This is a genomic window from Nocardia aobensis NBRC 100429, from assembly GCF_000308375.1.
Lineage (GTDB): Bacteria > Actinomycetota > Actinomycetes > Mycobacteriales > Mycobacteriaceae > Nocardia > Nocardia aobensis.
The window spans coordinates 1-57,010 of record NZ_BAFQ01000094.1 but is presented as its reverse complement, the minus strand read 5'-3'; the positions used below and the strand labels follow the sequence as shown (position 1 = coordinate 57,010).

Below are 57,010 nucleotides of genomic sequence, written 5' to 3'. Positions count from 1 at the left end.
CACCGATGAGCCGGCACCACTTGGCCAGCACCCGGAAGCTGACGCCGTGGGTCTTCTGGCGGGTGAAGGTCGAATGACCGGCCCGGTGCAGATGCAACAGCATGCCGTTGCGCCGCGCCCACTTCGACATCGACTGCATCGCCGTGTAGCCGACGGTGAGGTCCATCATCACGATCACGCCGCCGAGCGATTTCGCGAACTCCGCGCGCTCGTACATATCCTCCATCGTGGCGGCCGTGATATTGAGATAATGACCCTTCAATTCTCCCGTTTCGGCGGTCGCGCGATTCACGCCCTCCATGGCGAACAGATAGCGATCGCGCCATCGCATGAACGGTTGCGAGTTGATGTTCTCGTCGTCCTTGGTGAAATCCAGGCCGCCTTTACACGCCTCGTACACCACCCGCCCGTAGTTGCGCGCCGAGAGACCGAGTTTCGGCTTCACGGTCGCACCCAGCAACGGCCGGCCGTACTTGTTCAGATACTCGCGTTCCATAACGATTCCGTGCGGCGGGCCCTGAAAGGTCTTGACATAGGCCACCGGAATACGCATGTCCTCGAGCCGCAACGCCTGCAGCGGTTTGAAACCGAAGACATTGCCGATCACCGAGGAGGTGAGATTGGTGATCGAGCCCTCTTCGAAAAGGTCCAGGTCGTAGGCGATATAGGCGAAATACTCCCCCGGCCGCCCCGGCACCTCCTCGACCCGGTAGCACTTGGCGCGGTAGCGGTCGTGCGCGGTCAGCCGGTCGGTCCACACGACGGTCCATGTGGCAGTAGAGGATTCGCCGGCCACCGCGGCGGCGGCCTCGATCGGGTCCACCCCCGGTTGCGGCGTCACCCGGAACACCGCCAGCACATCGGTATCGCACGGTTGGTAATCCGCGTCGTAATAACCCATCGACGCATACGAGTGCACGCCCGGATCCCAGCGGTCACGAGTGGATTCGTCGGTCATCGGTCCTCCTGTATCTTGCGGGACACCCGCAACCGGTCGGCGTCGCGAGCCGCTGCGCGATTCTCGTCCGCCACACCTCCCGGGTCGGTGCGGCGAGTGCGCAGATTCAGGATGCGGGCACCGCCCGGCGGTGACAATTCGATTGTTTCCGGTCTCGCTCAACCGAATCGTTGAGTTTGCTACCGTCTGTAGATGGGAACGGTGAGTGCGGTCCGAATGGAAACGTTTCTGGTTGTGGCTCGGCACAACAGCATTCGGCGCGCGGCTGCGCAACTGCACATCACCGAGGCGGCCGCGTCGGCGGCGGTGGCGCATATCGAAAAGCAGCTCGGCGCGAAATTGATCGCGAAATCCGGACGCGGTATCGCACTCACCGAGGCAGGGCGGGTCTATGCCGAATACTGCCGCAGCATCCTGGGTTTGATGAAAGAGGCGCATGCCGCGGTCCGCCGCGCCGAAACGGGCCGGTTGCGGATCGGCGTGGTGGCGACCGCCGGGGAATACGTACTGCTGCGGCTGCTGGTCTCGTTCCGCGACCGGTATCCCGAGATCGAGCTGGGGCTCTCGATCCATCCGCGCGATCTGCTGTTCATCGAATTACAGCACCACGAAACCGATCTCGTGATCGCCGGCCGCCCCCCGCGCGACACCGGGCTGGTGGTGCGGGCGCGCCGGCCCAGCCGCCTGGTCGTCGTGGGGGCGCCGGGACGGTCCCACGATCCGCGCACTACCACCTGGTTGTTGCGCGGTCCCGGCTCGGGCACTCGCGACACCACGCTGGCACTGCTCGACCGGCTGCAGATCCGCCCGCCCGCCCTCACCCTCGGCACCCACGGCGCCGTCCTCGCCGCCGCGCGAGAGGGGCTGGGAATCACGCTGATCCACAGCGACGCGGTGGAAGCCGATGTGGCACAGGGCAATCTGGTCGTCGTCCCGGTCGAGGGCACGCCACTGGACCGGCCGTGGCATGCGGTGACGACCGGCACACCGACGCCGGCCGCGCGCCTGTTCGTGGCGCATATGGTCGACCCGGCTCGGGTGGGCGATCGAGCCTTCCGTCCGGTGACGGACCATCCCACCGGGCCGTTGCCGACAATCTCAGCAGCGGACACCGACGCGGCGCCGATGAGCAGGCCGAACTCTTCCCGATAGACGGGCAGGGCATACTTACTGAATCGGATATCGCCGACGGTGCGGCTGCCGACGGTCCCAGCACACGCGTAGGAGCGACAACGCCCATGATCCAGCAGGAGCGCGCACGCAGCGCGGAGGAGCTTGCCGAGGCGGCGGATCTGTACTTCGCGCTCGGCCGGATCACTCGCCTGCTGCGGCGTTCCGGTGACCTGGGTTCGTTGAGTCCCGGTTCGGCGGCGGCGCTGGGCACCCTGGTCCGCAGCGGCCCGATGCGCCTGGGTGATCTGGCCGCCGCCGAACACGTCACCGCCCCCACGATGTCGCGCATCGTATCGGGCCTGGAGAAGTACGGTTATCTCGAACGCACCGCCGACCCGGCCGACGGCAGAGCTCAGTTGCTGACCGTCACCGAACAGGCGAAATCTCTGGTCAACGGCCTCACGTCGGCCCGCATCCAGCGCTTCGCCGCCGCCCTCGACGATATCGATGCGCAGCAGCGGCGCACCCTGGGCGACGCACTGGCCGTGCTGGTCGCGCGGCTCGACGACGACGGTTCCCGCTGACGGGTTGACTTGGAGCGCACTCCAAGTCGTAGCGTCGGCGCCGTGAGTTCGCAGGGACTCACCATTCGAACCGATGGCACCTCAGGAGGACCGCTCGCATGATCGCGACCAGGAAACTCGGCGAATTGACCGTCGGCGCACAGGGACTCGGCTGCATGGGAATGAGCCAGGCCTACGGTGTGCGCGACAACGACGCGGAGTCGATCGCCACCATCCACCGCGCGCTCGAGCTCGGGGTAACCCTGCTCGACACCGCGAACGTCTACGGCGCCGGCGACAACGAGGAGCTGGTGGGCCGGGCCATCGCCGATCGGCGCGACCAGGTGATCCTCGCGACCAAATTCGGCATCGTGTGGGGCGAGGACGGCAGTATGGGCGCCCGGGGCGACGCGGCCTACGTCGCGCAGTCCTGCGACGAATCGCTGAAGCGGCTCGGCGTCGACCACATCGACCTGTACTACCAGCACCGCGTCGACCCGAACGTTCCGGTCGAGGAGACCTGGGGCGCGCTGTCGGAGCTGGTCACCGCGGGTAAGGTCCGCTATCTCGGCATCTCCGAGGCCTCGCCCGAGACCATCCGGCGCGCGCACGCCGTGCATCCGGTGACCGCGCTGCAGAGCGAATGGTCGCTGTGGACGCGCGGTATCGAAGAGGAAGTCCTGCCGACCTGCCGTGAACTCGGCATCGGGATCGTGCCGTTCTCCCCGCTCGGCCGCGGCTTCCTCACCGGCTCGATCACCTCGACCGCCGATCTGCCCGCCGACGACCTGCGCCGCGCGCTGCCCCGTTTCGCCGAGGACAACATCGACCGCAACCTCGCCGTCGTCGCCGAGCTGCGCGCGATGGCGGAGGAAAAGGGCGTGACCGCAGGGCAGTTGGCGCTGGCCTGGGTCCAGTCGCGCGGTGACGACGTGGTCCCGATCCCGGGCACGAAGCGCCGCACGTACCTCGAGCAGAATGTGGCGGCCACCGAGATCGAGCTCAGCGCCGAGGATCTGGCGCGGATCGAGGCCGCCGCCCCGGCCGAGGCCTTCGCGGGGGCGCGCTACCCGGAGCACCTGGCCCGCGCCGCCGGCAAGTAGCGATCAGTGCGGGACGTCGACCGTCAGCGTGACCGCAGTGTCCGCGGCGACCGGCGTCCCCGCCGCCGGCTGCTGGGCGGTGACCGTCCAGGGCGTCGTCGCGGCGCCCGGATCGTGCATCACGTCGCGGCCGTCCGCGGTGGTGATGCCGGTGATGTCGAAGCACAGCGCCGCACCGACGACGGTCTGTCCCAGTGGCTTCCCGCGGAAGTCGGGTAGCGGGCGGGGCCAGGGCTGCGCGCCACAGTCCTGAGCGCCCGCCGCGGCAACCGAACTCGATTGCGCCGCAGCCGATGTCGTGGTCGTGCTCGCCGCGTGGTCGTCGGAGGATCCGCCGCAGGCTCCGACGGTGCAGGCGACGGCGAGCAGGGACGCGGCGAATGCGATGCGGCGCATGAATGTCCTTCGGATCGAGCGGCGTTTCCGGCGCCGCCGACCAACGATCCGGCGCGCGTGCCACGCACCCTAATACGCGATCGGTCGCCGATCGAATCGGCTGGATCCAGAACTCGGAATGCGACGTGGTCGGCGGCCGTTCGGAACGCTCCACAGCGCGGACGCCGGGCAGTGAGTTCCGAGGGACAGCGCACGTCTCGAACCCCACCCGATACACCCGATTCCGGCATCGGCGACCTCGTGGTTCCGAACGAACCGCCCGAGGGAATTCTGCTCCGAAAAAGCCGCGTACCTACCACTTTCACGGTTACGAACCGGTGAATATCCAATCACCGTGCGGCAATGGTGGTTTCGGCACGACAGCCGAATCGGCATGATTCACCGGCACCGCTCGTGCCCGGGTCCCGCCGGACCCGGGCACGGTCCTGTCACGGCTCGTCCCGGAGGTTCAGCCCTGCAGATAGTGCTCGAGGTGTTCGCGCTCGTCCTGCAATTCCGAGATCGCGCTCTTGACCACATCGCCGATACTCACGATTCCGACCATTCGCCCGTGATCGACGACCGGCAGATGCCGGATCCGATGTTCGGTCATCGTCGCGCGCAAACTCTCCACCCGATCTTCCGGCGAACAGGTGTGCACGATCGCGGTCATGATGTCGGACACCGGCCGGGTCAGCAGCTGTGCGCCCTGTCTGTGCAGGCAGCGGACCACATCCCGCTCCGACACGATCCCGTCCAGTGCGCCGCCCGCACCACACACCACCGCCGCGCCGACGTTGTGTTCGGCCAGCACCGCCAGCAATCGGCCGACCGTCGCCTCCGGCGCGATCGTCACCACATCGGCCCCTTTGTTGCGCAAAACCTCCGAAATTCGCATCGTCCACCGCCCTGTCGAGCTGTCGTCGTTTCGCCCTGCCGGGGCAGTTCTGCCGACGAACTGCCGCCGCCTATAAGGATCGCGCGTTTTCTCCGCGGTGACCAGCAACGATTCCGATCGGCACGATCAACCTCGCGGTGAAGCCGCCAGGCGGGCGCCACGCCCGGCGCGGGGACCGTTGCCGCCGAAGCCGCCACCGCACCTGCCCGGATGGACGTAGCATCCAGAAGGTGGCCGATGCGAACCGTCCCGCGCTGCGGGTTCTCGTCTACAGCAGCGATGCCGACACCCGCCGCCAGGTGATGCTGGCGCTGGGTAAACATCCGCATCCCGACCTGCCGCCGTTCGACTACCGCGAGACCGCCACCGCGCCGGTGGTGATCGAGCAGCTCGACGCCGGCGCGATCGACCTGGCCATTCTCGACGGTGAGGCCACGCCCACCGGTGGGATGGGGCTGGCCAAGCAGCTCAAGGACGAAATCGCCGACTGCCCGCCCATCGTGGTGCTGACCGGCAGGGCCGACGATGCCTGGCTCGCCGCCTGGTCCCGGGCCGAGGCCGCGGCCGCCCATCCGCTGGATCCGTTCCAGCTCACCTCGGCGGTCACCACCGCCCTGAACGCTCGCCCCGCCGCCTGATCAGCGCTTTTCACGGTCGGCCGACATCTCGTCGGCCGGCCGTTTTCGTGTGCCCGGGCAGGCGCGGCGCGCCCGGCCGCGGGAGGCCATTGCGCTGTTTCGGTCATAAGTGACAGTTCCGAATTCGATCAAACACCGGGGCGGAACCGCGAGTATTCAGAAAGAGCGGTTGTAGGCTGTGCTGTAGCTCACACGAGCGTGGCTGTTGATATGAATGGCGCCCTGCCTGCCCTGTCGTTCCGCGCTCGCGCTCGAGCTGCGCTTCGGGGTGAGACTGGCCCGGCAGACGACGACGTCAGCCCCGCCTCGGCAGTTGCCGGCGAGGGAGAGGGGTTGTGTCGTTGTGAATACCCAGGTGCCGACTCTTGTACTCGGTGCGATCGCTGCCGCGTTCGCGCTGGGATCGGTGTTGCTGGCGGCCGTGATCGGGCCCAAACGCTACAACCGCGCCAAACTCGAAGCCTACGAATGCGGTATCGAACCCACCCCGCACGCCATCGCCGGCGGGCCGGGAAATGCTGCGGGACAACGTTTTCCGGTGAAGTACTACCTCACCGCGATGCTGTTCATCATCTTCGACATCGAGATCGTATTCCTCTATCCGTGGGCGGTGCACTTCGATGCCCTCGGCGTCTTCGGGTTGGCGGCCATGGCGCTGTTCATCTTCAACGTCTCGGTGGCCTACGCCTACGAGTGGAGGCGCGGCGGCCTGAGCTGGGACTGAACGCGGGCGGGCCGATCGGCCCGTCGGCACCGCATACCCAACCCGTCGTCCCGGCGTCCGCCGGGACCGAGGATTCGCACACGGAAGTGAGAGTAGATCCGAGATGGGGCTCGAGGAGAAATTGCCCAGCGGCTTCCTGCTGAGCACGGTCGAACAGTTCGCCGGATACATGCGTAAGGGCTCGCTGTGGCCCGCGACGTTCGGGCTGGCCTGCTGCGCGATCGAGATGATGGCCACGGGGGCCGGTCGCTTCGACAGCGCCCGCTTCGGGATGGAGGTCTTCCGCGCCTCCCCCCGCCAGGCGGATCTGATGATCGTCGCCGGCCGCGTCAGCCAGAAGATGGCGCCCGTGCTGCGGCAGGTCTACGACCAGATGACCGAACCCAAATGGGTGCTGGCGATGGGGGTGTGCGCCTCCTCCGGCGGCATGTTCAACAACTACGCCATCGTGCAGGGCGTCGACCATGTCGTGCCCGTGGACATCTACCTGCCCGGCTGTCCGCCGCGCCCGGAGATGCTGTTGCACGCGATCTTGAAACTGCACGAGAAGATCCAGGAGATGCCGCTGGGTGTCGACCGCGCCGAGGCCGTGCGCGCTGCCGAGGCCGCCGCACTCGCCTCCACACCCACGATCCGGATGGAGGGGCTGCTGCGATGAGTCTGGACGCACCGCGCAGCGCCGGCGATCCGCCCGACAGCCCCGCGGATATCGAATCCTCCTCCGGTACGAGCGCACCCGGCCCGGCCGGCGAACCGGCGATCGAACCCGAATCGCGCGGCCCCTCCCCCGACCGGCCCGACGACGAGGTCATCGGGGTGCGCCGCGGCATGTTCGGCGTCCGGGGCACCGGCGACACCTCCGGATACGGGCGGCTGGTGCGGACCGTCACGCTGCCCGGGAGCACCCCCGCGCCCTACGGCTCCTATTTCGACGAGGTGGTCGCCGCGCTGGCGGAGTCGGTGGGAGACGAGGTGTTTCGCGCCGCGATCGAGAAGATCGTGGTCTTCGCCGGAGAACTGACCCTGCATGTGCGACGCGAGCGGGTCGTCGAGCTGGCGCGTGCGCTGCGCGACGACGCGGCGTTGCGCTTCGAACTGTGCCTCGGCGTGAACGGCGTGCACTACCCCGACGACACGGGCCGCGAACTGCACGCCGCCTATCACCTGCTGTCGATCACACACAACCGGCGGGTGCGGATCGAGGTGTCGGTACCGGATGCGGATCCGCATATGCCCTCGCTGTTCTCGGTGTATCCGACCAGCGACTGGCACGAGCGCGAAACCTACGACTTCTTCGGCATCGTCTTCGACGGTCACCCGTCGCTGACGCGGATCATGATGCCCGACGACTGGCGTGGACATCCGCAGCGCAAGGACTACCCGCTCGGCGGGATCCCGGTCGAATACAAGGGCGCGCGTATTCCGCCGCCGGACCAGCGGAGGACCTACAGCTGATGAATCACACCGACATCACCGGCGCCGCAACGGATCCGGTGGCCGAAAGCCCGGCGGTCACGGTCGTCGGACAGGACTGGGACGATGTGCGCGAGGCGCTCGACGGCGCCGCGGAGGAGCGGATCGTCGTCAATATGGGACCGCAGCATCCCTCCACGCACGGCGTGCTGCGGCTGATCCTCGAGATCGAGGGCGAGACGGTCACCGAGGCGCGCTGCGGAATCGGCTACCTGCACACCGGTATCGAGAAGAATCTCGAATTCCGCAACTGGGTGCAGGGCGTCACGTTCGTGACCCGGATGGACTATCTGTCCCCGCTGTTCAACGAGACCGCCTACTGCCTGGCGGTGGAGAAGCTGCTCGGCATCACCGGCGATATTCCCGAACGAGTGAACATCGTTCGCGTCATGCTGATGGAGCTCAACCGCATCTCCTCCCATCTGGTGGCGCTGGCCACCGGCGGTATGGAACTCGGCGCGCTGACACCGATGCTGTTCGGCTTCCGCGAACGCGAACTGATCCTCGACATCTTCGAAAACGTTACCGGACTGCGGATGAACCACGCCTACATCCGCCCCGGCGGGCTGGCGCAGGATCTGCCGTCCGACGCGGTGGGCAAGATCCGAGATCTGCTGGCGCTCATGCCGAAACGGCTGCGCGATATGGAGTTGCTGCTCAACGAGAACCCGATCTTCAAGGCCCGCACCCGCGGCATCGGCTATCTCGACCTCGCCTCGTGTATGGCGCTGGGAGTGACCGGACCGGTCCTGCGTTCCACCGGCCTGCCGCACGATCTGCGTAAGTCGCAGCCGTACTGCGGCTACGAGGACTACGAGTTCGACGTCATGACCGATACCGGATGCGATTGCTACGGCCGCTACCTCATCCGCATCAAGGAGATGAAGGAGTCGCTGAAGATCGTCGAGCAGTGCCTCGACAAACTCCGTCCCGGCCCGGTCATGGTGTCGGACAAGAAGATCGCGTGGCCGGCGGATCTGACACTCGGGCCCGACGGACTGGGCAATTCCGCCGAACATATCGGCACCATCATGGGCACCTCGATGGAGGCGCTGATCCACCACTTCAAACTCGTCACCGAGGGCATGCGGGTGCCGCCCGGCCAGGTGTACGCCTCGGTGGAGTCCCCGCGCGGCGAACTGGGTGTCCACATGGTCTCCGACGGCGGAACCCGGCCCTACCGTGTGCATTTCCGCGATCCCTCGTTCACGAATCTGCAGGCCGTGGCGGCGATGTGCGAAGGCGGCATGGTCGCCGACGTGATCGCCTCCGTGGCCAGCATCGACCCGGTGATGGGTGGTGTCGACCGATGACAGCCGAACCGATTCCCGCGACCGCGAACGGTCGCGACCCGATCCTGCTGCAGTTGTCGCAGCGCCCCGTCCCCTATCCGCCGCAGGTGCAGGAGAACCTGCGAGCGGAGGCCCGCGAGATCATCGACCGCTATCCGCAGTCACGCTCGGCGCTGCTGCCGTTGCTGCATCTGGTGCAGAGCGTCGAAGGCTATGTCAGCGGCACCGGGATCGCGTTCTGTGCCGAACAACTCGGGCTCACCGACGCCGAGGTGACCGCGGTCGCCACCTTCTACTCGATGTATCGCCGCACGCCGACCGGCGACTATCACGTCGGAGTCTGCACCAATACGCTGTGCGCGGTCATGGGCGGCGACGAGATCCTGGCCGCACTCACCCGGTATCTGGAGATCGCCGCCGGCGAAACGACCGCGGACGGGGCGATCACGCTCGAACATCTCGAGTGCAACGCCGCCTGCGATTACGCCCCGGTGGTCATGGTTAACTGGGAATTCTTCGACAACCAGACCCCGGAGTCGGCCCGCGCGCTCGCCGACGCGCTGCGATCCGGACGCGCGGTCACCGGCACGCGCAGCGGCGCGCCCCTGTGCAGCTTCCGCGACACCGCCCGCATTCTCGCCGGATTCCCGGACCGGCGGCCCGACGCCAACGACGGCGCCCCCGGGGAACCCACGCTCGCCGGCCTGCGCGTGGCGGCCGAGCCATCGACACCTGCTGCGCCGCAGCGTGATTCGGACACCGGACGGGGGGAACGGTGATGACGCTGGCGCCCGTACTCACCCGCTACTGGGATCAGCCGCGGTCGTGGACCCTCGACACCTACCGGGCACACGACGGTTATCGAGGCCTGTCCCGTGCGCTGGGCATGCATCCCGACGAGGTCATCGCCACGGTGAAGGACGCCGGCCTGCGCGGCCGCGGCGGCGCCGGATTTCCCACCGGCATGAAATGGGGTTTCATCCCGCAGGATCCCGAAGGATCGCCGGCGGCGGGTAAGCCGCACTACCTGGTCGTCAACGCCGACGAATCCGAACCCGGCACCTGCAAGGACATCCCGTTGATGCTGGCGACCCCGCATGTGCTGGTCGAGGGCGCCATCATCGCCGCCTATGCCATCCGCGCCGCGCACGCGTTCATCTATCTGCGCGGCGAAGTGGTGCCGGTGCTGCGCCGGCTCCAGACCGCGGTCGAAGAGGCTTATGCCGCAGGCTATCTGGGACGCGACATCCTCGGCTCCGGCTTCGATCTCGACCTGATCGTGCACGCCGGGGCCGGCGCCTACATCTGCGGTGAGGAAACCGCCCTGCTGGACTCGCTCGAGGGCCGCCGCGGCCAGCCTCGCCTGCGACCGCCCTTCCCCGCCGTCGCCGGCCTGTACGCGTGCCCGACCGTGGTCAACAACGTGGAATCGATCGCGAGCGTGCCGGCCATCATGACCAACGGCGTCGAGTGGTTTCGTTCGATGGGTTCGGAGAAATCGCCCGGCTTCACCCTGTACTCGCTGTCCGGACACGTCACCCGGCCGGGCCAGTACGAGGCGCCCCTCGGCGTGACGCTGCGCGAACTTCTCGGACACGCCGGCGGTGTGCGCGCCGGGCACACCCTGAAGTTCTGGACCCCCGGCGGCTCCTCCACTCCCCTGTTCACCGCCGAACACCTCGATGTGCCCCTCGACTACGAGAGCGTGGGCGCGGCCGGATCCATGCTGGGCACCAAGGCATTACAGATCTTCGACGACACCACCTGCGTGGTGCGCGCGGTGCTGCGCTGGACCGAGTTCTACGCCCACGAATCCTGCGGAAAATGCACACCCTGCCGGGAAGGTACCTACTGGCTGGTGCAACTGCTGCAGCGACTGGAGTCCGGCGGCGGAACCGAGGCCGATCTGGACACCCTGCTCGATATCGCCGACAACATCAACGGCAAATCGTTCTGCGCCCTCGGCGACGGTGCGGCGAGCCCGATCGTGTCCTCCCTCGAATACTTTCGCGACGAATACACCGAACACATCCGGCTGGGCCGGTGCCCGTTCGATCCCGCTCGCTCGACCGCCTGGGCCGCCGCCACGGCCGGCACCGCAGCGACGCCTGCCGAAGGAGTGCGATGACCGCGACAGTCAGCCACGACAGCAGTGGCGTCATCCCCCAAGATCTGGTCACCGTCACCATCGACGGCACGACGATCGCCGTGCCCGCCGGAACGTTGCTGATACGGGCCGCCGAACTCGTCGGAATCCAGATCCCCCGGTTCTGCGACCATCCGCTGCTCGATCCGGTCGGAGCCTGCCGGCAGTGCCTGGTCGAGGTGGAGGGGCAACGCAAACCGGTCGCCTCCTGCACGATGGCCGTCACCGACGGCATGATCGCCCACACCCAGATCAGTTCGCCGGCCGCGCAGAAGGCCCAAACCGGCGTCATGGAACTGCTGCTGATCAACCATCCGCTGGATTGCCCGGTGTGCGACAAGGGCGGGGAATGCCCGCTGCAGAACCAGGCGATATCCAGCGGGCGGCCCGAATCGCGCTTCGAGGGCGTGAAACGCACCTATCCCAAACCGATTCCGCTCTCGCCCGCGGTGCTGCTGGATCGGGAGCGGTGTGTCCTGTGCGCGCGCTGCACCCGGTTCTCGCAGCAGATCGCCGGTGATCCGTTCATCGAACTGATGGACCGTGGTGCGCTGCAGCAAGTCGGTATCGCCGCCGGGGAGCCGATGGACTCCTACTTCTCCGGCAACACCGTCCAGATCTGCCCGGTCGGCGCCCTCACCGGCACCACCTACCGCTTCCGCGCGCGTCCCTTCGACCTGGTGTCGAGCCCGGCGGTGTGCGAACACTGCGCTGCCGGATGCGCCCAGCGTACCGACCACCGCCGCGGAAAAGTGCTGCGCCGCTTGGCCGGTGACGATCCGCAGGTCAACGAGGAATGGAATTGCGACAAGGGGCGCTGGGCCTTCACCTACGCGACCGAACCCGACCGGATCACCACTCCGCTGATCCGCGACGACAGCGGCGCACTCGTTCCCGCCTCGTGGTCGGAGGCGCTGGCGCGAGCCGGTGCGGGCCTGGCCGCCGCCCGCGGGCACGCCGGAGTGCTGGTGGGCGGCCGCGCCACCGTCGAGGACGCCTACGCGTACGCCAAATTCGCGCGCATCGCGCTGGGTACCAACGACATCGACTTCCGCGCCCGCGCCCATTCCGCGGAGGAGGCCGCATTCCTGGCAGCGGCCATCGCCGGACAGGGGGTGCGGGTGGACTACGGCGCGCTGGATTCGGCGCCGGTCGTCCTGCTCGCCGGCCTCGAACCCGAAGAGGAATGCCCGATCCTGCATCTGCGGCTGCGTAAGGCCGCTCGCACATCCGCGACCGCGATCTTTTCGCTGGCCGCCTATGCGAGCCGCGGCCTGAACCGGATATCGGGCCGGTTGATCCCCACCGTGCCCGGCGACGAAGCGCGGCTGCTGCAGGCGTTGGCGGTCGCGGGCGCCGGATACGAATGTCCGCCCGATCCGCCGGGACTGGACGAACTCGCTCGCGCGCTGCGCCGTCGCGGTGCGGTGATCCTGGCCGGTGAGCGCCTGGCCGCGCTGCCCGGCGCGCTCTCGGCGGTGGCCTCGCTGGCCGAGACCACCGGCGCCGCACTGGCCTGGGTGCCGCGCCGCGCCGGCGAACGTGGCGCGCTCGAGGCGGGTGCGCTGCCCGATCTGCTGCCGGGCGGACGTCCGATCGCCAATGCCCGTGCCCGCCAACAGGTTCAGCGGGTCTGGCAGGTCGATGAACTGCCGACCGCCCCGGGACGCGATACCGCCGCGATTCTCGACGCCGGCCGCCAGCCGGGCGCGCTGCTGGTCGGTGGTGTGGAGATCGCCGATCTGCCCGATCCCCGCGCCGCCCGCGCTGCCGTCGAGGCCGCCGCCTTCGTGGTCAGTCTGGAATTGCGGCACAGCGAGGTCACCGAGCGCGCCGATGTGGTGTTCCCCGTCGCCTCGGCAATGGAGAAGGCGGGGACCTACCTCACCTGGGAGGGCAGGCCGCGGCCGTTCGGCGCCGCCCTCGGCGATGCGACCGTCCGGCGGCAGGCGGCGCCGCTGGCCGATCATCGCGTGCTGCATTCGCTGGCCGACGAGATGGGTGTGCGACTGGGCCTGCCGACGGTCGATGCGGCCCGCGCGGAACTGGACGCGCTGGGCGTCTGGGACGGGCCCCGGCCGCAGCAGCCGGCATATCCGTCGGCCGCGCTTCCGGAGACCGAAACCGGCACCGCCGTCCTCGCCGGTTGGCGCATGCTGCTCGACAACGGTCGCATGCAGGACGGCGAACCGAATCTCGCCGGCACCGCCCGCCGGCCGGTCCTGCGGCTGTCGCCGGCCACCGCGGCCGAAATCGGCGCGGCCACCGGCGATTCGGTGCGGATCAGCACCGGACACGGCCGCATCGTGCTGCCGCTCGACATCACCGAGATGCCCGATCGTGTCGCCTGGCTGCCGTGGAATTCGGCGGACTCGACGGTCAACGACCGGCTCACCACCGACCTCGGTCACCGCGTGCGCATCCAACGGGAGGAACCCCATGAGTGAGATGTCGCCGGCCGTGCTGGTCGCCGCCCCGGCCGATCTGTCCGCCTTCGGCCACGACCCGTGGTGGCTGGTCGTGGTGAAATCCATCGGCATCTTCGTCTTCCTGCTGCTCATCCCGCTGCTCGCGGTGGTGATCGAACGCAAGGTGGTGGCCTGGATGCAGATGCGGGTCGGCCCCAACCGGGTCGGTCCGCGCGGTTCGCTGCAATCCATCGCCGACGGGGTCAAGATGCTCCTCAAGGAGGACATCATCCCGGCGATGGTCGACAAGCCGATCTACATTCTGGCACCGATCGTCGCGCTGATTCCGGCGGTGATGGCGTTCGCGGTGATACCGCTCGGACCGGAGGTGTCGATCTTCGGCACCCGCACACCACTGCAGTTGACCGATATGCCGGTGGGAGTGCTCTACATCCTCGCGATGACCTCGATTGGGGTCTACGGCATCGTGCTGGCGGGGTGGTCGTCGGGATCGACGTATCCGCTGCTGGGCGGTCTGCGCTCGACCGCGCAGGTGATCTCCTACGAGATCGCGATGGCGGCCTGTTTCGCGGCGGTGTTCCTGCTGGCCGGAACCATGTCCACTTCCGGCATCGTGGACCGGCAGTGGGGCACCTGGAACGTGTGGCTGCTGCTGCCGTCGTTCGTCGTCTACGCGGTGGCGATGGTCGGCGAAACCAACCGCGCCCCCTTCGATCTGCCCGAGGCCGAGGGTGAACTCGTCGGCGGATTCCACACCGAATACTCGTCGCTGAAATTCGCGATGTTCATGATGGCGGAATACATCAACATGGGCACCGTCTCGGCGCTGGCCACCACCCTATTCTTCGGCGGCTGGCACGCACCGTTCCCGCTGAACCTGTGGGACGGCGCGAATTCGGGCTGGTGGCCGCTGCTGTGGTTCACGCTGAAGGTCTGGACATTCCTGTTCGTCTTCATCTGGTTGCGCGGGACGCTGCCGCGGCTGCGCTACGACCAGTTCATGAATCTCGGCTGGAAGCTGCTCATTCCGGTGTCGCTGCTGTGGGTGATGATCGTGGCGACGCTGAAGGTGGTGCAGGACAACGGCCACGACGTGCAGACCGCGGGCTTGGTGACCGCCGGGGTGATCATCTCGGTCGGCCTGCTGGCGATGATGCTGCGCGCCGGGCGTGCCGGGGACAATCCGGCCCCGGAAACAGCCGGGACACAACAGTTCTCGGACTTCCCGGTGCCGCCGATGCCCGATACGGCCCCGCCTGAGACCAAAGCCGGTCTGCTGGAACCGATCGGCGGATTCTGGGTCACCTTCGTCACGATGTTCAAGAAGAAGAACACCGAGTTCTATCCCGAGGAGAAGGTCCCCACCGCCCCGCGCTATCACGGCCGCCACCAGCTCAACCGGCATCCCGACGGCCTGGAGAAGTGCATCGGCTGCGAACTGTGCGCCTGGGCCTGCCCCGCCGACGCGATCTATGTCGAGGGCGCCGACAACACCGACAGCGAGCGCTACTCCCCCGGCGAACGCTACGGCCGCGTGTACCAGATCAACTATCTGCGCTGCATCGGCTGCGGTCTGTGCATCGAGGCATGCCCGACCCGGGCGTTGACGATGACCAACGAATACGAGCTGGCCGACGACAATCGCGCCGATCTGATCTACGAGAAGGACCGGCTGCTCGCCCCGCTGGGCGACGGAATGATCGCGCCGCCGCACGCCGCCTACCCGGGCGCCACCGAGGAGGACTACTACCTCGGCGCCGTTCCCGCAGCCCCCGGCACCGACCGCGACACGGGCCTGGGCTCCACCGGTATCGCGGTGCCGCGCCGATCCGGTTCCGGTTCCGATCTCGTGAGTCCGAACTCCGCGGACTCGGCCGCCGATGCGGTGGGACGGCAACCGGCCGCCACCGGCACCCAAGGAGGTGCGCAGTGAGCCCGGGAGTCGATGTGCTTGCCGCCGAAGCGGTTACGCGTACCTCCACCGGCGAGGCGGTGCTGTTCTGGGTCCTGGCCGTGGTCGCGGTGGCGGGCGCCCTCGGCATGGTGTGCGCTCGCAAGGCCGTGCACTCCGCATTGTGCCTGGCGGCCACCATGATCACCCTGTCGGTGTTCTACATCGCCCAGGACGCGCTGTTCCTCGGCGTGGTGCAGATCGTGGTGTACACGGGCGCGGTCATGATGCTGTTCCTGTTCGTCCTGATGCTCGTCGGCGTCGATTCGTCCGAATCGCTGCGGGAGACGTTGCGCGGGCACCGCATCGCCGTCGTCGTGGTGGGTGCCGGATTCGGGCTGCTGCTGATCGCGGCGATCGCCCGCGGGGTGCGCGACGATTCGGTGGCGGCCACCGGGCCCGGATTCGGCGCCGACCCGATCGCGGCGCTGGCCGAGCTGATCTTCGTGCGTTACGTGTGGGCCTTCGAACTCACCGGCGCGTTGCTGATCACCGCCACCATCGGCGCGATGATCCTCGCGCACCGGGAACGGTTCGGTCCGCGCACCGGGCAGCGCGAACAATCGCAGCGCCGCCTGCGCGAAGGCCACCGCATCACTCCCCTGCCCACCCCCGGTGTCTATGCCCGCCACAACGCCGTCGACGTGCCGGCCCGGCTGCCCGACGGCTCGTTCGCCGAACTGTCGGTGAGCACCATCCTGCGCCATCGCCGCCGCCGCGCCCACACCGAGGCGGCGGAGATCGGCATGCGAAACGGCAACGGCGGCAGCGCCGCCCACGCGACCGGCGACAACGAGAGGAAGGCTCCGCGGTGAATCCGGACAACTACCTGTATCTGTCCGCCCTGCTGTTCACCATCGGCGCGGCCGGGGTGCTGGTGCGGCGCAACGCGATCGTGGTGTTCATGTGCATCGAGTTGATGCTCAACGCGGTCAATCTCGCCTTCGTCACCTTCGCCCGACAGCACCACAACCTCGACGGGCAGGTCTTCGCATTCTTCACGATGGTCGTCGCCGCCGCGGAGGTCGTCGTGGGCCTGGCGATCATCATGACCATCTTCCGCACCCGCCGCTCGACCTCGGTCGACGACGCCAACCTGCTGAAGTACTGACGTGAGTACCGGGAATCTGCTCTGGCTGCTGCCGGTCCTGCCCGCCGCCGGTGCGCTGATCCTGCTGCTGGCGGGACGTATGAGCGACCGCTGGGGGCATTGGCTGGGCTGCGCGACGGCGGTGGCCTCGTTCGGCGTGGCGGTGTGGGCGTTCGCCGAGATGCTCGGCCGCGCCGGCGCCGATCGTGCGGTGTCGCACAACCTCTTCAGCTGGGTACCGGTGGCCGGGCTGCAGGCGGAGTTCTCGCTGCAACTCGATCAGCTGACGATGTGTTTCGTCCTGCTGATCACCGGCGTCGGCTCGCTGATCCACATCTACTCGGTCGGCTACATGGCACACGATCCGGCGCGGCGGCGGTTCTTCGCCTACCTCAACCTGTTCCTGGCCGCGATGCTGATCCTGGTCATGGCCGACAACTACCTGGTGCTCTACCTCGGCTGGGAGGGCGTGGGCCTGGCCTCGTACCTGCTGATCGGGTTCTGGCACGAGAAGCCGTCGGCGGCCGCGGCGGCGAAGAAGGCCTTCGTGGTCAACCGCGTCGGCGACATGGGCTTGGCGATCGCACTTTTCCTGATGTTCGCCACCTTCGGCTCGGTCGATTTCGGGCACGTGTTCGCCGGTGTCCCGCATGCGAGCGAAGGCACCCTCACGGCTCTGGGGCTGCTGTTGCTGCTGGGCGCCTGCGGTAAATCCGCGCAGGTGCCGCTGCAGTCCTGGCTCGGTGACGCGATGGAAGGCCCGACTCCGGTGTCGGCGCTCATCCACGCCGCCACCATGGTGACCGCCGGTGTGTATCTGATCGCGCGCTCGAACGCGATCTTCGACGCCGCGCCGGCGGCTCGCGCCGGCGTGCTGGTGGTCGGCGCGGTGACGCTGCTGTTCGGCGCCGTCATCGGCTGCGCGAAGGACGACATCAAGAAGGCGCTGGCCGCGTCCACGATGAGCCAGATCGGTTATATGGTGCTGGCCGCGGGACTGGGCCCGGCCGGATATGCCGTGGCGATCATGCATCTGCTCACCCACGGCTTCTTCAAGGCCGGATTGTTCCTCGGCGCCGGATCGGTCATGCACGCGATGAACGACGAAACGGATATGCGCCGCTACGGCGGGCTGCGCAAGTATCTGCCGATCACGTTCGTCACCTTCGGGCTCGGCTATCTGGCGATCATCGGGGTGCCGCCGTTCGCGGGGTTCTTCTCCAAGGATCGGATCATCGAGGCCGCGTTCGGGTACGGCGGTGCGAACGGCATCACCCTCGGCGCCGCCGCGCTGCTCGGCGCCGGGATCACCGCCTTCTATATGACGCGCGTGATGTTGTTGACCTTCTTCGGTGAAAAGCGCTGGGCTGCGGGCGAATCCGAGGCCGAGCCGCATCCGCACGAGGCGCCCGCGGTGATGACCGGCCCGATGATCGTGCTGGCACTCGGCTCGGTGTTCTCCGGCGGGGTGTTCGTGTTCGGATCGTCGCTGCAGAACTGGCTGGCGCCGGTGGTCGGCACCGAACATGCCGAAAGCGCCGTGCCGGCGTGGGCGGTCACCGTGGCGGCGCTGGTCGTGGTGGCGATCGGTGTCGCGGTCGCTTACCGCCAGTACGCGCGTCGGCCGGTGCCGCGCACCGCCCCGCAGGAGGTCACGCCGCTGACCGTCGCGGCTCGGCGCGATCTGTACGGCGACGCGTTCAACGAGGCCGCGTTCATGCGTCCGGGCACCCACCTGACCCGCTCGCTGGTCTTTCTCGACAACCGCGGAATCGACGGCATCGTCAACACGACGGCCGCGGTGATCGGCGGTCTGTCGGCGCGAATCCGGCGCGTGCAAACGGGTTTCGTGCGCTCGTACGCCCTGTCCATGTTCACCGGCGCGGCCCTGGTGGTCGCGGCCCTGCTGGCGGTGAGGTTGCTGTGACGGAGTATCCCTGGCTGACCACACTGTGGGTGCTGCCCCTGGCCGGCGCCGTCGTCGTGCTGGCGGTCCCGGCCGGCCGGCGCACGCTGGCCCGGGTGACCGGACTCGTGTTGTCGCTGGCCACCTTGGCCGTCGCGATCGTGGTCGCGGTACGTTTCGATCCGGGCGGCCCGCAGTATCAACTCGTCGAATCACACCGCTGGATACCGGCTTTCGGCGCCGGCTACACCCTCGGCGTCGACGGGATCGCCCTGGTGCTGCTGCTGTTGACCGCCGCACTGGTGCCGCTGCTGATCCTCGCCGGATGGAAGGACGACCGCGAGGCGGGCAGCGGGCGGCGGGTCGCGCACATCTACGTCGCGCTGACCCTGATCGTCGAGGCGATGGTGCTGATCTCGTTCGTCTCGCTCGACATCCTGCTGTTCTACGTGTTCTTCGAGGTCATGCTCATCCCGATGTACTTCCTCATCGGCGGATTCGGGCCGCGCACCACCGGCGGTGAATCGGCGGCCGTGGAACTGGCACTGCGGCAGCAGCGTTCGCGCGCGGCGGTGAAGTTCCTGCTGTACAACCTGTTCGGCGGCCTGATCATGCTGGCCGCGGTGATCGGGCTGTACGTGCTCACCGCGCGGGCCCATCTCGGCGGCGAGGGCGGGACCTTCGATTTCCGGGCGGTCACGGCGGCGGCGAATTCCGGGCAGCTCGGCGCCGGGCCGGCCGTGCTCAACGCGCTGTTCCTCGGCTTCATGTTCGCCTTCGCGGTGAAGGCGCCGCTGTGGCCGCTGCACACCTGGCTGCCCGGCGCCGCGGTGTCGGCCACGCCCGCGAGCGCGGTGCTCATGATGGCGGTGGTCGACAAGGTCGGCACGTTCGGCATGCTGCGCTACTGCCTGCTGCTGTTCCCGGCCGCCTCGACCACCTACGCGCCGATGATCAGCGTGCTGGCGGTGATCGGCATCCTCTACGGCGCGCTGCTGGCCATCGGGCAGACCGATGTGATGCGCCTGATCGCCTATACCTCGATCTCGCATTTCGGCTTCATCATCCTCGGCATCTTCGCGATGACCAATCAGGGTGGCGCGGGCGCGACGCTGTACATGGTCAATCACGGCATCTCGACCGCGGCGCTGTTCCTCATCGCGGGATTCCTGGTGTCGCGCCGCGGAACTCGGGCGATCGCCGAATTCGGCGGCGTACAGAAGGTTGCGCCGATATTGGCGGGCACCTTCCTGATCGCGGGCCTGGCGACGCTGTCACTACCCGGGCTGGCGCCGTTCGTCAGCGAATTCCTCGTGCTCGTCGGCACGTTCACCAGATATCCGGTGGCGGCGGTGTTCGCCACGGGCGCGTTGGTACTGGCGGCGCTCTACGTGCTGTGGATGTACCAGCGCATGATGACCGGACCGGTCCGCAAGGGCAACGAGCGCTTGCCGGATCTGCTGCCACGCGAACTGGTGGTCGTGGTGCCGTTGCTGGCGGCGCTGCTGGTCCTCGGCGCGTATCCGAAACCGGTTCTCGACCGGATCAATCCGGCGGTGGCCGGCACCCTCACCACCATCGGCAAACACGATCCGGCGCCCACGGTCGCGCCGGATGCGGCGACCGTACCGGCCGCGACCACTCCGAGCGGAGGTAACCACCGGTGAATCAGTACCTGGCCGCGACGGTTCCGGCTCCCTCGATCGAATATCACGCCCTGTCACCGATGCTCGTCGTCTTCGGTGTCGCAGTCGCCGGGGTGCTCGTCGAGGCGTTTCTGCCGCGTTCGTGGCGCTACCCGCTCCATCTGGTGCTCGCGCTGGGCGGTCTGGTGGCGGCACTGGTGGCGGTGATCGCGCTCGCGGGCACCCATGCCACGGTGGCCGTCGGCGCGGTCGCGGTCGACAACGTGACGCTGATGCTGCAGGGCACCATCCTGGTGGTCGCGATCCTCGCGGTCGCGCTGATGGCCGAACGCGGGATCGAACCGCGGCTGGCGCGCGAAAGCCGGGAGGGCCCCGGAACCTGGAGCCGGGCGGCCGCGGTGGCCTCCGGCGCGGTCGTGGTCGACGCGTTCACCCCGCAGGCCGCGGCGGTGCCGGGAAGTTCGGACGAGATCGCCGCCGCGCGGGCGGGTATCGCCACCACCGAGGTCTTTCCGCTGACCCTGTTCGCGGTCGGCGGCATGCTGCTGTTCCCCGCCTCCAACGATCTGCTGTCGATGTTCGTCGCGCTCGAAGTGCTGTCGCTGCCGCTGTATCTGCTGTGCGGGCTGGCGCGGCGGCGTCGGCTGCTGTCGCAGGAGGCGGCACTGAAGTACTTCCTGCTGGGGGCGTTCGCCTCGGCCTTCTTCCTGTACGGGATGGCGTTGCTGTACGGCTACGCCGGCACGGTTCGGCTGTCGGGCATCGCCGACGCGGTGGCCCGGGATTCCGGCTCGAAAACCCTTGCGGTGCTGGGGGTGGCGATGCTGGTGGTCGGGTTGCTGTTCAAGATCGGCGCCGTGCCGTTCCAGTCGTGGGTGCCCGATGTGTATCAGGGCGCGCCGACGGCGATCACCGCGTTCATGGCCGCGGCTACCAAGATCGCGGCCGTGGGTGCGCTGCTGCGCATCCTGCAGGTCGCGGTTCCGGGACTGAGTGCGGACTGGCGTCCGATCCTGGGAGCCGTGGCGGTGGCCACGATGGTGCTGGGCGCCATACTCGCCGTCACCCAGACCGATGTGAAGCGCATGCTCGCCTACTCCTCGATCGCGCACGCCGGGTTCATCCTCACCGCGCTGGTGGCGGCCAATTCCGACGGGGTGTCGTCGGTGCTGTTCTACCTCGCCGTCTACGGCGTGAGCACCGTCGGCGCGTTCGCGGTGGTCACGCTGGTACGCGACCGCGTGGGAGACGAGGCCACCGCGCTGTCGGCATGGGCTGGGCTCGGCCGCCGCTCACCATGGCTGGCAACGGTTTTCGCGCTGTTTCTGCTGTCGTTCGCGGGCATTCCGCTGACCAGTGGTTTCATCGGGAAATTCGCCGTGTTCTCGGCCGCCGCCTCCGGGCACGCGGCGTATCTGGTGATCGTCGGTGTGATCTCCAGTGCGATCGCCGTGTTCTTCTACATCCGCGTCATCGTGCAGATGTTCTTCACCGATCCGCCGGAGGCACCGCCCGCCGTGGTCACCGCACCGGTGACCACGATGGTCGTCATCGTCACCGGCGCCGCCACACTGGCCCTGGGTATCGTGCCGCAGCCGCTGCTCGATCTGGCGAACCGCGCGGTCGGATTCGTCACCGGGTGATCACGAAAAACATCTCGCGGACAACGGTTCTCGGCGACGCCGCACCGAAACGTCAACGGTGGCTCTAGGATCGAGCCCGACGACGACCTCCGCGCACAGAAACAGGTGTCATGACCGACAGCGCCGCACAGGTGGATCAATCCAAGCCGAGCATCGCCCGCGTGTACGACTATCTGCTGGGCGGGCGCGACAACTACGCCGTCGACCGCAAGGTCGGCGACTACTTCATCAACGATCTGCCCGGCTCGGTCGCCATCGCCTATGCCAACCGGCAGGCCATGATTCGCGCGGTCGCCGATATCGCGGACTCCGGTGTGCGCCAGTTCATCGATATGGGCAGCGGGCTGCCGACCGTCGACAATGTGCATCAGGTCGCGCAGCGTCACCTCGAGGCGCCGCGCGTGGTGTACGTGGACAACGATCCGATCGTGCTGGCACACGGTCGCGCACTGCTGTCCTCCGACGACGACACCACGGTCATTCACGCCGATCTGCGTGACCCGGACGCCATCTTCTCCCATCCGGATCTGCAGCGGCTGATCGATTTCGACGAGCCGGTGGCGGTGATCTTCAGCGCGATCCTGCACCACCTCAACGACGACGAGAATCCGGCCGAACTGGTGCGGTGGTGGACCGACCGGATCCCGGTCGGCTCGCAGATCTACATCTCGCATTTCCGTTCCGGCTTCAACGAGGAGACGCAGGCCGCCGAAGAGAAATTGCAGGCGACGTTCGGGCGGGGGCGCTGGCGTTCGGACGAGGAGATCCTCGGCCTGTTCGGTGATCTGGAGGTGCTCGAGCCGGGGCTCGAGATCTGCGCCCGCTGGCGGCCCGCCGAAGCCGACGCCTCGGTCGCACGCATCGGTCCGGCCGAGCGCGAACCGACCCTGTGGGAACAACTGATCGCGTGCGCACTGGCCCGGAAGACCCACTGAGGCTCGCTCCGGCTCAGTCGAACAGGCCGGTCCGCGCCATCGCGATGAGGCGTCGCGCGCGGTCCGCCCCGGCCTGCTCGCGTGTCCAGGCCGCGGCGTTGATCAGGGTGGCGATATCCGCGGCCGTGACCTCGGCGCGCAGCGCGCCCGCATCCCGCGCACGCTCGGTCAGTCGTTCGGTGATGCGATCCATCCTCGCGCAGTCGGCGTGCAGTTCATGGTCGTCGTCGTGTGCACCCGCGGCGAGCAGGGCGGCCAATCCCTGATAGGTGGCGGCGTGCTCGACCACGAGCGCGACCCATGCCGCCAGGTTCTGGGCGGGTTCCTCCTGCCGATCGCAGAGGTTCTCGCCGCGTTCGAACAGTGTCTCGTTGCGTTCCGACAACAGTGCGGCGACCAGCGCGCGGCGCGTGGCGAAATGGCCGTACAGGGTTCCGATTCCGACGCCGGCTCGCCGCGCCACCTGCTCGAGCGGCGCGTCGACGCCGCTTTCCGCGAAGACGGTATCGGCGGCCGCCAGCAGGGACTGCCGGTTGCGGCGGGCGTCGGCGCGCGGCTTGCGCCGGGTGGGCGGGGTGTCGTTCACAACCAACCCTTCTAAGTCGAGGTAGCCTCGAGTTATTATTTCGAGGGTCCCTCGAGTTTAGTAGGAGTTACTCATGATCCTCGTCTTCGGTGCCACGGGTTCGATCGGCCGCCACGTGGTGGGGCACCTACGGCGCGAACAGGTCCCGTTTCGAGCGTTCGTGCGGGATGCGGCCCGCGGGCGGGAGTTGGGCGCAGACGTCGCGGTCGGCGACCTCGACGAGCCGGAAACGCTGACGGCCGCATTGGCGGGCGTCGATCGAGTATTTCTGTGTTCGCCCGGCGCCGTGCCGGTCTCGGGCCCGCAACCGATGATCGCGCAGCAGACCGCGGTGATCGACGCGGCGGTTCGCGCGGGGGTGCGGCGCGTGGTGAAGGTGTCGGTGTGGGGCGCGCGGGTCGGCGGACTGCTGGCTGAGGGTGCGCACGGCGAGATCGAGGCTCACCTCGAGGCCTCCGGCCTGGAATGGTCGGTGTTGCAGCCCAGTGGGTTCATGCAGAACTTCCTCACCGGCGCCGGTTCGTTCACCGACAGCGGCGATCTCATCGGCGCGTACGGCGACGCCGGGGTGTCCTATGTGGATTGTGCCGATATCGCCGCGTGCGCGGTGGCGCTGCTGATCGGCGGCCGGGGCGCCGGCGAGCGGTTCGTGGTGACCGGCCCGCACGCACTGTCGCATACCGAAATCGCCGCCGAATTGTCGAGGGTGGTCGGCCGGACCGTGTCGTATGTGGATCTGCCGGTGCGCGAGTTCGCCCAGCGCCTGATCGCCCAGGGGCTTCCCGCGGCGTTCGCCGACGATGTCGCCCACCTCTATCGGGAGGTGGCGGCAGGCACACTGTCCGAAACGACCTCGGCGGTGGCCGATCTCACCGGGCGACCGGCCACGACGTTCGCCGAATTCCTCGATCGGGAACGAGAAGCATTGCGGCACTGGCCACCTCGCATCCCGGCCTGAGGGCCACTCGCCGTCCCCTGCCGGTGTGCCCGGGCAGCGACTAAGCTGCCGGTCACCATGTGCGCACCTCGGATCGTCCGGATCGCCCACGACAGCGCCGATTTCCCGGCGGTTCCGTCGCGGCGCGCCTTGTCGGGCGCCGCGGGCCTGGCGGCGCTGGCGGCGGCCACCGCGCCGATCGCACGCGCGGGCACGGGAGCAGTCGTCGACCTCACGCATCGGGTGGGGCCGAATACGCCGATGTGGCCGGGCAATCCGCCGTTCGCGATGGTTCCGGTGGGATGGCATGCGCTGGGAGGTTTCGATCAGAACGCGATCGCGCTGTGGGAGCACACCGGAACACATGTCGACGCACCGCTGCGCCGCGCTTTCGGCGGGGTGGGGCCCGACACCTTCTCGGCGCGCGATCTGGTGGCTCCGCTCATCGTGATCGACATCAGCGCGAAGGCGTCGTTCGACGTCGACGCCACGGTCACGATCGACGACATCGATGCTTTCGAGCGGATCTACGGCCGCATTCCGCCGCGTGCCTTCGTCGCCATGTATTCCGGATGGGAGCGTCGGCTCGCTCATCCGGCGGCCTTCGTCAATCTCGACGTCGAGGGCACCCCGCACGCCCCCGGCTTCTGCGCCGAGGCCGCGGAATACCTTGTGCGCCGACGCGATATCGCCGGCGCGGGGGTGGATACGCTCAGCCTCGACCACGCGGCCGATCCCGACTTCGGCGCACACACCGCATTCCTCGGCGGCGGCCGCTACGGCGTGGAGATGGTGGCCAACCTCGGCTCGGTTCCACCGACCGGTGCCACCGTGGTGGTCGGCGTGCCCGATCACATCGGCGGTACGGGCGGGCCGTGCCGGATGCTCGCCCTCACCTGAGATCCGGCGCACCGCGACGCGGGTAGCTTCAGCCGGTGACCGGGTGCACCTCCAGGGCGCAGGTGTCGATGGTGGTGTGCACGGTGTGGATGTCGGTCGAATCGGGGGCTGTCACTGCCAGACTCGTGTACAGCGGGCAGTCCTCCCCGGCCGGGCCCATCGCGGACCCCTCCACGACCGCGCGGGCGGGGCGGCCGGGCAGCACCGTGACGGTGGGCGGAGTGTCGTCGTCCGAGGGCAGTCCGCCCATGTAGCCGCGTGGAGTGCGTCGGGCGTGCAGGACCGGGCCGCCCTCCCCGGTGTCGACGCCGGGATAGCCGCCGATCGTGCAGGGCGGGGTATCGGCGGCGAGGGTGAAGGTCACTTCGACGCCGCGATGCATCATGCCCGGCGACAGGGTGTGGGCGGCGATGTCCAGTTGGCGCGGCCGGCATGCGGCGACGGCCGAGGAGGTGGTGGTGGGCAGCGCCGTGAGGCTCGCCTCCGGCGAAGGCGCCTGCGCGGCGGAGGTTTCGGTGGCCGGACGAGCCGACGTGGCGGGTCCGGAGTCGTGCTGCGCGCAACCGGCGAGTGCGGCGGCCGCGCCGAGCGCCACCACCGCCGCCGTCCGATTTCCGTATCTGCCGATCATCACCTCGACTCCTTCCGGCCGCACGCGTGCGCGTTCAGTTCACCGCTGCCTCCAGCACGACCCCCTCGGCCGTGGCGCCCTCCGCATCGGTCCAGCCCACTCGGACCCACCCGCGCGCGGATACGGCCGACCGTGACGGAATCCGATTGACGCGCACGGCCTTCGGCGTTTCCGGATCGACGACGGACACCTCGACGGTGCGGGCGGGAGTGTCGCTGCGGTTCTGGTCCTGGGCCACCGCGCGGCCGCTGAGCAGCGCCGCCATCTGCGCGAGCGCCACTGAGCAGCGCCGCCATCTGCGCGAGCGCCACCGGATCGCGCGCGGCGTCGTAGATCCACCTGGTCCCGAGCACGCCGTGTTCGGAGGTACCGATCAGCGCCACGTCCGCGCCGGGAAGCGGGGCGCCACGATAGGTCATCGGCACGTGGTAGACCGGCTGCCGGGCATCGGCGGTGTCGACGACGAGCAGGTGCTCGATGCCCACCTCACCGTCGGGATCGTCGAGGCGGAAACCGCCCGCCTTGTGCAGGTGCGGCGTTGTGCCGGTGAACCATTCGCGCGTCGGCAGCCATGCGGTGAGCAGTTCGAGTTTGCCGGGCTCGAGGGTGGTGTGGTGAACGACAGCCATATGCCGACCCTAATCCGCGGCCCGGACCGGGGTGGGTGCGCGCGGACCGAGCAGGCCGCGCACTCCCACCTGGTCGCCGCCGCGTTCCGGACGGCGCACGCGCACGGCCATGCGGATCTCCATCGCGCCGAGCAGGATCAGGCACACACCGACCAGAACCGACAAGGCCGCGACGGTGTCGATCGGCCACACCAGCACGATCAGCCCGGCCAGCAGTGTCGCCAGGCCGTAGCCTTCGCGCCGGCCCGGCTTCGGCAGATCCTCCGACCAGGCCGCGACGATGGCCTGCACGATGCCGCGGATCATCCACCCCATCCCGACCCACATGGCCAGCAACGCCACCCAGTCTCCGCTGCGCATGCACCACAGCGCCAGCAGTACCGACAGGGCCCCGCTCACGAATTCCAGCGCCTTGAGCCCGCCGCGGATGCGCGCCCGGAACGCCACCGTGAATTGCCAGGCGGCGGTCAACAGCAGGGTCGTGCCGAGCAATAGCTCCGCTACCTGAACGGACTTATCGGGCCAAACGAGCAGAACCACCCCGACGACGATCGACCCACAGCCGATCGCGCACGCCAGGTGCCAAGCATCACCAGCGAAGACATCCCTGCGTCCGGCCGCTCGGAAGGTGGGCATGGCCCCGATGATATGGCCCCGGACGGTGCGCACTGCGCAATTTCACAGGTTCGGCCCGGCCGATCAGCTATCGGACAGCCGCACATCCGCTCGTAGAACGTGTGTGGTTCGGTAACGGCTACCGGGCTACCGTAGGTGGGATATCGGATCTCGCACCGTTGCGGCCCGCCGGGAGGTTGCCTCATGAGCACTGTGTTTCCGCCGGGTCCCCGGCTGCCGCGAGTGGCGCAGACGCTGCTGCACGCGAAATGGCGGGGCTGGTTCGCCGGGGTGGCGTCGCGCCGCTACGGCGATGTCTACACGATGCGCATGATCGCACCGTATGCCGAGAATCTGGTGGTGTTCTCGCGGCCGGAGCATATCCGCGAAATCTTCGCCGGCGCCCCGGCGGATCTGCATGCCGGCGAGGGCAATCGGGTGCTGGAGCCGGTGATGGGACAGCATTCGCTGTTGCTCACCGACGAGGACGAACACGCCCGCGCCCGCCGATTGTTGATGCCGGCGTTCACCGGCTCGGCGCTGCGCGGCTATCGCGACCTGGTCGAGGCCATCGCCAAACATCACATCGACCAGTGGCAGCCGGACACCACCCTCGTGACGTTGCCACGGATGAACGAACTGACACTCGATGTGATCATGCAGGTGGTGTTCGGTATCAGCGAGCAGCGCGGGCGTGCCGAGCTCGCGCCGCGGCTGCGCTATCTGGTCGATGTGGGCCCGCTGATCTTCCTGGGCTGGAAATGGCATCGACTGCAGCGTTTCGGCCCGTGGAAGCGGTTCGCCGACAACAAGGACGCGATCGACGCGCTGCTCTACGAGGAGATCGCGCGCCGGCGCGGCGAGCCGGATCCCGGCGACCGCGCCGATGTGCTGGCCCGGTTGCTCGCGGTGGGCGCGGAGGCCGGTGACGAGCCGCTCTCGGATGCCGAACTCCGCGATCAGCTGGTGACCCTGTTGCTGGCCGGGCACGAGACCACCGCGTCGGCGCTGTCGTGGGCGATGTTCGAATTGGCCGCCCACCCCGAAGTGCAGCAGCGGGCGCGGCGCGCGGCCGCCGAGGGCGACGACAAATATCTGGAAGCGGTACTGAAGGAGGCGATGCGCCGCCATCCCGTCATCGGCGGCACTTTGCGCCGGCTGACGCGCGAGACGACGATCGGCGGGTACACCCTGCCCCGCGGCACCGTCGTGCAGACCTCGATCGTGCTGGCGCATGCGAATCCCGACAATCATCCCGAACCCGAAAGTTTCCGTCCCGAACGCTTTCTCGACGGCGGCGTCGCCGCCAATACCTGGCTGCCGTTCGGTGGTGGTGTGCGCCGCTGTATCGGCGCCGGATTCTCGTTGATGGAGGGCACGGCGGTGCTGTCGGAGGTGCTGGGCCGATTCGCCCTGGCTCCGGTGCGGACACGCGAACGCGGGCGCATCCGCAACATCACCAACGTGCCCGCCCACGGTGCGCCGGTGCTGCTGCGACCACATCCGGGCACGCTCTGATCCGGCAGAACCCCGCTCGGAGAATTCCGGCGCGCTACTGCACCCGTTCCCAGCCGCGCGGCGGCCGGTGCGCCCCGAGCGACACGTCCCGGCTGCGATAGACCAGATAGGGTCGCGTCAGATAGCCGACGGGCGCGGAGAATACGTGGACGAGCCGGCTGAACGGCCAGAACGCGAACAGCGCACAGGCCGAGAGCGCGTGCAGCTGAAAGGCCGGCGGCGCCCCGGCCATCAGCGCGGGGTGCGGGTCGAGGTAGAACAGCGACCGGAACCACGGCGACACGTCGGTGCGGTAGTTGTGCGGATCGCCGGTCGCGTTGCCGTAGACGGTGGCGGCGAGGCCGAGCGCCAGGGTCAGGCCCAGCAGCACGTACATGATCTTGTCGTTGCGAGTGGTCGCGGAGAACACCGAGCCGACGGTGCGGCGGCGGTAGATCAGGATGCCCAGCCCGGCCACCGTCGCGATGCCGGCGACCGCGCCGAGGCTGAACGACACGATGTGATAGGTGGTTTCGCTGATACCGATCGCCTCGGTCCACGACTGCGGGATCACCAGACCCAGGACGTGACCGAGGAACACGAACACGATGCCGTAGTGGAACAGCGGACTGCCCAGGCGCAGCAGCCGGTTCTCGTACAGCTGCGAGGAGCGGGTGGTCCACCCGAATTTGTCGTAGCGGTAGCGCCAGATCAGCCCTACCACGCAGATCGTCAGCGCCGCGTACGGCACCGCCACCCACAGCAGCACGTCGATCGCGCTCACGGTCATCGGCGGCCTCCGATCGGCGTCGGCATGTAGGTGGGCGGTGCGAACGGCTCGGTGCCGACCTCCTCACCGGGCGGGCCGGCGGCGATGAGCCGGGCGACGGCCTCGCTGTCGGTGCCACGCAGCGGCGGCAATGTGGCCGATACCGAATCCAGGACCCCGGCCCACGGAGATCCGTACTCGCGCAAGGCTGCTCGCATCACCTCCACGCCGGCGCGATGGTCGGTCAGCACCCGCAGTCCGGCTTCCGGTTCGGTGGCGGCGAATTCGAGGACGACCGCCAGATGGTCGGGAAGTTCCGCGTCGTCGAGTTGCCAACCGGCGCGGTGGTAGAGCTGTTTGAGGCGCAGCAACGCCATTCCGCGTTTGCGGGTGTCGCCGTGGGAGAAGTAGGTGAGGTAGGGGCTGAACCGCTTGCGGTGGTCGAAGGTGTCGACGTATTCGCTGCCCAGCAGCAACGGCGGCGTGCTCGCCAGATGCGACAGCAGCGGCCGCACGGGTGTGCCGACCGCGACCGGCAGCGCCGCCGTCGCCCGGGTGAGCAGTGGAAGCGAATCCAGCAGCGCCGCATCAGGATAGCCGAGCAGCAGCGACTGGATCTGCCATGCCGCGCAGCGCGTCGTCGTGCGGGTCATGGGCGATGCCTCCCGCCGCGGCGCCGCGGTAACAGGCCCTCCGGCCGTCCGCGCCCGTCCCAGTTGAGCAGGTTCACCCGCGTCGGTTCCGAGGTGGGCGCGTCGGCGGTCTGGCGGTCCTGCAACATGCGGAAGTTCTCCACCGCCACCGGAGTGGGCCCGCCGGAGCTTTCGCCGAACGGTCCCCAGCCGCCCATCCCCGGGCCGCCGTCGCGGTCCAGATCGCATTCGGTGGCGAGTTCCTCGAGCCCGTGCGCCTGTTCGGCATGAGCCGTCGGGACGACGTAGCGTTGCTCGTATTTCGCCAGTGCCAGCAGCCGATACATGTCGTAGAGCTGTTCCTCGGACATGTCGACGGCGGCGGCGATCTCCGGGCGCGGCGGACGGCCGAGGTTGACATCGCGCATATAGCTGCGCATCGCCGCCATTCGCCGCAGCACCGCCTCGACCGGTGCGGTATCGCCCGCGGTGAACAGTTGCGCCAGATAGTCGACCGGGATGCGCAGGGCCTCGATCGCGGCGAACAGATTGCCGTGGTCCTCGGCGTCGTGGCCGGTATCGCGCAGCACATCCACCACCGGTGACAGCGGCGGGATGTACCAGACCATCGGCACGGTGCGGTATTCCGGATGCAGTGGCAGCGCGACCCGATAGGTGCGGATCAGCGCGTAGACCGGAGAGCGTTGCGCTGCCTGTACCCAGTCGCGCGGAATTCCGGCGCGTTCACACGCCGCGATCACCTGCGGATCGAACGGATCGAGAAAGGCGTCGCGTTGCGCGGCGTACAGATCGCGTTCGTCCGGGGTGGACGCGATATCGGTGACGGTGTCGGCGTCGTAGAGCAGCACGCCGATATAGCGCAGCCGTCCCACACACGTTTCCGCGCACACCGTCGGCAGGCCGACCTCGAGCCGCGGGAAGCAGAAGGTGCATTTTTCCGCCTTACCGGTGCGGTGGTTGAAATACACCTTCTTGTACGGGCATCCCGATACGCACATGCGCCAGCCGCGGCACCGGTCCTGATCGACCAGCACGATGCCGTCCTCGGCGCGCTTGTAGATCGCCCCGGACGGACACGCGGCCATACAGGCCGGGTTGAGGCAGTGTTCGCAGATGCGCGGCAGATAGAACATGAAGGTCTGCTCGAACTCGAATCTGACCTTGTCACCGACCTTGTCCAGCAGCGGGTCGGCCGCGGCCAGTTCGGGGGCGCCGCCCAGATTGTCGTCCCAGTTGGCCGACCAGGTGACGGCGGTGTCGCGGCCGGTGATCAGCGAGCGCGGCCGCGCCACCGGCGGATGCCGTTGCAGCGGAGCGGTGGTCAGCGTGTCGTAGTCGTAGGTCCAGGGTTCGTAGTAGTCCGACAGCTCGGGCAGAGTCGGATTGTCGAAGATCGTGAACAGGGTCCGCATGCGGCCGCCGCGCCGCAGCCGCAACCGGCCCTTGCGGTCGAGGACCCAGCCCCCTTTCCATCGGCTCTGATTCTCGTAGGTGCGCGGATACCCTTGTCCCGGACGGGTTTCCACGTTGTTGAACCAGACGTATTCGACTCCGGCGCGGTTGGTCCAGGTTTGTTTGCAGGTCACCGAGCAGGTGTGGCAGCCGATGCATTTGTCGAGGTTCATCACCATCGCCAGGTGCGCCATGGGCCTCATCGGTAGCTCACCTCCTGGCTGCGGCGGCGGATCACGGTCACTTCGTCGCGTTGATTGCCGGTGGGGCCGAGATAGTTGAAGGCGAACGACAATTGCGCGTAGCCGCCGATGAGATGGGTGGGTTTGATCAGCAGCCGGGTGAGCGAATTGTGGATGCCGCCGCGCTTGCCGGAGGTTTCGGCCAGGGGCACGTCGATCAGTCGGTCCTGGGCGTGATGCATGTACACCGTGCCTTCGGGCATGCGATGCGAGACGACGGCGCGGGCCACCACGACGCCGTTGCGGTTGACCGCCTCGATCCATTCGTTGTCGCGCACACCGAGTTTCGCCGCGTCGCGATCGGAGATCCAGATCGTCGGGCCGCCACGCGACAGGCTCAGCATCAACAGGTTGTCCTGATATTCGGAGTGGATGGACCATTTCGAATGCGGGGTCAGATAGCGCAGCGACAGTGCGCGCTCACCGTGCTGCCCCAATCGGGGTTCGTCGAACAGGGCCGACATGTCCAGCGGCGGCCGGAAGACCGGCAATTGTTCACCGACCTCGGCCATCCAGTCGTGGTCGAGATAGAAGTGCTGGCGTCCGGTGAGGGTGTGCCACGGTTTGGCGCGTTCGACATTGACGGTGAACGGCGAGTATCGCCGCCCGCCGGTTTCGGATCCGGACCATTCCGGTGAGGTGATCACCGGCACGGGCGCGACCTGGGTGTCGGCGAAGGTGATGCGCGTACCCGCGTGTTCGGCGGCCAGATCGGCCAGCGGGGTGCCGGTGCGCTGCTCGAGGGTGCGAAAGCCCTGCACGGCGAGGCGGCCGTTGGTGGTACCCGACAGTGCCAGGATCGCCTCGCAGGCGTCGATATCGCGTTCGAGGCTGGGGCGCCCGGCGGCCGGCCCGCCGCGCACGATGCCGTTGCGCGCGGCCAGATCCGCCACTTCCCGGCTCACGTCGAAGGTGACGCCCTTGGTGGCCGCGCCGAGCCGGTCGACCAGCGGCCCGAGTGCGCCCATCTTCGCGCGGACCGCGCCGTAGTCGCGTTCGACGGCGGTCAGCCGCGGCATCGTCAGACCCGGAACCGGTTGGCAGGCACCGGTTTTCCAGTCCCGCACCGCACCGTGCGGGGTGGCCAGTTCGTCGGGGGTGTCGTGCAGCAGTGGTGTCGCGACGATATCGGTGCGCACCCCGAGGTGGCGGCGCGCCAAGCGGCTGAATTCGGCGCCGATGCTCGCGAACGCGTCCCAGTCGGTGCGGGTCTGCCACGGCGGTGCGATCGCCGGGCTGAACGAATGCACGAACGGGTGCATGTCGGTGGAGGACAGATCGTATTTCTCGTACCAGGTCGCGGCCGGCAGCACCACATCCGAGTACATGGTGGTGCTGGTCATCCGGAAATCCAGCGTCAGCAGCAGATCGAGTTTCCCCTCCGGTGCCTGCTCGTGCCACACCACCTCACGTGGCCGGGCATCCGGCGGGGCCTGCTCGGCGCGCAGCGAGGAGTCCGCGCCGAGCAGGTGACGCAGGAAGTACTCGTTGCCCTTGGCGGAGGAGCCGAGCAGATTGGATCGCCAGATCGACAGCACGCGAGGGAAATTCGCCGGGTTGTCGGGATCTTCGCAGGCGAACCGCAGCTTTCCCCTCGTCAACTGGTCGACGATATGGTCCGCGGGCGTGCGGCCCGCGCGTTCGGCCTCGTCGGCCAGGTCGAGAGGGTTGCGATCGAAAGTCGGATACGAGGGGGTCCAGCCCATGCGCGCTGCCTGTGCGATGAGGTCGGCGGTGCTGCGCCCGGACAGGTCACCCGGACCGGTGGTCGTGGTGAGGGTGTCGGCGGCGAAGGGGTCGTAGCGGAACTGATCGGTGTGCAGGTACCAGTACACGGTCTGGTTCATCTGCCGCGGGGGCCGGGTCCAGTCGGTGGCGTTGGCCACCGTGGCCCAGCCCGTGACGGGCCGGCACTTCTCCTGGCCCACATAGTGCGCCCAGCCGCCGCCGTTTCGTCCCTGGCAGCCGGTGAGGGTGGTGAGGGCCAGGAACGTGCGATACATGGTGTCGGAGTGGAACCAGTGGTTGGTGCCGGCGCCGAGGATGATCATCGAACGGCCTCGAGTCTCTTCGGCATTGGCGGCGAATTCGCGGCCGATGCGCGCCGCGGCGGCCGCAGGTACCCCGGTGATCGCCTCCTGCCAGGCGGGCGTGCCGGGATGGGCGGCATCGGCGTAGCCGGTGGGCCACTCCCCCGGCAGGCCCTCGCGCCGCACACCGTAGCGGGCCAGCATCAGATCGAACACCGTGGTGACGAGATGGCCGCCGACCGTGCGCACGGGAACGCCGCGCCGCACGACCGCGACCGCGCCGTCGGCGGTGTCGAAGCGCGGCAGTTCCACCACCACCGCCCGGTCGCCGGCTGCCGACAGTGCCGGCTGCACATCGTCCAACTCCAGGTTCCAGCGTCCGGCGCCGTCGGCGCCGTAGCGGAACCCGAGAGATCCGTTGGGCACCACGGGTTTTCCCTGCTCATCCAGCAGGACGGTCTTGAATTCGGCATTTTCGGTGCGGGCGAATTCGTCGAGATCGGCGGCGGTGAGAAATTTGCCGGGACGGTATACGCCGTCGCTGTCGTCCAGCCGCACCAGGAACGGCAGATCGGTGAACCGGCGCACGTAGTCCTCGAAATAGGGCACCTGGCGGTCGACGAAGAATTCCCGCAGGATCACATGACCCATCGCCATCGCCAGGGCGGCGTCGGTGCCCGGATGCGGGGCGAGCCATTCGTCGGCGAATTTCACGTTGTCGGCGTAGTCGGGCGCGATCGCGATCACCTTCTGGCCGCGATAGCGGGCCTCGGTCATCCAGTGCGCATCCGGGGTGCGGGTCACCGGGACGTTCGAGCCCCACATCATGAGATAGCCGGCGTCCCACCAGTCTCCGGACTCGGGCACATCGGTCTGGTCGCCGAAGACCTGCGGGGAGGCGACGGGCAGATCGGCGTAGAAGTCGTAGAACGACAGCATCGACCCGCCGATCAGCGAGATGAACCGCGAGCCGGCCGCGAACGACACCATCGACATGGCGGGGATCGGTGAGAAGCCGGCAATCCGGTCGGGCCCATAGGTTTTGATGGTGTGCACGTGCGCGGCGGCCACCAGTTCCACCGCCTCCTCCCAGCCGGCGCGGACCAGTCCGCCGCGGCCGCGCGCGCTCTTGTAGCGCCGGGCAGCCTCCGGATCGGAGACGATCGATTCCCAGGCGGTGACCGGATCGCCGGTGCGCGCCTTGGCTTCTCGATACATTTCGAGCAGTACACCGCGGATGTACGGGTAGCGGATGCGGGTGGGTGAATAGGTGTACCAGGAGAACGCCGCGCCGCGCGGGCAGCCGCGGGGCTCGTATTCGGGGCGGTCGGGACCGACGGACGGATAATCGGTGGCCTGGGTCTCCCAGGTGATGATGCCGTCCTTGACATACACCTTCCACGAACAGGATCCGGTGCAGTTGACGCCGTGCGTGGAGCGCACCACCTTGTCGTGGGCCCAGCGTTCGCGGTAGAACTCGTCGGCCTGACGGCCGCCGCGCACGTATTCGGTGCGCAGATCCGCGGAGACGGTGGCGCGGGTGAAGAACCGGCGACTGCGAATCAGCGCTGCCGTCACTTCGGAATCCAGGGCCGCGCCGTTCCCGCGTGCGGTACGTGCCATCTGCCCGCCTCTCGCCCGGATCGCCGCGTCCCGCGCGATCGCCTCACACCGTCACACGAACACTGGCACCGTAATCGCTAATCATTGGCAATCGGCGTATTTCGGCGGCAACGGATACGGAGTCGAAATAGGAGGTTTCCAGCGATCATGTAGCACCCACCGGTCGCGTCCCGGTATTTCCGTCCGGAACCGACTGGTCCGCGCGCTGCCGCACAACATCTTCCGCCGCGATCCGGCCTCGCCTCCGAACCGTGCCCCGGTACTCGTCGCGGCCGATAGCGCGCACCCGGGCGCGGTGCGTGTCGGCGCGGAGTCCACAATCGGCAGTGGACCGCACTCGCCGACAGAGAGGTGATCACTCGTGAAGGTGTTCCAGATCGGCGCGGCGGGCGGCGTGGGCCGCCGCCTCGCGCAACGGCTGACGGACCGCGGTGACCAGGTCACCGGTATGCATCGCAATCCCGAACAGGCCGAGACCGTCGCGGCGACCGGGGCGACGCCGGTGTCGGGCGACCTGATCCACGACACGGTCGAGGATTTGGCGGCCAAGATCGCCGGGCACGACGCCGTGGTGTTCTCCGCGGGCGCACACGGCACCGGCCCCGACAAGACGACGGCGATCGACGGCGCCGGCCTGGAGAAGGCGGCCGCCGCGGCGGCGCAGGCGGGCGTCTCGCGCTTCGTGCTGGTGTCGGTGTTCCCCGACGCCGGCCGCGACCGTGAACCCTCCGAGGGGTTCGAGCACTACATGCGGGTGAAGAAGTCCGCGGACGTCCACCTGACCCACACCGCGCTCGACTGGCTCATCGTGCGCCCGGGCACGCTGCTCGACGATCCGGGTTCGGGCACCGTCACCGCCGGCCTGGCCATCGAATACGGGTCGGTCGCCCGCGACGATGTCGCCGCCTTCATCGACGCGGCCCTGCACGAACCGGCGCTGAACCGGGTCATCGTGGAGCTCACCGGCGGCAGCACCCCCGCCGCCGATGCGGTGGCGGAACTCGTGGCCGTGACCACTCCCCGTCGCTGACCGTGGCGCCGCCCCGGCGAAAATCATGTGACAGCCGTCGACGCCGGGCCTAGCGTTCTCGGGCATGTCGAGGATGGCGCCCGACGTCGGCGCCGGGCAGCGGCTGGGCACCGGCACGAGTTGCGCGGTGGTGTCGGCGGTGTCGTTCGCACTGTCCGGCCCCGTGGCTCGCGGCCTGATGACGGCCGGGTGGAGTTCCGCGGCGGTGGTGATCGTGCGGGTCCTCGTCGCCGCCGCGGCACTCGCGCCGATCGCGGCCATCCAGTTGCGTGGGAACTGGAAATTGTTGCGTGTCAACGCGTTTCTGCTCATCGGGTACGGCCTGGTGGCGATCGCCGGGGTGCAGCTGGCCTACTTCACCGCCGTCGCGCATCTGGCGGTGGGGCAGGCGTTGCTGATTCAATACACCTCCCCGATCGCGGTGGTCGGCTGGCTGTGGCTGCGTCATCACCAACGGCCGGCGGTGCCGACGGTGGTCGGTGCGTTCCTCGGCCTGGCCGGGCTGGTGCTGGTGATCGATCTGCGTTCGGGTGGCGCAGCCGATCGGATCGGCATCGCGTGGGCACTGCTCGCCATGGCCTGCGGGGTCGCCTATTTCCTGCTCTCCGCGCGCGGTGACGGCACACTGCCGGGAACCGTGCTGGCCGCGGGCGGACTGCTGGTGGGCGGGCTCGGGCTGCTCGCCGCGGGCGGCGCGGGCGTTCTTCCACTGGTCGCGACCGCGAATCCCGTTGTGTACCAGGATGTCACGGTGCCGTGGTGGCTGCCGCTCACGATTCTCGGCACCGTGACCGCCGCCCTCGCCTACGTCGCCGGCATCGCCGCCACCCGCCTGCTCGGCTCCCGCGCCGCGGCGTTCACGGGCCTGCTCGAAGTGGTGGCGGCCCTGATCTTCGCCTGGGCACTGCTCGGTGAGGCTCCGCACCCGATCCAGCTTTTCGGCGGGGTGCTGGTCCTCACCGGCGTGCTCGTCGTGCGCCGCGGCGAGGCGGCCGGCGCCGGCGCCGGCGCCGATCAGTCGGTGAGCCGCTGCTCGGCGTAGACGGCCATGGCGTCGCGCTGGTATTCGGCCAGGCCGGCCGCGATCCGTTCGTAGTTGGCCTTGAACCGCTCGTCGTCGACGTACATCTGGCCGAGGCAGGTGTAGGCGCTGCGGTTCGGGGTCCAGAAACGGCGGAGACCCTCGTATTGAGTGTGGATTTCGGCCTGCACCGCCGCATCCTCGACCGGTGTCCCGGCGGCCATGAACTCGGCCATCCGGATCATCGTCGCGGTCAGTTCCCGCTGCATGCGCTCGACATCCTCAGCGGTCATATCGGCGCTCGCCTGGCGGGACTGCTCGAACTGTTCGGGCCAGCGCTGCCGGGCCTCGTCGTCGTACTGCGTGTGATCGAAGCCCGCGAACAGATTTTCCGGGCGGTTGATCTGCACTGACATCTCCTTGTTCCCTTCGAGTTCGGCGATGGTGCGCGCCACGGTCTCGGCCATCCGTCCCAGCCGGTCGCGTTCGGCGAGTAGCCGGGCGTACTGGCGTTCGAGCGCCGCCAGCGTGTCCGGTTCGGAGTCGACCGCCTCGGCGATCTCGGCGAGACCGAGCCCCAACTCGCGCAGCACGAGGATCTGCTGCAGCCGCAGCAGGCTGTGCTCGTCGTAGTAGCGATAGCCGTTGCTACCCACGTGGGCCGGGGTGAGCAGGCCGATGTCGTCGTAGTGGCGCAAGGTGCGGGCGGTGACTCCCGACATCTTCGCCACCTCCGCGATCGACCAGCTCATGGTGCTTCCCATCTGTCCCGAGGCCGGTCGCTCCGGCCTCGTCTTCGACGGTAGAAGTTGCCGTAGCGTGAAGGTCAAGCCGAATTCTCGGCGCCCGGGCGCAGCCCGAGCAGGGTTTCGGCGATGCGCCGCATCTCCCCCAGGTATCGGGCGCGCTCGTGCGGCGGATCGGCGCGGCGGTCGAGTATGCCGCGGGTCAGTGCGTAGCCGACGGTTTCGGCGACGACTCGGACCGGTGCCGCGGGAGTGATGGTTCCGGCGCGGTGTTCGCGGTCCAGGTAGCGCGTGAAGCGGCGGATGGGGCGTTCGGAGATTTCGGCGGCCAGTTCGCCGATCTCGGGGTCCACGGTGCCGCGCTCCTCGATCAGTCGCAGCAGCGGCCCGGCGTGCAGCACCGCTTCGGCGAACGATTCGATGGTGGCGCGCAACATCTCTCGCGGATCGGAGTCGGTCAGATCGGGTTCCTGGGCGGCGAGGAATTCGTCGCGCACCCGCGCGGCGAGGGCGTGGAAGATCTCGTCCTTGGAGGCGAAGTACACATACAGCGTCGCGCGGGAGACGCCGGCCCGGGCGGTGATCGCGGCGACGGTGGTCGCCGCGTAGCCGCGTTCGATGAAGACGGCGGCCGCGGCATCGAGCAGGCCACGATGGCGGTCGGTCTCCGAGCGTTCCCGGGCCGCGCGCACTCTCCAGGCCGACGTCATACCGCCCATCCTATTGACGTTGACGTCAATGTCAATCAGACTGGCGGCATGCAGGTGGTGGTGGCGAACCGGGGTGAAGTGGCGGTCCGGGTGTTGCGTACGGCGCGAGAGCGCGGCTACGGCACACGGGTGTTGTCGACGGTGGACGAGCCGGACGCGATGCCGGTGCGGCTGGCCGACGAGGCGGTCCGGCTCCCCGGCGCGGGAGCCGCGGCCTACCTCGACATCGACGCCGTCGTCGCGGCCGCCGGGACCGCGGGACCGGGCGCGCTGGTCCATCCGGGATATGGATTCCTCAGCGAGAGCGCCGATTTCGCCGCCGCGTGCGCGGCGGCGGATCTGGTGTTCGTCGGGCCCGCTCCGGAGGTGCTGCGGATTTTCGGTGACAAGGTCGCGGCGCGGCGCGCCGCTGAACACGCCGGTGTCGCGGTACTGCCCGCCACCTCCGGCGCCGCAGGGCCCGAGCAGATCGAGGCGCTGCTCACCGCCTACCCCGAGGGCGTGATGATCAAGGCGACCGCCGGTGGCGGCGGCCGCGGCATGCGTGTGGTGCGCCGGCGCGAGGAGCTGGCGCAGGCCTATGCCCACTGCCGGGCCGAGGCGCGCGCGGGTTTCGGGGACGACACCGTCTACGCCGAGGCGCTGGTCGAACACGCCCGCCACATCGAGGTGCAGATCGTCGCCGACGGTTCGCGCGCGGTCGCGCTCGGCGATCGCGATTGCAGCGTGCAGCGGCGCCGCCAGAAACTGATCGAGATCGCGCCCGCGCCCTCCCTCGCGCCGGATCTGCGCGAGCGCCTGCACGCCGAGGCGGTACGACTGGCCGAAACGGTCGGCTGCCGGGGCGTGATCACCGTCGAATTCCTGGTGCGCGACGACACCGCCTGGTTTCTGGAGGTCAATCCGCGGTTGCAGGTCGAGCACACCGTCACCGAGGAGGTGACGGGCCTGGATCTGGTGGCCGTGCAGTTCGATCTCGCGCAGGGCCGCGCCCTCGACGATCTCGAGCTGCCCGCCACCACCCGCGGATATGCGGTGCAGGTGCGTGTCAATGCCGAAATCCTCAGCGCGACAGGCGATGTCCTGCCCAGCACGGGTGTGCTCACCCGGTTCACCCCGCCGACCGGATCCGGTGTGCGCGTCGACACCGCCGCCTACAGCGGTATGCGCCAGGGCGCCGGTTTCGATTCCCTGCTGGCCAAGATCATCGCGCGCGGACCGACCTTCCCGGCGGCGCTGCGGCGGGCCGCCGACGCCCTGGCCGAAACCACGATCGACGGCGTCGACACCACCGTCGCCCTGCAGCGTGCCGTCCTCGACGCCTTGCCCGGCGACACCACGGTCGACACGCTGTGGTTCGAACGCCACAGCGCCGAATTGGCCGCCCGGGCCGAGGAATCGGCTCCCCCGCCGCCGGTCGAGGCTGCGCCGGTGGCGGTGGACCGCTACGACGGCGACGAGCAGGTGTTGCGCTCACCGCTGGGTGGCACGGTGATCAGTGTCGTCGAACCGGGCACGGTGGTGGCCGCGGGCGCCGAGGTCGCCGTCGTCGAGGCGATGAAGATGCATCACGTGGTCCGCGCCGCACAGCCGTTGCGGGTGGTGCGGGTTCTGGCCGAGCCCGCGACGGTGGTGGATCCGCATGCGGCACTGCTGGTGTGGGACGACGCGGATCACGACGGCGAGGACGCCGACGTCACGGCCGTGGATCTCGACGCCGAACGCGACGATCTGGCGCAGGTGCGGGCCCGCCATCGTGCCGGACTCGATGAGGCACGCCCGGAGGCGGTCGCCAAACGGCACCGGCTGGGGCGGCGCACCGCCCGCGAGAACATCACGGACCTGGTCGACGACGACAGTTTCGTCGAATACGGGGCGTTGGCGGTGGCGGCGCAGCGGTCCCGGCGCAGCATCGAGGATCTCATCGCGAATACGCCGGCCGACGGGCTCGTCGCCGGGGTCGCGACCGTCAACGCCGCCCGATTCGGGCACGACCGCGCGCGGGCGGTGGTGATGTCCTACGACTACACGGTGCTGGCCGGCACCCAGGGCATGCGCAATCACGCCAAGACCGACCGGATGCTGGAACTGGCACGCGAACAACGACTTCCGGTGGTGTTCTTCACCGAGGGCGGCGGCGGCAGGCCCGGCGACACCGATCACGCGGGCATCTCGGGACTGGACGTGACGACCTTCCGCGCGATGGCCGCGCTGTCGGGCACGGTCCCGCTGATCGGCATCGTGTCCGGGCGCTGCTTCGCCGGAAACGCGGCGCTGCTCGGCATGTGCGACGTCGTCATCGCCACCCCCGACGCCAATATCGGCATGGGCGGGCCCGCGATGATCGAGGGCGGTGGACTGGGTGTCTACGCACCGGAGGAGATCGGCCCCGTGCGGGTGCAGCGCCGCAACGGTGTGGTGCACATCGTCGCGGCCGACGAAGTCGAGGCGGTGGCGATCGCCCGCGATTATCTCGGCTATTTCCAAGGGACCGTGGACACGTGGGAGGAGCCGGACCCGCGCCTGGCCCGCCATGTGGTGCCCGAGGACCGGCTGCGGGCCTACGACATCCGCGCGGCCGTGGCCGCGATCGCCGACACCGGTTCGGTTCTGGAATTGCGCCGCGACTGGGGCGTGGGCGTGGTTACCGCTTTGATCCGCGTCCAGGGCAGATCCTTCGGGCTCATCGCCAACGACTGCCATCACCTCGGCGGCGCGATCGACGCCCCCGCCGCCGACAAACTCAGCGCCTTCCTGCGGCTGTGCGACGCACACGGTCTGCCCATCGTATCGCTGTGTGACACACCTGGTTTCATGGTCGGGCCGGAGGCGGAAACGCATGCCACGGTCACGAAGTTCAGCCGCCTGTTCATCGACGCGGCCGCCATGTCGGTGCCGTGGGGCACCGTCATCCTGCGCAAGGGCTACGGCTTGGGCGCGCAGGCGATGGCGGCCGGCTCCTTCCGCGCCCCGCGATTCGTCGTCGCCTGGCCGACCGGGGAAATCGGCGGGATGGGTCTGGAGGGAGCGGTGCGGCTGGGTTTCGCGAAAGAACTGGCGGCGATCGAGGATCCGGTGCAGCGCAGCGCCGCGTTCGACAATCTGGTGCGCGCGGCCTACGAGAGCGGGAAGGCGCTCACCGCCGCGACGGTACTCGAACTCGATGACGTGATCGACCCGGCGCAGACGCGCCGCTGGATCGGCACCCTGCGCTGAGCGCGGGCGCCGATCCCCGTGCGGCTCAGGCGGATTTGCGGGCCAGCCCCGCGACGATCAGCTGCTCCCACACGCTGAGTTCGCGTCCACTGCCGGAATCCTCGGCGGCCGACTCGGGCCACCAGCGCGCGCACGGCTGCAGGCCCGGATCGAGCAGTTCCAAATCGCCGAACAGTGCCTCGATCTCGTCGTCGTTGCGCCAGCGACCGCGGCCGAAGGCGTCGAGCACCTTGCGCTCGGTGGTGTTGGTCTCGCGGTTGTGCCCGGAACGGAAATGCGAGATGTAGACCTGGCTGCCGGCCGGAACACGGGCGGCCCAGTCGCCGACCACACCGACCGGGTTCTCGTTGTCCTCCACGAAGGCCAGCACGACCCCGAACAGCAGGCCCACCGGTTCGTCGAAGTTGATCAGCCGCTTCACATCGGCATCGCCGGCGATTTCCGAGACCTGGCACAGATCACGACCCAGCACCGCGATCCGATCGTCGACCGACAACAGCGCGCGGCCGTGGGCGACGACGAACGGGTCGTTGTCGACGTAGACGATCGGCGCGTCGGGATGCTGGCGGCGCACCACGTCGTGCACGTTCTCGGTGGTGGGCAGTCCGCATCCCAGATCGATGAACTGGCGAATTCCGTTGGCGCACATGCTGCGTACGGCTCGGAGCGTGGCCGCCCGGGCGGTGATCGCCACCTGCTCGGAACCGGGCAGGAAGTCGATGAAGTAATCGGCGAGGTTCTGGTCGACGCCGTAGTTGTCGCGCCCGCCGAGGATGTAGTCGTATACCCGTGCCACGCTCGGCCTTGCTTGCCGCGCTCGCATGGCGTCGTCGTTCACTAGTCACCTCTCGATTCCCACGACGCCCGTCGCAGCCGTGGCTGATTCAGTTGTCGAGCATAGCGGTCGGCCCCCACCGAAGCCGACGATCGACTCGGTCTCGGCGTGGTTTTCGATACCTGTCGCCGGTTGATTGCGCGAATGTTCACCACATCAGCGGGGATCGGCCATTTCTGGTGCGCCAGTGCCGGATTCGCGCGCATCGACGGTCCGCGTGCCCGTACGCCGCGACAGCTCGGCATCAAGTTGCGCCTCGGCGCGTTCGGCCCGGGCCAGGGTCTGGCGGCGCGCGTCCTCGACCGCCGCCAGCCGGGCCGCGGTCTGCTGTGCGACATGTTCGGCGGCCGCGGCGGCTTCCGCGCGCACGGCGGCGATATCGTCGGCGGCGCGCTGTTGTGCCGCGGTCGCCTCCGCGCGCATCCGGTCGATGTCGCCGCGCGCGCGGACCAATTCCGCCCTGACCTCGTCCAGGGTCCGGTTACGTTCGGCGACAGCCGATTCGGCGCGCTCGATGGCGCGTTCGGCGTCGGCGGCGCGCTGCACGGCCAGGTCGCGTTCGGCGCCGGCGGCGGTGATGCGCTGGGCACTGTCGCGACGCACCTGTTCGAGTTCGGCGGTGAATGTGGTGCGCGCCAGATCGGTCTGTTCGGCGGCCTGCCGCCGCACCTCCTCGATGTCGTGGGCACACTGTGCGCGAACCGCGCGGATCTCGGCGTCGGCCTCGGTGCGCGTGGCGAAGACGTCGTCGGCCGCCTGTTTGCTGACGCGCTGCACTTCTCGCAGTGCGTCGTCGCGTGCGGTGAGCGCCTCCGCGATGCGCGCTTCGGCGGACTCCGCGGCCGCAGCGGCATCCTCGGCCGCGGATTCCGCTGCGGCGCGGGCTTCCTCGGCCTCACGCCGCGCCTTCTCCGCCGCCACGGTCGCCACCTCGGCTTCGGCGATGCGGCGCGCGGCGTCGGCCTGCACGGCCTGGACCTGCGCCTCCGCCACCGAGGGGTCGGCCAGAGTCGACAATTCGGCCACGGCTACCGACAACGTGTTACTCAGCTGATCGGCCAGGCTCCGGAATTGAGTGAGCATCTCGTCGGCCCGCAACCGGGCGGCGGTCACCGGACCCGGTTGCGTCACAGTGACGTTGGTCTCCGGTTCCTCACCCTCCTGCTGACGGCGCTGTCGCTCCCGCCATGCCCGCCATCGGGTGTGCTCGGGGTGATCGCAATATTCCGAGGGCCGTCCCGGCGTTCCGCCGCGGGTGATGGTGCGCGTACAGCCCGGGTAGTTACAGATGCTCGACACAGAGGAATCGTAGCGTTTGTTTCGTCGTACCCAACGGAATGACACGAAACGAAAGAGGTTAGACGCCAAATGATTCCGTGTGGATCTGACCTCCGATAAGTGAACCTTATCGGAGGTCAGACCCGTTCCCTCCGTCGAATCCGCCCTGGCTTTTACGTTTACGTTTGGTCGCAACCAACCAAACGTAACCACAACACAACTGCCGAAAAACTGTGCTCGGTGGTACGTGCGTACCAACAGGTGCGGCGCCTCATGGATTGCCGGGCTGAGGCGGAGCCCTATCTCGTCAAGCGGCGGGCCGGGCGACGAGGATGAGGTGGTGACCGATAGCGCAAGCCGTCGCCCGCGGGCGCGCGGTGGACGCCCCACGCCGTGAATTTCTTCCATCGGCGACAAGCGGACATGATCCGACCTAGTTCCCTGCGATCGTCGGTGCCGAGTCGACAACAACCCGAAAGGACCACGATGACCATCGACAACACCCCGGCGACCGCACTCGACGGCGAACGGGCCGATCTGCTCGCTCAGCTCGCCGCCGCGCGCAGCGCCTTGCGCGCCACCGTCGACGGGTTGACCGACGAGCAGGCCGGCGCGCATCCCACCGTCAGCGCGCTGAGCCTGGGCGGGCTGGTCAAACACGTGGCGGCGATGGAGGACAACTGGCAGCGGTTCGTCGTGGAGGGACCCTCGGCCATGAAATACGAGCTGCCCGAGGGCGTCACCTGGGCGGACTTCACCTCCGGCACCGCGCGGGAGTTCCCGCAATGGGCCATCGACCACCGCAACACCTTCGTGATGCTGCCCGGCGAAACACTCGCCGACATCCTCGCCCGCTACGAGCGGATCGCCGCGCGCACGGAGGAGATCATCGCCGCGGTACCCGATCTCGCCGCCACGCACCCGCTCCCCGACGCGCCGTGGCACGAGGCGGGGGCGGTCCGCAGCGTGCGCCGGGTGCTGATGCATCTGATCCACGAGACCGCGCAGCATGCCGGCCACGCCGACATCATCCGCGAGTCACTGGACGGCCGGACCGCGGGCTGATCGGCCGGTCGCCGCGGTGGGCCGGGTGCTGTCGGCCCGCCGGGCGAATGGTCGGGGTGCGGACGCGTCAGGACCCGGCCGTGATGCGGGCGCGTAATCCTTCGGCGAAGCTACGCGCAGCGTGGAGGTCGGCGGCGTCGGGATGGCCCTTGCTGACCCCGCCGACGATCCGCATCGGCAGCCAGGTATCGAGCCCGCGGCAGGTGAACGTGTCGACCACCGTGAAGCCGCGATCGGTGAGAAGTGTTGCGAGGGAACGGGTGTAGCGGCGCAGGGGCGTTTCCGGCATGCCGCTGGTGGCGTAGATGAAGGCCTTGGTACCGGACTGCGCCGGCAGCGCCCGGATCAGCTCGCGCAGACGGGGATGGAAGTTCATGGTGAAGATTCCGGACCCGAATCCCACGAGGTCGCAGGAGGCCAGTTCGGCGGGATCGAGTTCGTCGGGCCCGACGACCCGGGCGCCGAGCACCTCGCCCAGCGCATCGGCGATACGCCGGGTATTGCCGTGCGATACCGAGACACAGACGATGACGGCCTTCATACGGTCTCCCTTGCTCGTCCGGTTCGACCGGGATTCCCGGATCGTATCGACCGCACACTCCCTTACGATGACGCCATGGCGGAGATCACGGTGGAGCGGCGCGATACGGTCGCGGTGGTGACGGTATCGGACCCGCAGCGCCGAAACGCGTTGACCCTCGGGCTGTCCGAGCAGCTGGCGGCGGCGATCGCCGCGGCGGAGGCTGATGACGGCGTGTACGCGGTGGTGATCACCGGGGCTCCCCCGGCATTCTGCGCGGGCGCCGACCTCAGCGCACTGGGCGAGGCGGCGGAGGAGGGTCTGCGGGCCATCTACGCCGGATTCCTCGCCGTGGCCGAGTGTTCGCTGCCCACCGTCGCGGCAGTGGGCGGGGCCGCGGTCGGGGCGGGACTGAATCTGGCTCTGGCCGCGGATGTGCGCCTCGCCGGGCCGCGCGCCCGCTTCGATGCGCGATTCCTGCGGCTGGGTATCCATCCGGGCGGCGGTATGACATGGATGTTGCAGCGCGCCGTCGGTGCGCAGCGGGCCGCGGCCATGACGCTGCTGGGCGAGATCCTCGATGCCGACGCGGCGCACAGTGCGGGCCTGGTGCATCGTGTCGTGCTCGGTGACCACGACGACTTGGTTGCCGCCGCAGTCGAATTGGCGGCCGGCGCGGCCGACGCGCCGCGCGAGTTGCTGATCACCACCAAACGCACCATGCGCCACACGCGCACACTGGACTCGCATGCCGAGGCCGTCGACGCGGAGATCGTGCCCCAGGTGGCATCGCTGGATTCCGCGGAATTCGCCGCCCGGCTCGCCGCGATGAAGGCGCGTATCAGCGCCCCGCAATAGTCGATGAGAATGCAATTCTCCTTGAAGTAGAATCAGATCGCTCGCGTGTGGCCCGGCCGGGACGCACCGGACCGGAGGAGATGCCGTGAGTGTCGAAAGCAGACTGTCCCCGCGCCGCCACGTGCTGCTCGAACTCGGCTTCGCCACCCGGCGCGCCGGCGACGAGGTGCACGGATCCGCGACCATCGTGCCGGAACTGCACGCGCCGGGAACCACGCATCTGCGCACCTCCATCCTCGCCACCTGGGCCGATACCGTGGCCGGACTACTCGCGTCGCTGGTGATGCATCCGCGGGTCCCGGTGACCCTGGAACTCGACGTCCACCTCTACCGGCCCGCGCCCGCCGCCGGGCAACTCGAGGCGATCGGCCGCACCGTGAAGGTGGGCCGGTCGGTCTTCGTGGCCGAGATCGACTTCGCCGTCGACGGCGAACCGCTGGCCCTGGCCGGTGCCTCGTTCATGGTCGCACCGGACCCGGACCTGCAACTTCCCCGCGCACTCAGCCTCGATATGCCGGCCGGGCGCGACCGGCTCACCACTCCCCTGGCCGAACGCCTGGGCTGCGAACGCGTGCGCCCCGGCGTGGCCGTACTCCCGCGCACCGACGAGGTGCTCAACGCCGCGGGCAGCGTGAACGGCGGTCTCATCGCCGTCGCGGCCGAGGAAGCCGTGCTGTCCCTGGCTCCGGGCGACAGCCTCGGCTTCCTCGGTCTGCGCTATCTGCAACCTGCCAAGGTGGGTCCGGTGACGGCCACCGCGACGGTGCGCGGTGGCGTCGGGCGTGTCGATCTGCGCGACACCGGCAGCGACGACCGGCTCGCCACCATCGCCACCGCCCGCACCTTCGGTGCCGCGACCTAGCTCGGGCGCGTGATCAGGCCGCGCCGAACCACGTCGGCAGATGGGCGAGCAGATCGTCCTGATCGCCGCCGACCCATGCGACATGCCCGTCCGGCCGCAGCAGCACCGCGGGCACATCCAATTCCTCGCTGACATCGACGATGTGATCGACCCGATCGGCCCATCCCGCCACCGACAGCCGGCCGGTCTGATCCAGCAGCAGTCCGCGGCCCGCGTGCATCAGCTCGTAGAGGCGCCCGTCTTTCAGCCGCACATCCCGCAGACGCCGGCCCAGCAGTTCGTGTCCGGGACCGAAGTCGTAGCGGATCGCGGTGGCGGTGATCTTCTCGGTGAGCCGCCGGTTGACCTCATCGATATCGATGAGCTCCGTGAGCAGCCGGCGCACCGCCCGCGGGCCCGGCTCGAGCGACATCAGCTCCATCTGGGCGCGCGTGTTGTCCAGCACGTCGGCGGCGACCGGGTGCCGCTCGGACTCGTAGCTGTCCAGCAGACCGGCCGGGGCCCACCCGGCGAGTTCGGCGGCAAGCTTCCATCCCAGATTGAACGCGTCCTGGATGCCGAGGTTGAGGCCCTGCCCGCCGACCGGCGGATGGATGTGCGCGGCATCCCCGGCCAGCAGTACCCGCCCGGATCGATACCGCTCGGCCAGCCGGGTCGCGTCGCCGAAACGCGACAGCCAGCGCGGTGAATGCACGCCGAAGTCGGTGCCGGCGGTGGCCACCAGCTGCCGCTTCACCTCCTCCATCGTCGGCGGCAGCGTGCGGTCCTCGGACAGTCCCTCGGCCGGCACCACGAACCGGAACGTCCCGTTGCCCGACGGCCCGACCCCGAAGCGCCGCTGTGTCTTGCGGACCTCGGTCACCACCGCGGTCACGGTCTCCAGGGGCGCGTCCAGCTCGACCTCCCCCAGCAGCGTCTCCACCCGCGACGGTTCACCGGGAAAATCGATTCCCGCGAGCTTGCGCACGGTGCTGCGCCCGCCGTCGCAGCCGACGAGATACTGCGCGCGCAGCCGGCTGCCGTCGGCCAGTTCGACGGTCACGCCGTCCGGGTCCTGGATGGCGCCGACCACCTCACAGCCGCGCCGGATGTCGACGCCGAGTTCGGCCGCATGCTCGGCGAGCAGCCGATCGGTGACGGTCTGCGGAATACCGAGCACATAGGCGTGCGCCGAGTCCAGCTCCGGCTGCGGTGCCGTGATACCTGCGAAGAACCCGCCGACCGGGTACTTCGTGCCCAGCGCGAGAAACCGCTCCAACAGCCCGCGCTGATCCATCACTTCGATACTGCGCGCGTGCAGGCCCAGCGCGCGGACCACTTTCGTCGGCTCGGTCTCCTTCTCCAGCACGACCGGGTTCAGGCCGTGCAACCGCAACTCGCACGCCAGCATCAGACCGGTGGGTCCGGCACCGGCAACGATCACGTCAATCATGAAACCCCATTCGACACGGTGAGGGCACAGCCCGCGGAACAGCCGATTTCCGCAGGTCGTGGCGTTGGCCCGACGATTGTGCAGCACACCCCGGGCCTTGCCGCAAGGCCCCCTGTGCGCTATATATTGAAGTGGGAGGGGATGTCTTTCTGTTCTTTCTGCTCCGTTTCACCCCGCCCTTACACCGTGCGCGTCATGAACGCACTCGTCCCGGTGTCGAGATAGTCCCCGAAGGCGCCGCAGGCGACGAATCCACACCGTGCGTACAGCGTCCGTGCGGGCCGAAACGCTTCGCCCACACCGGTTTCCAGGCTCACCCGCTCCCAGCCGCGGGCGCGCGCCAGCGCGAGCAGATGCGTGACGATCGCAGTGCCGACACCGTGTCCACGCGCCGCTTCGTCGGTGTGCATGGATTTCAGTTCGCCGTGCCCGGCACCGAGATCGCGCACCGCGCCCATACCGAGTAGCACCCCGTCGCGGCGAGCGGTAACCAGGGTGAGGTGCGGATCGGCCCACGCGTCCCGGTCGAGCGCGAACACGGCGTCGGCCGGGGTATGAGCCCGCGCGAAAGCCAGATGGCGGGCGGCCAGCGCTCGCACATCGGCGCGGGCGGGATCATCGGTGGCAACTGTCACGGGCGGCACGGTCGATCATTCTTCCCGGCGCGGACGGGCGCGGCGAACGTCGTTGCCCGGTAACCTGTCTCGCGATGAGCGTCTCACCGGATCCCGTGATCGTCGATATCGCCGTGCCGGAGGCGGTTCGCACCGAATTACGGCGGGGAGTGCGCAGCGTACTCGTCGACACGGTCGCCCTGCGGATGGTGCGGGAGCGCTTCGACACCGAGCAGGCCGGGGCGCTGGGCCGCTATCTGGAGGCCTCGCAGTCGCCGAACACGGTGCGCGCCTACCGCTCCGACTGGGTCGGGTGGTCGGCGTGGTGTGCGGCCGAGGCGCGGTGCGCACTGCCGGCGGACGCCCTCGATGTCGCGGTGTATCTGGCCGCGGCCGCCGATGCGCGAAAACCGTCCGGCGAGTGGGCATTCGGGCCGGCCACGCTGGAACGCAAGAGCGCCGCCATCGCCGCGGTTCATGCCGCCAACGGGCTACCCTCCCCGACCCGATCGGATGTGGTGCGGTTGACTTTGCGCGGCATCCGCCGCACGCGTCGCAGCGTTCCCAACCGGAAACGTCCCGTGCTGCTGCACACGCTGGCACAACTGCTGGACGGATTGCCGGCTCCGGGCTGGCCGACCGAGCCGGCCCGCCGACGCGACCGGCTGATGCTGCTCGTCGGATTCGCCGGGGCGCTGCGCCGCAGCGAACTCGCCGGACTCCGCGTCGGCGATGTGGCGGTCACCCTCGATCACCGCACCGGCGAACCCGTGCTGCTGGTGCGGCTGCCGGCGACCAAAACCGATCCGACCGGCGCCGGCGCCCAGTCGGTGGCCCTGCCGCGTGGGGCGCGACCCTCGACGTGCCCGGTGTGCGCCTTCGCCGAGTGGATCGACCTGCGCGCTATCCACACCGCGGGTGGCACCGACGATCTACGGTCGTGGACCGAGCGCACCTGCGCCACCGGCGATATCCACCGCTGCCACGGCTTCACCGGCGCCACCCGCGTGGATGCGCAGGCCCCGCTGTTCCCGCCGGTGTCGCGGCACGGCGGTATCGGCGCGCAGCCGATCTCGGGACGTGCGGTGGCCGAGCTGGTGAAACGCTACGCCGCACGGGCGGGACTGGATCCGGCCCTGTTCTCCGGACATTCACTGCGCGCCGGATTCGCCACCCAGGCCGCACTCGGCGGCGCCAGCGACCGCGAGATCATGCGCCAGGGCCGGTGGTCCAACCCGCGCACCGTACACGGCTATATCCGCACCGCGAATCCCTTGGAGGACAACGCGGTAACCAAACTCGGGTTGTGAATCCGGACCTGGCTCGAAGTGCAGTGAATGCACCTCTGCGAATTGCTGCGCCGAAGGCTGACCCACAGGTCCGCCGGGACCGGCCTCCGGCCGAACGGTCCGCGACCGGAGTCTCGACGCGGTAGCCGTTGTGACATCTGTCTTGTTGTGCGAAACGGCATTACATGGCGTGCGCGCCTCGCGTCGCGCACTGCCGATGCCGTGACCTGGGATATGACGGAACCATGCGTCGATTCGCCCCGAGGGTCGCTCCGTTTCGGATTTGCGCTTTGCGTGAAGAGGCGTTTTATGCCCCCTGTGACCTGCCCATACCGTCGGATTCATGGAGTGGAACGTTCAGTCAGCCGAAGAAATCGTGGCGGCATTGCGTGCGGGCGAGGTGACCTCGGTGGAACTGACCGAGGACGCGATCGCTCGTATCGAGCGCGAGGACAAGGTGATCAACGCGATCTGTGTGCCGACCTTCGACCGTGCGCGGGCGGCCGCGCAGCGTGCCGACCGGGCGCGCGCCCGCGGTGAGGACCGGGCGCTGCTCGGTGTGCCGGTGACGGTCAAGGAGTCCTACGACATCGCCGGGCTGCCCACGACCTGGGGCATACCACAGCACGCGAACTACCTAGCGACCGAGGACGCGGTGCAGGTATCGCGGCTGGAGGCCGCCGGCGCGGTGATCCTCGGTAAGACGAACGTGCCCGAGATGCTGCGAGATATCCAGAGCTTCAACGAGATCTACGGCACCACCAACAATCCGTGGGACCACGACCGAACGTCGGGTGGATCGTCCGGCGGTTCGGCGGCGGCCTTGGCGTGTGGATTCGGCGCGCTGTCCATCGGCTCCGACCTCGCCGGTTCGCTGCGCACCCCCGCGCATTTCTGCGGCGTCTACGCGCACAAGCCGACACTCGGGCTGGCGCCGACCCGCGGCATGGTCGCGCCGCCCGCACCGGCATTGCCGGTCGATCTCGACCTGGCTGTCGTCGGTCCGATGGCGCGTACCGCCCGCGACCTCACGTTGCTGCTCGATGTGATGGCCGGACCGGACCCGCTGACCCACGGCCTCGCCTATGGCGTCTCCCTGCCGCCCCCGCGCCACGATCGGCTGGCCGACTTCCGTGTGCTGGTCCTCGAGGAGCATCCACTCATTCCGACCGGATCCGCGGTGCGGGCCGGCGTGAACCGGGTCGCCGAGGCGCTCGCCGACGAGGGCGCCCGCGTCGAACGGCACAGCCCGCTGCTGCCCGATCCGGCCGAAGCGGCGACGCTCTACATGCAGCTGATGCTGTCGAATGCCGCCGCGGGTCTTCCGCTCGAGGTGTATCGAGAGCTGCAGACCCGCGCCGTAGCGTTGAGTGCCGACGACCGGAGTCTCGATGCGGCGCGGCTGCGCGGCATGGTGCTCAGCCACCGAGACTGGGTGGGGGCCAACAACGGTCGCGAACTCCACCGCCACGGCTGGCGGCAGCTGTTCGCCGAATTCGATGCCGTGGTCTGCCCTATCACGCCCACTCCCGCCTATCCGCACAACCACAACGGTGGGCTGGAGGACCGGCACATCGACATCGACGGCGTCGAGTACCCGTACTTCGACCAGCTCGTCTGGGCTGGTATGGCCACCATGCCCGGCCTGCCCGCCACCGCTGTACCGGCGGGCCGTTCCCCCGAGGGCCTGCCGGTGGGTGTCCAGCTCATCGGTCCGATGTTCGAGGACCGCACCCCGCTGCGACTGGCCGAACTGCTGGAGGAGAAGATCGGCGGCTTCCGGGCGCCGTAGTGCGCACGAATCGTCGGCGGCGGTGCCCCACCGCCGCGGGCTCACTTCGGATCCGGGACCGGACCGGATCTCCTTTCTCGATCCGTCGGTGTCGGTGCGTCGGCGGCGAGGCCGCGCAGGTCGTCGAAGGCCCGGCAGAGATGCGCCTCCAGATTGTCCGTGGGGTCGTCGATCCAGGCTCGGACCGCGTGTTGATAGGCGGCCCAGCCGGTGCGGGCGGCCAAGTCGGCCGGGCCGGCATCGATACCCCGTTGTCGTAGCGCCTCCGCCACGGCATCGGTGAGTCCCGCGTGTTTGGCCAGCTCGCGTTCGCGCAGTGCCAGTGTCACGGCGATGACCTCCCACCGTGGATCGGAGAACGGGCGGTTGCGTTCCAAGTTCCGAGCCGACTCCCGGAACGCGCGCAGCAGGACCTCGAACGGGCGCAGTCCCCGGGGCGCTTCGACAACTGCCTGCATCAAGGTGGTGCGCAGGTCGGCTTCGCCGTCGAAGACGACCTCGCGTTTGTCGGGGAAGTGCCGGAAGAAGGTGCGCTCGTTGACCCCGGCCAGGGCGGCGATCTCCGCGGCGGTGGTCCGGTCGAATCCTCGTTCCCGGTACAGCTCGAGGGCCGCCTGTTGCAGGCGGCGACGCACCTCTGCTCCGCTTCGTGGCATTCGCCGAGCCTACCGCGATGCGTCAGTGACTGGCATCACGTTGCGTCAGTCACTGACGCTTCCCGTAGAGTCAGTGACTGACACTACTTAGCGTCAGTCACTGGCGTAAAAGGGAGAGTTCCATGCATGTCTTCGTCACCGGCGGCACCGGTCAGACCGGACCCGCCGTCGTCGCCGAGCTCATCGCGGCCGGTCACACCGTGACCGGCCTGGCCCGCTCGGAGGCCGCGGCCGACCGGCTGGAATCGTTGGGCGCGACACCGCATCGCGGCTGCCTGGACGACCTCGACAGTCTGCGCAGCGGCGCGGCGGCCGCCGACGGCGTCCTGCATATGGCCTACGGCGGCGACTACGCGGATCCGGATGACCTCATCCGTCGCGACTGCGCCGCGATCGAGGCGCTCGGACAACCGCTGGCCGGCACCGGCAAGCCCCTTGTCAGCACCTCGGGCACCTTGGTGACCAGGGCCGGGCAGGTCAGCACCGAGCAGGACGCGCCGGACCCCGATTCGGTCGCCGCCTTCCGCATCGCGGGCGAGCAGAGCTGTCTGAGTCTCGCCGGGTCGGGGGTGCGCGCCAGTGTGGTCCGACTGGCGCCGACCGTGCACGGACCCGGCGATTACGGGTTCGTTCCGGCGCTCATCGCGGCCGCGCACAGGGCAGGCGTCTCGGCCTACATCGGCGACGGCGCCAATCGGTGGCCCGCGGTCCACCGCGCCGACGCCGCGGTCTTGTTCCGGTTGGCGCTGGAGAAGGCGCCCGCCGGCAGCGTGTTGCACGGCGTCGGCGAAAGCGCTGTCACGATCAGAAGTCTCGCGGAACAGATCGCGCACGTGCTCGGCATTCCCACCGCTTCGCTGACCCTCGAACAGGCCGCCGCGCATCTGGGGAACCCGTTCCTGGCTCGATTCTTCTCCCTCGACGTCCCGGTCTCCAGCGAACACACCCGAGCGCTGCTGGGGTGGGCACCCGAACACGCGACCTTGCTCGAGGATCTGCGGACCGGCGACTACTTCACCCCACAGGCCGCCCTCCGCGCCGAACAGGTGTGGCTGCCGCACGGCTCGCACGAGCGCAGCCACAGCTGACCCGCCTGCCTGCGCGGATCGGCCGCCGGAAATCCGTGTGCGCGCAGCCGTTCGCCCGCACTATCGTTGCCTCTCCGGTGATCGTGCCGGTGCGCTTCGAGTAGCGGCTTCGCCGCAGCGGGGCGCCAGGGTGTACGGACGGGGGTGGGCAGGTGCGAAATCTGCTGTGGGAGGTAGTGGTCGGGTCGCGGGCGTACGGCTCGGCGACCGCGGGCAGCGATACCGACTATGCCGGGATCTACGCGGAACCGACGGATGCGCTGCTGGGTTTGCATCCGCCGGCGCGAGCCGGCCGCACCGGCCGCGACGGCGACGACGCCGTCTACGTGGGTCTCGACGCGCACGATCTGGCGCCGGTGCCGGTGGACTGGGTGCGCGAGGTCATCGCGGGAGCGGGCTGAGGAGCCTGCCGCGGAAAGCGGTGGCCGGTCTCCCCTTCCGATCGTTATGGTCGTCGCATGGTGGCGCCCGATCATCTGCTCGAATTCGCCGGACTGGCGTTGGTGCTCGTCGTCGTTCCCGGGCCGAGCGTCCTGTTCGCGATCACCCGGGCGATCACGATCGGGCGGCGGGAGGCGCTGTTCACCGTGGCCGGTAACGCGGTCGGGGTCTACCTGCAGGTCGCCGCGGTGGCCTTCGGGCTCGGGACGATCGTCGCGGCGTCGGCCACCGCGTTCACCGCGGTAAAACTTCTCGGTGCGTCCTACCTGATCTATCTGGGTGTTCAGGCGATCCGCCATCGTGCCGGTCTGGCCGAGGCTTTCACCACGGAGGCGCCCGCGATCCGGCGCGGCACCGTCTCCATGCTGCGCGACGGCCTCGTCGTCGGTTTTGCCAACCCGAAGTCCGTGGTCTTCCTCGCCGCGCTGCTACCGCAATTCGTCGACCCGAATGGGTGGGTGCCGGGGCAGATGCTGGTGCTCGGCCTGTGTATTCCGTTGTTCGGGTTGATCTTCGACTCCACCTGGGCACTGACCGCCGGGGCGGCACGCGCCTGGTTCGCGCGTTCGCCACAGCGACTCGCCGCCGTCGGCGGCGCCGGCGGGCTCGTGATGATCGGGCTCGGTACCAGCTTGGCGCTGACCGGCCGGAAGGACTGAGCGGATCATCGGCACACCGCCGGGTTGACAACCGGAATTAATGTTCCTGTCCGGCAGCCGGTTACAAGCTGTGGTGGTCTGCCACGATCTGCGGTGGACTGAGCACCGTCAGGTCCGGCACCGCGCCGTGATAGGCCTCGATCTGCACGAGCGCCAGTTGTCCCGTACTGCCCTGGCTCAGCGTGGAGGAGGGGCGGTCGGCGGTGAGCACGTTCGGGTTGCCGTGCCGGCAGAACGACGGATCTTCCGGATCCGGGTCGTACCAGGCCCCGGTGGACAACTGCGCGATGCCCGGTGCGACCGCGTCGTCGACGACGAGCCCGGCGAGGCAGGAGCCGCGGTCGTTGTACAGGCGCACGATGTCGCCGTCGGCCACTGCCCGCGCCCGCGCTTCCGCCGGGTGCAGCCGCACCGGTTCGCGGTCGCGGATCTTCACCGACCGGCTGTGCGCGCCGACGTCGAGCTGGCTGTGCAGTTTGGTACGCGGCTGGTTGGCGACCAGCTGCAGCGGAAACCGTTGTGCCGCAGCGCCGCCCAGCCATTCGTCCGGCTCGAGCCAAACCGGGTGCCCGGGGCAGTCGGGGTAGCCGTAGCCGGCGATGGTCTCGGAGAAGATCTCGACGCGACCGGAGGGTGTCGGCAGCGGATGCGCGCCGGGGTCGGCACGAAAGTCCGCGAACACCACCTGCGGCGGGTCGGCGACGGGCAGTTCGATGCCGGAACCGGACCAGAACCGATCGAAGTCCGGGAAGTCCCGTCCCCGCTCGCCCAGGTCGGACAACCATTGCCCGTACAGGTGCCGCAGCCAGTCGCCCGTGGTGCGTCCCTCGGTGAATTCCTTACCGGTACCGAGTCTTCCGGACAATTCGGCGAGAATGTCGTAGTCGTCGCGGGCCTGCCCGTGCGGGCGGGTGAGGGCGGGCATGGGGAACAGGATGCCGTCGTTGTCGCCGGTGCCGTAGTCGTCGCGTTCGATGGTCATGGTGGCCGGCAGCACGATATCGGCGTGGCGGGCGGTGGCGGTCCAGAACGAGTCGTGGACGACGATGGTCTCGGGCCGGTCGAACGCGCGGCGCAGGCGGGCCAGGTCCTGATGGTGGTGGAAGGGGTTGCCGCCGGCCCAATACACCAGCCGGATATCGGGATAGCGCAGCTCGCGCCCGTCGTATCGGAACGCTGTGCCGGGCGCGAGCAGCATATCCGCGATGCGCGCGACGGGAATGAAACGGTCGATGGGGTTGGCGCCCTGCGGAAGTCGCGGCAGCGGCAGCGTGCGGGTGGGTTCGCCGATGCTCGCCGAGGAGCCGTAGCCGTGGCCGAAACCGCCTCCGGGCAATCCGATCTGGCCCAGCATGGCGGCCAGCACCACGCCCAGCCAGGTCGGCTGCTCTCCGTGCTGCGCTCGCTGCAGCGACCAGCTCACCGTCACGAGGGTGCGTGCCGCGGCCATC

General features: G+C 68.8%; 52 protein-coding genes (1 of these 52 cut by a window edge). 32 read left to right on the top strand and 20 right to left on the bottom strand.

Annotation, left to right across the window (positions count from 1 at the left end; translation table 11 throughout):
• Positions 1-958: the 5' portion of a form I ribulose bisphosphate carboxylase large subunit gene (locus RJ03_RS12000; RefSeq protein ID WP_036501264.1), read on the bottom strand. The gene continues 485 nt to the left of window position 1, outside the view; only the first 958 of its 1,443 coding nucleotides appear in the window; it begins with the start codon at positions 956-958; its stop codon lies off the left edge, out of view.
• A 192-nt stretch (positions 959-1,150) separates the two neighbouring features.
• Here RJ03_RS12000 and RJ03_RS11995 point away from each other — a divergent pair, with 192 nt between their 5' ends.
• From RJ03_RS11995 to RJ03_RS11985, 3 genes are all read left to right on the top strand, one after another.
• The gene (locus RJ03_RS11995; RefSeq protein WP_245552254.1) at positions 1,151-2,110 is read left to right on the top strand and encodes a LysR family transcriptional regulator; all 960 of its coding nucleotides are present in this window, start codon (positions 1,151-1,153) and stop codon (positions 2,108-2,110) included.
• An 86-nt stretch (positions 2,111-2,196) separates the two neighbouring features.
• Positions 2,197-2,655, top strand: coding sequence for a MarR family winged helix-turn-helix transcriptional regulator (locus tag RJ03_RS11990; protein WP_036501263.1), 459 nt, complete (start codon positions 2,197-2,199; stop codon positions 2,653-2,655).
• Between the two features lie 98 nt (positions 2,656-2,753).
• Positions 2,754-3,737, top strand: coding sequence for an aldo/keto reductase (locus RJ03_RS11985; RefSeq protein WP_036501262.1), 984 nt, complete (start codon positions 2,754-2,756; stop codon positions 3,735-3,737).
• 3 nt (positions 3,738-3,740) lie between these two features.
• Here the strand turns inward: RJ03_RS11985 and RJ03_RS11980 are convergent, their stop codons facing one another.
• Positions 3,741-4,133, bottom strand: coding sequence for a PASTA domain-containing protein (locus tag RJ03_RS11980; RefSeq protein ID WP_036501261.1), 393 nt, complete (start codon positions 4,131-4,133; stop codon positions 3,741-3,743).
• A 448-nt stretch (positions 4,134-4,581) separates the two neighbouring features.
• Complete coding sequence (locus RJ03_RS11975; RefSeq protein ID WP_036501260.1) at positions 4,582-5,010, bottom strand: CBS domain-containing protein; 429 nt, start codon at positions 5,008-5,010, stop codon at positions 4,582-4,584.
• Between the two features lie 230 nt (positions 5,011-5,240).
• On the opposite strand from RJ03_RS11975, the gene RJ03_RS11970 reads away from it, so the two are divergent.
• From RJ03_RS11970 to RJ03_RS11900, 15 genes are all read left to right on the top strand, one after another.
• Entirely contained in the window at positions 5,241-5,648 is a 408-nt protein-coding gene (locus RJ03_RS11970; protein WP_036501259.1) for an Rv3143 family two-component system response regulator, read from the top strand.
• A gap of 343 nt (positions 5,649-5,991) precedes the next feature.
• On the top strand, positions 5,992-6,372 hold the full coding sequence (locus RJ03_RS11965) for an NADH-quinone oxidoreductase subunit A (RefSeq protein WP_036501258.1): 381 nt from the start codon (positions 5,992-5,994) through the stop codon (positions 6,370-6,372).
• A gap of 103 nt (positions 6,373-6,475) precedes the next feature.
• Entirely contained in the window at positions 6,476-7,030 is a 555-nt protein-coding gene (locus RJ03_RS11960) for a NuoB/complex I 20 kDa subunit family protein (protein WP_036501257.1), read from the top strand.
• Between the two features lie 170 nt (positions 7,031-7,200).
• A complete protein-coding gene (locus RJ03_RS11955) occupies positions 7,201-7,827 on the top strand; it encodes an NADH-quinone oxidoreductase subunit C (RefSeq protein ID WP_051024611.1) in 627 nt (208 codons plus the stop codon).
• Positions 7,827-9,158 carry an NADH dehydrogenase (quinone) subunit D gene (gene nuoD / locus RJ03_RS11950; RefSeq protein ID WP_051024596.1) on the top strand — a complete coding sequence of 444 codons (1,332 nt, stop codon included), beginning with the start codon at positions 7,827-7,829 and terminating at the stop codon, positions 9,156-9,158. Before RJ03_RS11955 ends, nuoD begins: the two co-directional genes overlap by 1 nt.
• Positions 9,155-9,916 carry an NADH-quinone oxidoreductase subunit NuoE gene (nuoE, locus tag RJ03_RS11945; protein WP_036501256.1) on the top strand — a complete coding sequence of 254 codons (762 nt, stop codon included), beginning with the start codon at positions 9,155-9,157 and terminating at the stop codon, positions 9,914-9,916. The genes nuoD and nuoE overlap by 4 nt, the downstream gene beginning before the upstream one ends.
• Complete coding sequence (gene nuoF, locus RJ03_RS11940) at positions 9,916-11,265, top strand: NADH-quinone oxidoreductase subunit NuoF (RefSeq protein ID WP_036501255.1); 1,350 nt, start codon at positions 9,916-9,918, stop codon at positions 11,263-11,265. Before nuoE ends, nuoF begins: the two co-directional genes overlap by 1 nt.
• Positions 11,262-13,730, top strand: a complete 2,469-nt coding sequence (locus RJ03_RS11935; RefSeq protein ID WP_051024610.1) for an NADH-quinone oxidoreductase subunit G — start codon at positions 11,262-11,264, stop codon at positions 13,728-13,730. The genes nuoF and RJ03_RS11935 overlap by 4 nt, the downstream gene beginning before the upstream one ends.
• Position 13,731: 1 nt before the next feature.
• Positions 13,732-15,645 carry an NADH-quinone oxidoreductase subunit NuoH gene (gene nuoH, locus RJ03_RS39035; RefSeq protein WP_083870764.1) on the top strand — a complete coding sequence of 638 codons (1,914 nt, stop codon included), beginning with the start codon at positions 13,732-13,734 and terminating at the stop codon, positions 15,643-15,645.
• Positions 15,642-16,478: an NADH-quinone oxidoreductase subunit J gene (locus tag RJ03_RS11925; RefSeq protein ID WP_051024595.1), complete on the top strand. Its 837-nt coding sequence runs from the start codon at positions 15,642-15,644 to the stop codon at positions 16,476-16,478. The genes nuoH and RJ03_RS11925 overlap by 4 nt, the downstream gene beginning before the upstream one ends.
• A complete protein-coding gene (gene nuoK, locus RJ03_RS11920) occupies positions 16,475-16,774 on the top strand; it encodes an NADH-quinone oxidoreductase subunit NuoK (RefSeq protein ID WP_025350204.1) in 300 nt (99 codons plus the stop codon). The genes RJ03_RS11925 and nuoK overlap by 4 nt, the downstream gene beginning before the upstream one ends.
• A 1-nt stretch (position 16,775) precedes the next feature.
• Positions 16,776-18,680, top strand: coding sequence for an NADH-quinone oxidoreductase subunit L (gene nuoL / locus RJ03_RS11915; protein ID WP_036501254.1), 1,905 nt, complete (start codon positions 16,776-16,778; stop codon positions 18,678-18,680).
• A complete protein-coding gene (locus RJ03_RS11910) occupies positions 18,677-20,326 on the top strand; it encodes an NADH-quinone oxidoreductase subunit M (RefSeq protein WP_036501253.1) in 1,650 nt (549 codons plus the stop codon). The genes nuoL and RJ03_RS11910 overlap by 4 nt, the downstream gene beginning before the upstream one ends.
• Complete coding sequence (gene nuoN, locus RJ03_RS11905; RefSeq protein ID WP_036501252.1) at positions 20,323-21,948, top strand: NADH-quinone oxidoreductase subunit NuoN; 1,626 nt, start codon at positions 20,323-20,325, stop codon at positions 21,946-21,948. Before RJ03_RS11910 ends, nuoN begins: the two co-directional genes overlap by 4 nt.
• A gap of 110 nt (positions 21,949-22,058) precedes the next feature.
• Positions 22,059-22,883: an SAM-dependent methyltransferase gene (locus RJ03_RS11900; RefSeq protein ID WP_036501251.1), complete on the top strand. Its 825-nt coding sequence runs from the start codon at positions 22,059-22,061 to the stop codon at positions 22,881-22,883.
• 13 nt (positions 22,884-22,896) lie between these two features.
• Here the strand turns inward: RJ03_RS11900 and RJ03_RS11895 are convergent, their stop codons facing one another.
• Positions 22,897-23,469 carry a TetR/AcrR family transcriptional regulator gene (locus RJ03_RS11895; RefSeq protein WP_036501250.1) on the bottom strand — a complete coding sequence of 191 codons (573 nt, stop codon included), beginning with the start codon at positions 23,467-23,469 and terminating at the stop codon, positions 22,897-22,899.
• A gap of 73 nt (positions 23,470-23,542) precedes the next feature.
• Between RJ03_RS11895 and RJ03_RS11890 the strand changes: the two genes are divergently transcribed.
• The gene (locus RJ03_RS11890) at positions 23,543-24,427 is read left to right on the top strand and encodes an SDR family oxidoreductase (protein ID WP_036501249.1); all 885 of its coding nucleotides are present in this window, start codon (positions 23,543-23,545) and stop codon (positions 24,425-24,427) included.
• A 57-nt stretch (positions 24,428-24,484) separates the two neighbouring features.
• On the top strand, positions 24,485-25,306 hold the full coding sequence (locus tag RJ03_RS11885; protein ID WP_036501248.1) for a cyclase family protein: 822 nt from the start codon (positions 24,485-24,487) through the stop codon (positions 25,304-25,306).
• A 28-nt stretch (positions 25,307-25,334) separates the two neighbouring features.
• On the opposite strand, the gene RJ03_RS11880 is transcribed toward RJ03_RS11885, so the two are convergent.
• Genes RJ03_RS11880 through RJ03_RS11870 form a run of 3 tightly spaced genes read right to left on the bottom strand, consistent with a single transcriptional unit; the run spans position 25,335 to position 27,202 of the window.
• Positions 25,335-25,937, bottom strand: coding sequence for a DUF4232 domain-containing protein (locus tag RJ03_RS11880; protein WP_083870763.1), 603 nt, complete (start codon positions 25,935-25,937; stop codon positions 25,335-25,337).
• On the bottom strand, positions 25,937-26,566 hold the full coding sequence (locus tag RJ03_RS11875) for a maltokinase N-terminal cap-like domain-containing protein (RefSeq protein ID WP_051024594.1): 630 nt from the start codon (positions 26,564-26,566) through the stop codon (positions 25,937-25,939). The genes RJ03_RS11880 and RJ03_RS11875 overlap by 1 nt, the downstream gene beginning before the upstream one ends.
• 9 nt (positions 26,567-26,575) lie before the next feature.
• A complete protein-coding gene (locus RJ03_RS11870; RefSeq protein ID WP_157121522.1) occupies positions 26,576-27,202 on the bottom strand; it encodes an HdeD family acid-resistance protein in 627 nt (208 codons plus the stop codon).
• A 183-nt stretch (positions 27,203-27,385) separates the two neighbouring features.
• On the opposite strand from RJ03_RS11870, the gene RJ03_RS11865 reads away from it, so the two are divergent.
• Complete coding sequence (locus RJ03_RS11865; RefSeq protein WP_036501247.1) at positions 27,386-28,699, top strand: cytochrome P450; 1,314 nt, start codon at positions 27,386-27,388, stop codon at positions 28,697-28,699.
• Positions 28,700-28,733: 34 nt separating this feature from the next.
• On the opposite strand, the gene narI is transcribed toward RJ03_RS11865, so the two are convergent.
• From narI to RJ03_RS11845, 4 genes are read right to left on the bottom strand one after another with little or no spacing between them, the layout of a single operon-like run.
• Positions 28,734-29,468 (bottom strand): respiratory nitrate reductase subunit gamma, encoded by a 735-nt coding sequence (narI, locus tag RJ03_RS11860; protein WP_036501246.1) that lies wholly within the window; start codon positions 29,466-29,468, stop codon positions 28,734-28,736.
• Positions 29,465-30,100: a nitrate reductase molybdenum cofactor assembly chaperone gene (gene narJ / locus RJ03_RS11855; protein WP_036501245.1), complete on the bottom strand. Its 636-nt coding sequence runs from the start codon at positions 30,098-30,100 to the stop codon at positions 29,465-29,467. Before narJ ends, narI begins: the two co-directional genes overlap by 4 nt.
• On the bottom strand, positions 30,097-31,755 hold the full coding sequence (gene narH, locus RJ03_RS11850; RefSeq protein ID WP_036501244.1) for a nitrate reductase subunit beta: 1,659 nt from the start codon (positions 31,753-31,755) through the stop codon (positions 30,097-30,099). Before narH ends, narJ begins: the two co-directional genes overlap by 4 nt.
• Positions 31,752-35,447: a nitrate reductase subunit alpha gene (locus RJ03_RS11845; protein ID WP_174372295.1), complete on the bottom strand. Its 3,696-nt coding sequence runs from the start codon at positions 35,445-35,447 to the stop codon at positions 31,752-31,754. Before RJ03_RS11845 ends, narH begins: the two co-directional genes overlap by 4 nt.
• Before the next feature lie 361 nt (positions 35,448-35,808).
• On the opposite strand from RJ03_RS11845, the gene RJ03_RS11840 reads away from it, so the two are divergent.
• Positions 35,809-36,477, top strand: coding sequence for an SDR family oxidoreductase (locus RJ03_RS11840; RefSeq protein ID WP_036501243.1), 669 nt, complete (start codon positions 35,809-35,811; stop codon positions 36,475-36,477).
• A gap of 64 nt (positions 36,478-36,541) precedes the next feature.
• The gene (locus tag RJ03_RS11835) at positions 36,542-37,519 is read left to right on the top strand and encodes an EamA family transporter (RefSeq protein WP_051024592.1); all 978 of its coding nucleotides are present in this window, start codon (positions 36,542-36,544) and stop codon (positions 37,517-37,519) included.
• Here the strand turns inward: RJ03_RS11835 and RJ03_RS11830 are convergent.
• Positions 37,492-38,250: a MerR family transcriptional regulator gene (locus RJ03_RS11830; RefSeq protein ID WP_036501399.1), complete on the bottom strand. Its 759-nt coding sequence runs from the start codon at positions 38,248-38,250 to the stop codon at positions 37,492-37,494. The genes RJ03_RS11835 and RJ03_RS11830 overlap by 28 nt on opposite strands.
• 74 nt (positions 38,251-38,324) lie before the next feature.
• Positions 38,325-38,954: a TetR/AcrR family transcriptional regulator gene (locus tag RJ03_RS11825; protein WP_036501397.1), complete on the bottom strand. Its 630-nt coding sequence runs from the start codon at positions 38,952-38,954 to the stop codon at positions 38,325-38,327.
• A 48-nt stretch (positions 38,955-39,002) separates the two neighbouring features.
• Between RJ03_RS11825 and RJ03_RS11820 the strand changes: the two genes are divergently transcribed.
• Positions 39,003-42,170, top strand: coding sequence for a carboxyl transferase domain-containing protein (locus RJ03_RS11820; protein WP_036501241.1), 3,168 nt, complete (start codon positions 39,003-39,005; stop codon positions 42,168-42,170).
• A 25-nt stretch (positions 42,171-42,195) separates the two neighbouring features.
• On the opposite strand, the gene RJ03_RS11815 is transcribed toward RJ03_RS11820, so the two are convergent.
• Positions 42,196-42,993 (bottom strand): SAM-dependent methyltransferase, encoded by a 798-nt coding sequence (locus RJ03_RS11815; protein WP_036501395.1) that lies wholly within the window; start codon positions 42,991-42,993, stop codon positions 42,196-42,198.
• A 168-nt stretch (positions 42,994-43,161) separates the two neighbouring features.
• A complete protein-coding gene (locus RJ03_RS11810; protein WP_245552252.1) occupies positions 43,162-44,304 on the bottom strand; it encodes a coiled-coil domain-containing protein in 1,143 nt (380 codons plus the stop codon).
• A gap of 465 nt (positions 44,305-44,769) precedes the next feature.
• Here RJ03_RS11810 and RJ03_RS11805 point away from each other — a divergent pair, with 465 nt between their 5' ends.
• Positions 44,770-45,348 (top strand): DinB family protein, encoded by a 579-nt coding sequence (locus RJ03_RS11805; protein WP_036501240.1) that lies wholly within the window; start codon positions 44,770-44,772, stop codon positions 45,346-45,348.
• A gap of 67 nt (positions 45,349-45,415) precedes the next feature.
• Here RJ03_RS11805 and RJ03_RS11800 read toward each other — a convergent pair whose 3' ends face one another.
• Positions 45,416-45,889: a flavodoxin family protein gene (locus tag RJ03_RS11800; RefSeq protein ID WP_036501239.1), complete on the bottom strand. Its 474-nt coding sequence runs from the start codon at positions 45,887-45,889 to the stop codon at positions 45,416-45,418.
• 75 nt (positions 45,890-45,964) lie between these two features.
• Between RJ03_RS11800 and RJ03_RS11795 the strand changes: the two genes are divergently transcribed.
• Together RJ03_RS11795 and RJ03_RS11790 are read left to right on the top strand one after the other, a co-directional pair.
• Entirely contained in the window at positions 45,965-46,726 is a 762-nt protein-coding gene (locus RJ03_RS11795) for an enoyl-CoA hydratase (RefSeq protein ID WP_036501237.1), read from the top strand.
• A gap of 85 nt (positions 46,727-46,811) precedes the next feature.
• Positions 46,812-47,588 (top strand): PaaI family thioesterase, encoded by a 777-nt coding sequence (locus RJ03_RS11790; RefSeq protein WP_036501235.1) that lies wholly within the window; start codon positions 46,812-46,814, stop codon positions 47,586-47,588.
• A 13-nt stretch (positions 47,589-47,601) separates the two neighbouring features.
• Here RJ03_RS11790 and rox read toward each other — a convergent pair whose 3' ends face one another.
• Both rox and RJ03_RS11780 read right to left on the bottom strand, forming a co-directional pair.
• Positions 47,602-49,020: a rifampin monooxygenase gene (gene rox / locus RJ03_RS11785; protein ID WP_036501233.1), complete on the bottom strand. Its 1,419-nt coding sequence runs from the start codon at positions 49,018-49,020 to the stop codon at positions 47,602-47,604.
• 179 nt (positions 49,021-49,199) lie between these two features.
• Entirely contained in the window at positions 49,200-49,655 is a 456-nt protein-coding gene (locus RJ03_RS11780) for a GNAT family N-acetyltransferase (RefSeq protein WP_036501232.1), read from the bottom strand.
• 74 nt (positions 49,656-49,729) lie between these two features.
• On the opposite strand from RJ03_RS11780, the gene RJ03_RS11775 reads away from it, so the two are divergent.
• A complete protein-coding gene (locus RJ03_RS11775) occupies positions 49,730-50,944 on the top strand; it encodes a site-specific integrase (RefSeq protein ID WP_036501231.1) in 1,215 nt (404 codons plus the stop codon).
• Between the two features lie 322 nt (positions 50,945-51,266).
• The gene (locus RJ03_RS11770; protein WP_036501230.1) at positions 51,267-52,715 is read left to right on the top strand and encodes an amidase; all 1,449 of its coding nucleotides are present in this window, start codon (positions 51,267-51,269) and stop codon (positions 52,713-52,715) included.
• A 41-nt stretch (positions 52,716-52,756) separates the two neighbouring features.
• Here RJ03_RS11770 and RJ03_RS11765 read toward each other — a convergent pair whose 3' ends face one another.
• Positions 52,757-53,371, bottom strand: a complete 615-nt coding sequence (locus tag RJ03_RS11765) for a TetR family transcriptional regulator (protein ID WP_051024589.1) — start codon at positions 53,369-53,371, stop codon at positions 52,757-52,759.
• A gap of 122 nt (positions 53,372-53,493) precedes the next feature.
• On the opposite strand from RJ03_RS11765, the gene RJ03_RS11760 reads away from it, so the two are divergent.
• The 3 genes from RJ03_RS11760 to RJ03_RS11750 all read left to right on the top strand — a co-directional run bounded on the left by RJ03_RS11760 (position 53,494) and on the right by RJ03_RS11750 (position 55,559).
• On the top strand, positions 53,494-54,459 hold the full coding sequence (locus tag RJ03_RS11760; protein WP_051024588.1) for an SDR family oxidoreductase: 966 nt from the start codon (positions 53,494-53,496) through the stop codon (positions 54,457-54,459).
• Positions 54,460-54,611: 152 nt separating this feature from the next.
• The gene (locus tag RJ03_RS11755) at positions 54,612-54,860 is read left to right on the top strand and encodes a DNA polymerase beta superfamily protein (protein ID WP_036501229.1); all 249 of its coding nucleotides are present in this window, start codon (positions 54,612-54,614) and stop codon (positions 54,858-54,860) included.
• A 57-nt stretch (positions 54,861-54,917) separates the two neighbouring features.
• Positions 54,918-55,559 (top strand): LysE family translocator, encoded by a 642-nt coding sequence (locus tag RJ03_RS11750; RefSeq protein ID WP_036501227.1) that lies wholly within the window; start codon positions 54,918-54,920, stop codon positions 55,557-55,559.
• A 61-nt stretch (positions 55,560-55,620) separates the two neighbouring features.
• Here RJ03_RS11750 and RJ03_RS11745 read toward each other — a convergent pair.
• A partial coding sequence (locus RJ03_RS11745) for a molybdopterin-dependent oxidoreductase (protein ID WP_036501225.1) occupies positions 55,621-57,010 on the bottom strand: 1,390 nt, incomplete at its 5' end.

Excerpts from the sequence above, each read along its gene's own strand:
- RJ03_RS11805 (WP_036501240.1), top strand. The coding sequence starts at position 44,770 with ATGACCATCGACAACACCCCGGCGACCGCACTCGACGGCGAACGGGCC.
- RJ03_RS11955 (WP_051024611.1), top strand. The coding sequence starts at position 7,201 with ATGTTCGGCGTCCGGGGCACCGGCGACACCTCCGGATACGGGCGGCTG.
- rox (WP_036501233.1), bottom strand. The coding sequence starts at position 49,020 with ATGATTGACGTGATCGTTGCCGGTGCCGGACCCACCGGTCTGATGCTG.
- RJ03_RS11830 (WP_036501399.1), bottom strand. The coding sequence starts at position 38,250 with ATGAGCTGGTCGATCGCGGAGGTGGCGAAGATGTCGGGAGTCACCGCC.
- RJ03_RS11815 (WP_036501395.1), bottom strand. The coding sequence starts at position 42,993 with ATGCGAGCGCGGCAAGCAAGGCCGAGCGTGGCACGGGTATACGACTAC.
- RJ03_RS11760 (WP_051024588.1), top strand. The coding sequence starts at position 53,494 with ATGCATGTCTTCGTCACCGGCGGCACCGGTCAGACCGGACCCGCCGTC.
- RJ03_RS11765 (WP_051024589.1), bottom strand. The coding sequence starts at position 53,371 with ATGCCACGAAGCGGAGCAGAGGTGCGTCGCCGCCTGCAACAGGCGGCC.
- RJ03_RS11870 (WP_157121522.1), bottom strand. The coding sequence starts at position 27,202 with ATGCCCACCTTCCGAGCGGCCGGACGCAGGGATGTCTTCGCTGGTGAT.
- nuoF (WP_036501255.1), top strand. The coding sequence starts at position 9,916 with ATGACGCTGGCGCCCGTACTCACCCGCTACTGGGATCAGCCGCGGTCG.
- RJ03_RS11795 (WP_036501237.1), top strand. The coding sequence starts at position 45,965 with ATGGCGGAGATCACGGTGGAGCGGCGCGATACGGTCGCGGTGGTGACG.
- narH (WP_036501244.1), bottom strand. The coding sequence starts at position 31,755 with ATGAGGCCCATGGCGCACCTGGCGATGGTGATGAACCTCGACAAATGC.
- RJ03_RS11885 (WP_036501248.1), top strand. The coding sequence starts at position 24,485 with ATGTGCGCACCTCGGATCGTCCGGATCGCCCACGACAGCGCCGATTTC.
- RJ03_RS11825 (WP_036501397.1), bottom strand. The coding sequence starts at position 38,954 with ATGACGTCGGCCTGGAGAGTGCGCGCGGCCCGGGAACGCTCGGAGACC.
- RJ03_RS11980 (WP_036501261.1), bottom strand. The coding sequence starts at position 4,133 with ATGCGCCGCATCGCATTCGCCGCGTCCCTGCTCGCCGTCGCCTGCACC.
- nuoD (WP_051024596.1), top strand. The coding sequence starts at position 7,827 with ATGAATCACACCGACATCACCGGCGCCGCAACGGATCCGGTGGCCGAA.
- RJ03_RS11900 (WP_036501251.1), top strand. The coding sequence starts at position 22,059 with ATGACCGACAGCGCCGCACAGGTGGATCAATCCAAGCCGAGCATCGCC.
- RJ03_RS11800 (WP_036501239.1), bottom strand. The coding sequence starts at position 45,889 with ATGAAGGCCGTCATCGTCTGTGTCTCGGTATCGCACGGCAATACCCGG.
- RJ03_RS11995 (WP_245552254.1), top strand. The coding sequence starts at position 1,151 with ATGGGAACGGTGAGTGCGGTCCGAATGGAAACGTTTCTGGTTGTGGCT.
- RJ03_RS11835 (WP_051024592.1), top strand. The coding sequence starts at position 36,542 with ATGTCGAGGATGGCGCCCGACGTCGGCGCCGGGCAGCGGCTGGGCACC.
- RJ03_RS11880 (WP_083870763.1), bottom strand. The coding sequence starts at position 25,937 with ATGATCGGCAGATACGGAAATCGGACGGCGGCGGTGGTGGCGCTCGGC.
- narI (WP_036501246.1), bottom strand. The coding sequence starts at position 29,468 with ATGACCGTGAGCGCGATCGACGTGCTGCTGTGGGTGGCGGTGCCGTAC.
- narJ (WP_036501245.1), bottom strand. The coding sequence starts at position 30,100 with ATGACCCGCACGACGACGCGCTGCGCGGCATGGCAGATCCAGTCGCTG.
- RJ03_RS11845 (WP_174372295.1), bottom strand. The coding sequence starts at position 35,447 with ATGGCACGTACCGCACGCGGGAACGGCGCGGCCCTGGATTCCGAAGTG.
- RJ03_RS11890 (WP_036501249.1), top strand. The coding sequence starts at position 23,543 with ATGATCCTCGTCTTCGGTGCCACGGGTTCGATCGGCCGCCACGTGGTG.
- RJ03_RS11960 (WP_036501257.1), top strand. The coding sequence starts at position 6,476 with ATGGGGCTCGAGGAGAAATTGCCCAGCGGCTTCCTGCTGAGCACGGTC.
- nuoH (WP_083870764.1), top strand. The coding sequence starts at position 13,732 with ATGTCGCCGGCCGTGCTGGTCGCCGCCCCGGCCGATCTGTCCGCCTTC.
- RJ03_RS11770 (WP_036501230.1), top strand. The coding sequence starts at position 51,267 with ATGGAGTGGAACGTTCAGTCAGCCGAAGAAATCGTGGCGGCATTGCGT.
- RJ03_RS11865 (WP_036501247.1), top strand. The coding sequence starts at position 27,386 with ATGAGCACTGTGTTTCCGCCGGGTCCCCGGCTGCCGCGAGTGGCGCAG.
- RJ03_RS11775 (WP_036501231.1), top strand. The coding sequence starts at position 49,730 with ATGAGCGTCTCACCGGATCCCGTGATCGTCGATATCGCCGTGCCGGAG.
- RJ03_RS11875 (WP_051024594.1), bottom strand. The coding sequence starts at position 26,566 with ATGGCTGTCGTTCACCACACCACCCTCGAGCCCGGCAAACTCGAACTG.
- RJ03_RS11985 (WP_036501262.1), top strand. The coding sequence starts at position 2,754 with ATGATCGCGACCAGGAAACTCGGCGAATTGACCGTCGGCGCACAGGGA.
- RJ03_RS11750 (WP_036501227.1), top strand. The coding sequence starts at position 54,918 with ATGGTGGCGCCCGATCATCTGCTCGAATTCGCCGGACTGGCGTTGGTG.
- RJ03_RS11990 (WP_036501263.1), top strand. The coding sequence starts at position 2,197 with ATGATCCAGCAGGAGCGCGCACGCAGCGCGGAGGAGCTTGCCGAGGCG.
- RJ03_RS11975 (WP_036501260.1), bottom strand. The coding sequence starts at position 5,010 with ATGCGAATTTCGGAGGTTTTGCGCAACAAAGGGGCCGATGTGGTGACG.
- nuoE (WP_036501256.1), top strand. The coding sequence starts at position 9,155 with ATGACAGCCGAACCGATTCCCGCGACCGCGAACGGTCGCGACCCGATC.
- RJ03_RS11820 (WP_036501241.1), top strand. The coding sequence starts at position 39,003 with ATGCAGGTGGTGGTGGCGAACCGGGGTGAAGTGGCGGTCCGGGTGTTG.
- RJ03_RS11935 (WP_051024610.1), top strand. The coding sequence starts at position 11,262 with ATGACCGCGACAGTCAGCCACGACAGCAGTGGCGTCATCCCCCAAGAT.